The organism is Flavobacterium sp. TAB 87 (assembly GCF_001529295.1).
In the GTDB taxonomy this organism is placed as follows: Bacteria; Bacteroidota; Bacteroidia; order Flavobacteriales; family Flavobacteriaceae; genus Flavobacterium.
This window is the reverse complement of record NZ_LLWK01000030.1, coordinates 57,672-115,342: the sequence shown is the minus strand read 5'-3', so window position 1 is coordinate 115,342 and position 57,671 is coordinate 57,672. Positions and strand designations below refer to the sequence as shown.

Genomic DNA, 57,671 nt, shown 5'->3' with positions numbered 1-57,671 from the left:
ATAACCTTGTTTTTAATGCAATACGAGAAGATGTCGGCCCAGGAGATTATAGTTCATTGGCTTGCATTCCTGTTTCGGCAAAGGGAAAAGCACATTTATTGGTTAAAGATCAAGGTATTATTGCTGGAGTTGAATTTGCGAAAATGATTTTTAAATATGTTGATTCCAATTTAAAAATTATCACTTTTATTACAGATGGTACCACAGTTAATTACGGAGATATTGTTTTTGAAGTCGAAGGAAGTTCACAATCGATATTAAAAGCAGAACGTGTTGTTTTAAATTCAATGCAAAGAATGTCTGCAATAGCAACAAAAACAAATCAGTATTCAGAATTAGTTAAGGGAACGAAAGCAAAAATTTTAGATACTCGCAAAACTACTCCAAATTTTCGAGTTTGTGAAAAATGGGCTGTAAAAATAGGAGGTGGAGAAAATCATCGTTTTGCACTTTATGATATGATTATGTTGAAAGACAATCATATTGATTTTGCGGGAGGAATTACATTAGCAATTGCTAAGACTGTAGACTACTTAAAAGATAATAATTTAGATTTAAAGATAATCGTTGAAGCACGAACTCTAGACGAAATTAGAGAAATATTACAAAGTGACGGAGTGCACCGTATTTTAATTGATAACTTTAATTACGAGGATACCAAAACTGCTGTTGCCTTGATTGGTAACCGATGTCAAACAGAATCATCTGGTAATATCAATGAAAAAACTATTAGAGAATATGCCTTGTGTGGCGTTGATTATATTTCTTCAGGTGCTTTGACGCATTCCGTTTATAATATGGACTTGAGTTTAAAAGCAGTTTAAAAGGTTTCGTAAACAACAATATATGTCTGAAACAATTGAAAATCGTCTCGAAAAAGTACCATTGCTTGGTACGTTGGTTCGATTTTTAAAGAAAGTAAAGTTGCCTTGGCTTAACGGATTATCGCTCTACGATTTAATTCAGATGTATACTAAAGGGATTCTCGAGGGGGCATTTTCTTATCACGCAAGTGCGGTTGCTTTTAGCTTTTTCATGGCACTTTTTCCTTTCGCATTATTTATTTTAAACTTAATTCCGTACATACCGATTGAAGGTTTTCAGGAAGATTTTTTGCGTTTTGTGCAACAAGGCGTACCTCCAAATACCTTTGATGCAGTCGAAAAAATCATCAACGATATTTTAAATAATAGTCATTCTGGATTGCTATCTACAGGTTTTTTATTATCTATTTTTTTAATGGCCAACGGAGTCAGCGGCACTTTGGGTGGTTTCCAATCTTCAAAGCATGTATTCGATAAACGGGGTTTTTTTAATCAGTACTTAGTTGCGTTAGCAATCTCCTTAACCTTGTCATTATTATTGCTAGTAACTGTAGCGACAATTGTAGTATTTGAGGTTATTATCCAGAAAACAATAGTTCAGGATATTTTAAGTGACACGATTCCACTCATTATATTTGGCCGATATGCTTTTGTTGTTCTAATGATTTTGCTAACAACTTCTATATTATTGCGTTATGGGACAAAACAATACAATAAAGTACCTTTTTTTAGCATTGGTTCTGTTTTTACCACCGTCTTAATTGTTATATCTTCATACTTTTTCGGAATTTGGGTTATAAAATTTTCAAAATACAATGAACTTTACGGCTCAATCGGGACATTATTAATTCTAATGTTTTATATTTGGATTAACTGTATGATCTTGCTTTTGGGTTTTGAACTCAATGCAACCATTAGAAATTTGAAACAAAAAAAGACCACTATTTAATTTTATTTAAGATTTTAAAGCTTCATTTTTACCTAAATATATTTTAGGTATGATGATTGCACTATAGATTTTAAACTTAAAAAAGAAACTAATTATGAAAAACTGGATGTTAACTTTAGGATTGTTTTTTCTTGCTGTGACAAGTATGCAAAGTCAATCAGTTTTAGGAAAATGGAAGACAATTGACGATGAAACAGGTGTTGCAAAATCGATTGTTGAAGTGTACGAAAAATCGGGAAAAGTATATGGTAAAGTGGTCGAAATAATGCGAGAAGATCGCCAAAAAGAGGCGTGTACCCAATGTAAAGGTGTAAATAAAAACAAACCAATTTTAGGGATGGTTATTATTAATAACTTGAAAAAAGATGGAAACGAATACAGTTCAGGAACAATTTTAGACCCAACTACTGGAAAAGAATACAAATGTTACATTACGCTTGAATCTCCAGATAAATTGAAAGTTCGTGGTTACGTAGGTTTTGCTTTAATGGGTCGTACTCAGTATTGGGTAAGAGTTAAAAATTAAATTAAGACGTAAATTTTATTTTTAGAAGAAGTATCAAAATTAAACATAAGTCATCTCACCGATGACTTTTATGTTTTTATAGTTTTTTATAATTGTAAATATTGCTTAATCTAGTCTAATGATTTACTGGATAAAGTTTATAATAAAATATATTTTACAAGTTACCTATCTAAATTACTGGCATCGTTTACTAACTAAATTGTACTAATTTAGCTTACTCATTTACTGAACTACAATAATATTTCTACACTATGTTTTTTGTCGAAGTCATTTTACCACTTTCTTTAGCTAAAACTTTTACGTACCGTGTTTCTGAAGCTGAATATCATTTTATTCAGAAAGGAATGCGAGTGGCTGTACCTTTCGGTAAAAGTAAAATGTATACCGCGCTGGTTCTTGAAACGCATCAAAACCAACCAACTTTGTATGAAGCTAAAGAAATTCACCAAATTTTAGATGAAAAACCTATTGCAACTGAAGTACAATTGAAACATTGGCTTTGGATCGCTTCGTATTATATGTGTGGAATTGGAGATGTTTATAGAGGCGCTTTCCCGAGTGCATTGCTTTTGGAAAGTGAGACTGTAATTACCACTCAGCCCAATACTAGCATAACTATTTCAGATTTAAATGATGACGAATATTTGATTTACGAAGCATTGCAGCAACAAAGCGTTCTTAAGGTGAGTGATATTATTGCAATCGTCAATAAAAAGAATGTTTTCCCAATTCTTCAAAAACTTATTGATAGTAATATTGTGGTTTTGCAACAAGAAATTCAAGAATCATATAAGCCAAAATTGGTTCGCTATGTAAAGTTGCATTCACAGTTCGAATCTAATGATGGCTTAACTACTTTACTTGATGTGCTTAAAAATGCAGCGAAGCAGAAGGAAATCGTCTTGGCTTATTTTCAGCTGAGTGCATCAGAGAAAAAACCAATTACAGTTAAAAAATTAGTAGAAACGTCGCAATCTTCATCAGCAGTTGTAAAAGCATTGATTGAAAAACAGATTTTTGAAGAGTATTACATTCAGCACGATCGCGTTAATTTTTCTGGAGCGATTAATGAAAAAGAATTGCTACTAAGTGAACCACAGCAAATCGCATTTACATCAATTAAAAATAGTTTTGTAGAAAAAGCAGTTTGTTTATTGCATGGAGTGACTTCTAGCGGAAAAACAGAAATTTACATTAAATTAATTGAAGACTATTTAGCGACAGGAAAGCAAGTACTGTATTTATTACCCGAAATTGCACTAACTACTCAATTGGTCTCTCGATTGCAAGCTCATTTTGGAGATAAAGTAGCCGTTTTTCATTCCAAATACAATAATAACGAACGTGTTGAAGTTTGGAAACAAACCTTAAATAATGCAGAGAAAGCGCAAATTATAATAGGTGCACGATCGGCTTTGTTTTTGCCTTTTTTTAGTTTGGGTTTGATAATTGTAGACGAAGAACACGAGCAAACGTTCAAGCAATCAGATCCAGCACCACGTTATCACGCGCGAGATGCAGCTATAGTTTTGGCTAATTTGCATGAAGCCAAAGTGCTTTTAGGATCAGCAACTCCAAGTCTAGAAACGTACTACAACACACAATCGGATAAATTTGGATTGGTGACTTTAGCAGAACGGTACAATAATGTTCGAATGCCAGAAATCACTTTGGTCGATTTAAAAGATAAGTATTTTCGAAAAAAAATGACAGCACATTTTAGCGATGTTCTGATTGAGCAAATTACCGACGCATTGTCTTTGGGCGAACAAGTAATTTTATTTCAAAATCGTCGTGGATTTTCACCGATAATCGAATGTATAACGTGTGGTCACGTTCCTGAATGTCCGCAATGCGACGTGAGCTTGACTTTTCACAAACATAAAAATCAGCTGCGCTGCCATTATTGTGGTTACAGCATGGCAAAGCCCACGCATTGTCACAGTTGTTCTAGTGTCGATTTAACGACAAAAGGATTTGGAACGGAGCAAATTGAACAAGAATTACACACTTTATTTCCATCTGCAAAAATTGGTAGAATGGATCAAGACACAACTCGTGGAAAGTTTGGTTTTGAAAAAATTATAGATAGTTTTAAAAATCGTGAAATTGATATTTTGGTAGGAACTCAAATGCTTGCTAAGGGATTGGATTTTGACAATGTGAGTTTGGTTGGAATCATGAATGCCGATAATATGCTGTATCATCCCGATTTCAGGGCTTTTGAACGCAGTTTTCAGATGATGACTCAAGTAGCGGGAAGAGCAGGAAGGGCAGAAAAGCAAGGAAAAGTAATCATCCAAACCTACAATCCAAATCACAATACCATTCAACAAGTAACGACTAATAATTACTTAGGGATGTATAATGAACAATTATATGATCGTCAAATATACAAATACCCACCTTATTTTAGAGTTGTAAAATTGACGATAAAACACCGTGATTTTGATAAGCTAAAAGAAGGCTCAATGTGGTTGTGCCAAGTGTTGAGTCAGTCATTACCAGTGCCTGTTTTGGGTCCCGAAGAGCCTGGAATTAGCAGAATTAGAAACGAGTACATTCGAACTATAATGATAAAAATTCCACACAACTTGCCGTTAGCAAGCACAAAAAAAACTATTCAGAAGGTTTTGAATAGTTTTGAGGCAGTTGCGGTATATCGATCGATAAAAGTGACCGTAAACGTTGATTTCTATTAAATTAGTTTGATGTAGAGAGAGCTCTAACTAAATCTTCTTTTTTATTTCGGCTCAGCGGTATTTTAGTGATGCCAATTTCTGCAAACTTACTATTAAAGCGCTCAACTTTATCTATATTAATAATATACGATTTGTGTACACGAATAAATTTATCCTTGGATAAGTCTTTTTCAAATGATTTCATTGTCGAAAGAACCAAGTTGCTATCGTCTTCGGTCACCACACGTACATAATCACCGAAAGCCTCAATCCATTTTATTTTTGAAGTGAAAATCTTCAATTTTTTAAGATTGCTTTTAATGAAAATATGTTCGCCTTCTTCTTCTTTGGTTTCTGTACGCAATAAATACAAATCAATAGCGCGTTTTACAGAGGCATTAAAGCGGTCCACTGCGATCGGTTTTTGCAAATAATCCGTAGCATCATAATCAAAAGCTTTCATCGCATATTCTGCTTTGGAAGTAATGAAAATAATCTGAGGTTTGGACTTTAAACCATCTAAGAAATCAAATCCATTAATTACAGGCATCTCAATATCCAAAAATATTAAGTCTACATTATTTAGTGAGATGCAACTTTTTGCTTCAATTGCATTAGAAAAATCCCCTATCAAATGTAAATTAGTATGATTGTTGACAAGCTTTGCAATAATGGTCCTTTGAATAGAACTATCATCTACAACGACACAATTTAACTTCATATGATTAATTTAAGCTAGTAATTAAATAGGATAATTACATGTAAATATAATGTTTAAAATTTAAAAGAGAAATTTTTGTCGGCTTTATTTCGTATTTCATCGAATAATTCTTATTTGATAGTGGTTTATATAAAATTTATTATTACTTTTGCAGCCAAATTAACAAATAAATACATTATTTATGAATCATTATGAAACTGTTTTCATTTTAAATCCCGTTTTATCTGAAGTTCAGGTAAAGGAAACAGTAAGCAAATTTGAAGATTTTCTTACTAGTAGAGGAGCTGAAATGGTATCTAAAGAGGATTGGGGTCTGAAAAAAATGGCTTACGAAATCCAGAACAAAAAAAGTGGTTTTTATCACTTATTTGAATTTAAAGTATCAGGAGAAGTTTTAATCGCTTTTGAAACTGAATTTAGACGTGACGAAAGAATTATGCGTTTCTTAACTGTAAGTTTAGATAAACACGCTATTTCTTGGGCGGAAAGAAGAAGAGTAAAACTTAAATCTCAAAAAGCTTAATTAGTATGGCATCAATAGAACAATCTGCAAAAGGAAAAAAAGACGGAGATATCAGATATCTTACTCCTTTAAATATAGAGACTAACAAACAAAAGAAATATTGTCGTTTCAAAAAATCTGGAATCAAATACATCGATTTTAAAGATGCTGATTTCTTATTGAAGTTTGTAAATGAGCAAGGAAAAATTCTTCCTCGTCGTTTAACAGGTACTTCATTGAAATACCAAAGAAAAGTTTCTGTGGCTGTAAAAAGAGCACGTCACTTAGCTTTAATGCCATACGTGGCGGATTTATTAAAATAATCAATACTAATTGGTTGTTGGTTTTCTGAAAGATGAAACCTAACTTCTATAAAAAAGGACAACAACATGGAACTTATTTTAAAACAAGACGTTCAAAACTTAGGGTTTAAAGACGATGTGGTTAATGTTAAAAACGGTTACGGACGTAACTTTTTAATACCACAAGGATTTGCTCATATGGCAACACCTTCTGCAAAGAAAGTATTGGCTGAAAACCTAAAACAAAGAGCGCACAAAGAAGCAAAAATTGTTGATGATGCTAAGAAAATAGCTGAAGCAATTAAAGCTATCGAAATTAAGATCACTGCAAAAGCAGGTGGAGAAAAATTATTCGGTTCAATCACGAATATTGATATCGCTGCAGCTTTAGCAAAAGGTGGACAAGAAATTGATAGAAAATTCATCACAAGCGGAATCGTTAAACGTACAGGTAAATATACTGCAAACGTACGTTTACACAGAGATGTAATAGTTGAATTACCTTACGAAATTGTTGCTGAATAGTAGTAATTTTAGTTTATATAATGAAATCCCGATGTATGTCGGGATTTTTTTTGTACTTTTTTTTAGAAATTTGATTTCTATTAATAAAATTTTTCACAATGAAATACGCAAGACTTACAAAAGAACAATTTGATGAATTACATACTGAATTTGCTACTTTTTTAGCAAGTCAATCCATTGATAAGGGTGAATGGGATTCTATAAAAGAAAATAAACCCGAAGTTGCTGAACAGGAATTAGATGTTTTCTCTGATTTAGTTTGGGAAGGAGTACTTTCGAGAGCACAGTTTTTAGAGCACTTTTCAAAGAATCACATTTTTTTATTTGAGTGTTTTGAAACCGACATAAAATCGATTGTATTGAAATCTTTGGTTCCAGAAGTTGATTTTCTAACGAAGGAAGGTTTACAATGGTTAAGCGACAATATGTTTACGGATACTATAGAAATGAAGATTGGTAAAAAAGTCTTTACTGAAGAACGCAATAATTCTATTTTTCAACTGATTCAACAAGGTGCTTTTTTAACCGATGGTAAGTTGTTTACTCAGATTAATACGATCGTAGAATCATAAATATTTAAATTAAAAAGACCGTTTTTGAATTCAAATACGGTCTTTTTTATAGTGATATTTTATATCGTTTCCCAATTTAAATTACCGGTATATCTATTACTAATTTTACCGTCTTCATTCATTTGTAGTAATTTAAGCCAGCCATTATCAACCAAATTACGGACCAATTTATTCTGTTCAATTACTTGGTTAAGAGATTCTATTTTTGCTTCTATTATCACGTTTAAAATTGTTGGATTATGTTGCAAATAATTGCCGTCACTTATAGATTGCATTGGTAAACCAGTTCTTAGATCTCCGCTAAATCCTTCGATTACACCTATTCCTGCAGTAATGTTGTGTAAGGTTTTGTTTCCAGATCCTAGTTTTTTATTATCTACGGTGGAGGCGTAATATTGTAAACTAATCCAGCTCGTTACGACCATTGGAGCAGTCATAATCGCCTGAAGTATTTTGTTTTCAGTATCTTTTTCACAGTCGTACGTGTGTAAAAAAACTTTACCATTTAGGTTTAGATTTTTTGTTCTTTGCTGTTTACCGATCAAGAAAGCAGAGCAACCAGCCAATCCCCATTCGGGACGAACTTGAGACCAGTCTCTACTTCTTTGAGTAACATTTTTGTTTTCGGTTGACATTCTGATGGCACGTTCTGTACGAGTTACTCCAGTTGCTGTTTGTAAATTAGTTTTTAATGATTTAAATAATTGCTCATGACTGCTGCTCAAATCGTCCTCATTAAATATTGAAATTTGATCAGTCGTTGTATTGTGCAGACAAGCTACAAACACAGTGCTTTCAGGAATGTTTATATTTGACTTTTTTAACTGTGATCTTACGTATTGATTATTGAAGACGCTTGCGGCAACCTTTGCATTCGCTTCTCCCGTATGACCACCACAAGCACCACAGTGCAAGGCAGATCCGTATGGATTATTTGTTGTACTCGATCCATGACCAACTAATAGTACTAATTTTCCAAAGTTTTCAGTGAGAGACATCGCCGTTAACGCGTTTTTAGCCATTTCAACTTGTGTATCTAACGAAATGCCGAGATTTGTTTGAATTTTTGAATTGTCTTGCAAACTAATTACAGTCAATTTTCTACTTCGTCCTGAAAAAAATCCTTTAGCGAAATGAGATAATTTGAAGGTTTCAAAAATTAATTTTGGAATGTAAAGCAAACCAAGCGGACTGACAAAGACGAAGCAACTAACGGCTCCTGATTTAAATGTTTTCCATAAACTTGCAATCTCTTGTTTTATTTTTAATCGCTTTACTGTTTTGTTATTAGTGTTGTTTTCTTTTATTTTTTCAAAAACAGTGAGTTGTGGTTTAATTAACACTGGAGTTTGCGCTTTGGTTTTATCTTTTCCAAGTGGCAAAAGATTTACGGGAAAGCCAAAGAATCCAGCAAAACCAAATGTCTGAATTTTGCTATCTGTCTTTTCTAAATTTCTTCTAAATATTTCGGATCGTACGTCAATACAAAAAATGGCTTGAACTTCTTTTTCTTTCTCGGTTTCAACTGTAGTTTTTGTAGCATTAATTACACTAATTATCTTTCTTTGTTCCGAAAAATTAAAGGCTTCTTGCAATAGTATTGTATTCGCCACTGTTCCATCGATAATAGCTTCTTCTTTAATACTCGCAAGATTCAGTTTATTTTGTTTCCATTTATCTTCTAAATTTTCATTTTTTAAAGATAAATAGGTACATAATTCCCAGCTTACTAATACTGCTAATAATTGGGTTACTTGATTTGATTCTTTCGAATCTAATTTTGCATCATAATCAATTCTAGCAGCAAAACCAGCCCAACCGTTTAAGCTTAAAAGTAGGCGTTGCAAGTAGTAAGAAGCAGCTGTACTTTTTAATCCGAATTCATTTAGTACATATTCAATGGTCTCTGTTGGTTGATCTGGTAGGTTTTGTAGCTGTTTTCTAAAACTTTTTAAACCTGCAATTTCTGGCGTTTTATCAATTAAGGCTTCTCTTTTCCAGGAGGTAAATAAGTTCTTGTTTTTAGTTAAGCTACTTAGTTGCGCTTGTCCGTTGTCGAAGTAAGAGGCACACCACAAAGAAATTCTTTGGATCGCAAATCGTTCCCATTCGACATTGGTTGTTTGACTAACTAGTTGGATAGCGGTTGCAATAGAAGGTAAAACAGATTTTTTAGAGGAAGATCTATATAAATTTTCTAAAAATATTTCTGCATTTTTATACTGATTTGCATTGCTGCTTTGTAACGCTTTTTCAACGTCTTTTAATACTATTTCTTTTTTTTCTATTTTATCCAAATAAAAATTAATGGGCATTGTAGAGTCTATGTTGGCGAGATAGGAAAGCTCTTGAGCGACAATTGAGAATTTTTTATCTACATTTCCGAGATATGGATTGACGGCTACAAAATTTTCAAGCGACCATAAAGGCGCTATTCTTTGACAAGCTTCAGCAATTATTTGATCTAAGGTAATATTTTGAATAGCGGGAATACTCGTCAAAGTTTCTTCGATTGTTTGCATTTTTTTCTTTTTAAGGTTTGGTTAATCGTTGTTTTATTTAGGACTTTGCTATTAATTTTTAGTGGAGTTGAGCGCACCAACCAATTTGTCAAATACAGTATTAGTGTAAAAGCCATTTTTTAGATGTACTGAAAAGCGTATATAATTTTCATTCTTTTGAAGTAATGGAGTAATCGACTGAAGAAATACTGCAGCCACAAAACCTGATAGTATTAGTGTTGCTGCTATTATTTGCATCCAATTTAAAGCAGTAGCTATAGGAAGGTCATCGGAGAATATGGTCTGAGCGAAAAACTCTCCATAATGAAAAGCGATCCAAATAAAACCAGCAGTTATTGCTGTTATAAAGATTAATTGTATAGAATGTTTGCGTATAAATGCGTCAAGAATTAATTTGCTCAACCCCAAGAGTACGATGCCAGTCAAAATTAAAACTGCAGTACTTGCTTGATAATTAGTTTTTATAGATTCTAAAAGAACGGTAATTAACGCAAGGCAAGACAAATAAACCAGGATAATTTGAGTTAAACTTCGGTCAATTTGGGTATTATTTTTCTTTGGATCATTTTCAAATAAATTTCCAGAGGATAAAAAAGCATGCGCTTTATAAAAGGAGTGTGCAACCATGTGTAGCATTGCGGCAGAGTAAAAACCAATTCCGCAAAGAAAAAGACTAAAGCCCATGTGGGCTACGCTAGAGTATACAAGTGCTGTTTTTATGGATGTTTGAGTTAAATACACACTCGATGCAAAAAGAGCAGTAAAGCCACCAATAACTATTAATAGAATGCTTGCGAATTGTGAGGTTTCAATTATAAAAGCCATTCGTATTACTAAAAAAGGACCAGCATTAAGTAAACCTGCATGCAATATTGCCGAAACTGGAGTGGGTGTTTCCATAACTTCAGTGAGCCAACCATGAGTAGGAAATTGTGCCGATTTAAACAAAGCTGCGATTACTAGTAAACATGCGGCGCATCCAATAGTAAGAGGAGTCATTTGGTTTATTGCAAGTGGTTTCGTTTGTTGAAAAAGCTCTTCTAAATTTCCAGTTTTAAAAGTGTCATACAATAATGCTAAACCAACAAAGAGAGCGAGGTCTGCTAACCTAGCTACAAGAAATTTTTTGTGAGCAGCAATTTTGGCTAAAACTCGGTCTGGATAATATAGTAATAGTCTGTTTAAAAACACACTAGTTAATACCCACGATATAAATAAAATACCGATGTTCCCTGAAATAATTAATAATTGAACGGCACCAATAGTTGCTGCTAAACGGGCGAAGAATAATCCTTGATTTTTATCCCCATCAAGATAATTGTTGCTAAATTTTACAATTACATAACTTAAAAAACCAACCATCACAAACATACAAGCTGCGATTGAATCTAATCTAAAACTTATGCCAATAGAATTATATCCAATAAAATCAGTTTGCATTAATCCGTTTTGGTAAACTAAAACAACAGAATAAATTGAAATTAGAAAGTAAAATAACGCGGCAGTATTTGTGGTTTTCTTTAAAAAATTAGGAGTACCAAAATAGGGAAAAGCACTTAGCAATGCAATGATGAAAAAAAATAAGGGAGAAAAGAGAAGTAAGGATAGAAGTATATTTTCAGACATGATTTATTATTTTAAAGTGTAATTATTGAACTCGGTACAATTGATATTGTAGCTTTGATATCTAAAAGCTCATTAGAAGCTTTTGCGTTTTTTAGATAGCGGTTTAATGCTTTTCGATGAGATGCTAGTGTAGCGATTCTTTGTGGGGAATTTTCGTTACTAATTCCAAAACGGATGAGTTCACTAAAATTCCGAATTTCATGAAAGTCAATTTTTTTCTGAATAATGTGATTGATAATCTCCATTGTTTCTTGCGGCAAAAAAGTTCCATTGATTAAATCGAATGTAATTTTGTTCTCGTTTGTTTTTTGTTCCATTTCGAAAATTTTAAATTGTGACTATTTTTTTTTACAAAGGTCATGGATAGTGATTATATATTTTTATTTATATTTGTTATGTTATGTATAAAAATATTTTATGAATTATACGATTCACCAATTACAGATTTTTTTAAAAGTTGTTCAAAAATTGAGCATTACCAAAGCTGCAGAAGAGCTATTTATGACTCAACCTGCCGTTTCTATTCAACTGAAAAATTTGCAAGATCAATTTGATATTCCTCTTACAGAGGTTATAGGTCGACAATTATATGTCACAGAATTTGGAAAAGAAATTGCTGTAATTGCAGAAAGAGTGATCGAGGAACTCGAAAATATTAACTATAAAACCATCGAGTACAAAGGAATGCTCAAGGGAAAACTGGTTATTTCATCGGCATCGACCGGGAAATATGTAATTCCATTTTTCTTGTCGGGCTTTTTAGAAAACAATCCTGGAATAGATTTAGTTTTGGACGTTACCAATAAAAGCATGGTAATTGAAAGTTTAAAAAATAATTTGATTGAATTTGCATTGGTTTCTCAATTGCCTGAGAAATTAAATATTGAAGAAGAATTATTGGTAGACAATAAATTATATCTTGTGGGTAATGAGCCAGAACGCGCTAAGGATAAACCACTTATTTATAGAGAAGAAGGATCTGCGACACGAATGGCAATGGAAAAGTACTTTAACGATAGTAAAGGAAAACAAAGAAAACAGATTGAATTATCTACCAATGAAGCGGTAAAACAAGCCGTTATTGCGGGTTTAGGCTATTCTATAATGCCGTTAATTGGTTTGCAAAATGAATTAATGCAAGAGCAGGTATTTATTCTTCCAGCCAAAAAAACACCTATTGTGACACAATGGAGATTAATTTGGTTGAAAGAAAAAAAATTATCACCAGTTGCCAAAGCTTTTTTGGAATTCGTTCGTTCAGAAAAACAATCGATTTTACAAAAGAATTTTGATTGGTACAATAAATACTAAAATCTTAAGCAATAGCAATCCTTAAAGTGCTTTTTTTAGGTTTTAATAAAGTTTTAAAGCAAGTAATCCAAAATTAGTCGTTTGAAAATAATGAGTAAAGATTGATCAATTCAATGTGGTAGAATTTTAATTTAGTTATTTTTGTTTAAAGAAAATTTATAGTTTTAATCTTCAATTTCAGCATATCATTTATGGAAATCCAAAAACAAATTCAGGCATTGCGAGACGAATTAAATTTGCACAATTATAATTACTATGTATTGGATAATGCGACGATTACTGACTTTGATTTTGATGCGAAATTGAAAGAACTAGAAGTATTAGAGAAAGAAAACCCAAGATTTTTTGATGCAAATTCGCCAACGCAACGTGTAGGAGGTACCATTACAAAGAATTTTATAACAGTACCGCATGAGTACCGAATGTATTCTTTAGATAATTCTTATTCAAAAGAAGATTTGCAAGATTGGGAAAATAGGATCCAGAAGGTTTTAGGAAATGTTACTCTGCAATATACGTGCGAATTAAAGTACGATGGCGCATCGATTAGTATAACTTACGAAAATGGGAAATTAACGCGTGCTGTTACGCGTGGTGATGGTTTTCAGGGTGACGATGTGACCAATAATATTAAAACGATAAAATCGGTTCCTTTACTTTTAAAAGGCACTAACTATCCTGATAAATTTGATATTAGAGGAGAAATTATTTTACCCTTTGCTGGATTTGAAAAAATGAATCAGGAATTGGTTGAAATTGGAGAAGCCCCGTATTCCAATCCGAGAAACACAGCATCAGGAAGTTTAAAGTTACAAGATAGTGCCGAAGTGGCTAGACGACCATTAGAGTGCTTGCTGTATTTTGTTATAGGAGAAAAATTACCGTTTAATTCTCAATTTGAGGGATTAGTTTCCGCTCGTAATTGGGGTTTCAAAGCGCCTAAAGAGGCAAGACTAGCAAGTAATTTAGCTGAAGTTTTTGATTTTATTGATTATTGGGACCTACATCGACACGAATTGCCATATGAAACAGATGGAGTAGTGGTAAAGGTAAATAGTATTCAACAGCAAGAAGAGTTGGGATATACGGCAAAATCGCCACGTTGGGCAATGGCTTACAAGTTTAAAGCAGAGCGAGTTTCGACAGAACTAAATTCTATCTCCTATCAAGTCGGGCGCACGGGAGCTATTACGCCTGTTGCCAATTTGAGTCCAGTACAATTGGCTGGAACTGTGGTAAAAAGAGCTTCGTTGCACAATGCTGATCAAATAGAAAAACTAGATATTAGAGTGGGAGATACTGTTTTTGTTGAAAAAGGCGGTGAAATTATCCCTAAAATTATCGCGGTTGATCTCGAAAAAAGACCCGAAAATACATTACCAACAGTCTACATAACAAACTGTCCAGAATGCGAAACGGAATTGATTCGAAATTCTGGAGAAGCCAATCACTACTGTCCAAACTTTTATGGATGTCCACCACAAATTATTGGTAGAGTTCAGCATTTTATTTCGCGTAAAGCGATGGATATCGAAGGTTTGGGTGGAGAAACTGTTGCATTGTTGTTTAATAATAATCTCGTTCACAATTACGCCGACTTATACGAATTGTCAGTAGAGCAAATTTTACCATTGGAACGAATGGCGCAGAAGTCTGCCGAAAACTTGGTAAAAGGAGTAGAGCAGTCTAAAAATATTGCGTTTGAAAGAGTTTTATACGCTTTAGGTATTCGATTTGTTGGGGAAACTGTAGCCAAAAAGTTAGCCAAACATTATAAAAATATTGATGCACTAAGTCACGCAACTTTAATGGATTTAGTTTTGGTGGATGAAATTGGAGAACGGATTGCACAAAGTGTTCTTGATTTCTTTGCAAATGAGCAAAATATAGGTACGATTGACAGATTGAAAAGTTATGGTTTACAGTTTGAAGTTGTAGAAAAAATAAATCTAAATGCGACTAATAAACTAGACGGAAAAATATATGTTGTTTCAGGTGTATTTACTTTGTTTTCGCGAGATGAACTCAAAAGAGCAATCGAAGACAATGGTGGTAAAATAGGAAGTTCTATTTCATCAAAAACGGATTATGTTATTGCAGGAGATAATATGGGACCCGCAAAATTAGAAAAAGCCAACAAGCTGAATATAACAATTTTGAGTGAGCAAGATTTTATGAACCACATTAGTTAAATGAAACCCAATCAGCCGTCGCTAGTACTGTTTTTCGGAACGATTATTTTAACGATTATTTTTGAAATTTTCTTTCAAAACAGATTGCCGATCATTTATTTGAAATCAATGGCTGTGCCCTTGATGTTTATTTATTTTTTAATCAGTAACAAATACAAAATCACATGGTTTCAAGCCGTTATTTTTATCTGTTGCTTTGTGGGAGACGTAGTAATTGTTCTAAATCCAGCGTATTCAAGTTTAGGTTCGATGTATTGTTTTATGGCAGTTTATATGCTGCTGTTGGTCCACGTTTTAAAAAACTTTAAAAGAGTGAGAGTCCGAAAAATAGATGTAGTTCCTATTTTGATTGTGGTCTCTTTTGTTGTCTTTTTACTTTTTTCCATTTTAAAAATGACCATTAATGATACTCAAACCGACATGTTTCTATTATATGTGGTTTACGGTATTGTTTTATGCACAATGAGTTGTGTATGCTTTATTAATCATATTATTAGGCCAACTGCTGCACATCTTTTTATAACGTTAACAGCGATTTGTTTTATTTTGTCAGATATGTTCTTTGTTTTTAACGAATTTTATCATGACTTATTAATTTTTAGAATAATCAGAAATAGCACTCAATCACTGGCCTATTATTTTATGGTACGTTATTTTTTACTGAAGAAAAAAGAGGTAAAAAGTGACGATTTAAACCACAATTGATTTTCCCTCGGCAATTTTATTCTTGTTTCTATCAAAATAAAAATCGATACGACCTAAATTGATACCGTAGCAACCTACTTGATTTACTAAAACTTCGTTTCCAACTTTGTTTTTTACGATGGCAGGCTTTTCCAGAAATGTGTGCGTATGTCCACCAATAATAATGTCAATATCTTCGGTTAATTCGGCTAATTTTAAGTCGCAAATTTTAGGATCATCGTTTCTGTATTTATATCCTAAGTGAGAAAGACAGACTACTAGGTCACACTTTTCCTGCTTTTTTAGAATGGCCACCATATCCTGCGCAATCTCTATAGCATCGTTGTAAACTGTTTCTTTATACATGCGCTTGTCAACCAATCCTTCCAATTCAATTCCGAGACCAAATACGCCAATTTTTAGACCTTGCTTGTGAAACACTTTATACGGTTTAACCAATCCGTTCATTACTGTGTTGGTAAAATCGTAATTAGAACAAATAAAATCAAATTTTGCATGCGGCATTTGTGCAAGCAAACCATCAACACCATTGTCAAAATCATGATTTCCAATAGTTGAAGCATCGTATTGCATCATGCTCATTAGCTTAAACTCCAATTCACCGCCATAATAATTAAAATACGGAGTTCCTTGAAAAATATCACCTGCATCCAATAAAAGTACGTTTGGGTTTTCTTTTCGAATCGACTTAATCAATTCAGCTCTTCTCGCAACACCGCCCTTATTTGCGTTTCTTGGATCATCTGCTGGAAAAGGGTCAATATGACTGTGAACATCATTAGTGTGCAAAATAGTTAACTGTTTCGTTGTTGTAGAATCAAAACTACTTAGTGACAAACCTAAACCAACAAGCGCTGCGCTTGCAGTTGTTTTTTCAATAAATTCTCTTCTTTTCATGGATGTAAAATTATTTATCAGAGGTAATCTATGCTTTAGTTTTTATTTTTACTTGAGCGTGCTACTTCTATAAATGGTTTGTAGCAAACCTGGTATAAATTATAATTTGAAGTATTATTTATCTTGGATGATTCGAAGGTCTTTTTTCACTGGAATTGTGTCAACTTCTTTAAAATAATCGATAAAAATATCTCGAAGTTTATAGTCTAAATCAAATTTTTGAGTGCTTGTTTTAAAAAAATTCATTTTGTCACCGCCATTGGCTAAGTAATCGTTGGTTGCAACGTAATACGTTTTATTTTCATCGAAGGGTTGTCCTTGAATCATTATATTTTTTGCCTTCCAATCTTTAGTGATGGTAAACGTAATGCCAGATAAAGGATGTGCTTTTTTCTCAGAAATAAAGTAAGATAGCATTTCATTAATTTGAGTTCCCTTTAAGGCTAAGACCACTAAACTGTTTTCAAACGGCATTATTTCGTAAGCATTTCTTGCCGTAATATTTCCTTTGGGAAGTGATGCTCTTATTCCTCCATAATTAAGCAAGCACAAATCTATTTTTTTCTGTTCTCTTTTTTCCAAAACAATATTTCCACGATCTACGCAGGCATCAGCCATTAAATTTCCAATCGTACTTTGCCACTTGCCATCACTCTTAAGTAAATTTTCTGGACAATACGCTAAAACACTATCTAAATCGTTATTGATGTGTTCGCGGTATGGCTTAATAAAGTTTTCAATTTCAGTTGATTGTCCATAAATAGAATCAACAGGAATCAGCTTCCCTTCAATTTTTGAAATTTGATAATTCTGCTTGCTACACGATTCTAGAAAAAAAAGTGTTAAGAATATAACAAAAAGTTTCAAAAATACGTTATACTTTTTTAGTTTTACCATCTTAAATGCGGCTTAAATAATTAATTTTGTAACCTTGTAAAAGTACTATGTTTTTAAACGCTATAAAGCTTTTTTTTATAAAAAAATCGCTCAAAAGAACTTTGCACAATGACATGAAATCGAGCCGTATAAGCGAAATTCAGAATATTGGATTACTTATAGAGAATCGGAATTTGTCTTGTAAACAAGTAATTTTGGATCAATTAGTTGCAAATGGTATTAGAGAAGAAAATGTTTCTATTTTAGTATTTAAGCAAAATTTTAAAAAGAAAGAAAGCGTAAGTTTGCCTACTTGCGGCTTTAAAGATTTGAAGCTGAATGGCAGTTTTGCTGACGGATTTGTTGCAAATTTCATAGCCACTAAATTTGATTTATTAATTAGTTATTATGAGGTGGAAAATCCAGTAATGCTTTCGATTACAAAACAGTCGCAAGCTAGTTTTAAAGCAGGATTTACTTTGGAAAACTATTTTTTTAATGATATAAATGTTAAAGTAGACGTATCGAACGCTATTGGTTTTACAAATGAGCTAGTAAAGTATTTAAAAATTTTGAATAAACTATAAGTTAAGAATTATGCAATCATTAATAGGGACAGGTGTTGCGCTGGTGACTCCATTTAACAAAGATTTTTCGGTAGATACAGAAGCACTGCAACGAATTGTGAATTTTTGTGTCGATGGAGGAATTGAGTATCTTGTAATTTTGGGAACCACAGCTGAAAATGCAACTTTATCAGCAGACGAAAAAGAGCTTGTTATCACTACAGTGGTTGCTGCAAATAAAAAACGACTTACTTTGGTTTTGGGAGTTGGTGGGAACAACACGGCAGAGGTAGTAAAGGAATTAAAAACGAGAGACCTAAGTGCTTTTGAAGCTATTCTTTCTGTTTCTCCTTATTACAGTAAACCGACTCAAGAAGGCATTTACCAACATTACAAAGCTATTGCAGAAGCTTCTCCTATTCCGATAATTTTATATAATGTTCCAGGTAGAACTTCTAGCAATATGTTGCCTAAAACTGTTTTGCGCTTAGCAAACGATTTTGACAATATTGTAGCTATAAAAGAAGCAGCAGGAGATCTCGTTCAAGCAATGCAAATTTTAAAAAATAAACCAGCTCATTTCTTAGTTATTTCTGGAGATGATATGATCGCTTTACCGATGGTGTTAGCAGGAGGTGCGGGTGTTATTTCGGTAATTGGACAAGGTTTTCCAAAAGAATTTTCAGAAATGATTCGTTTAGGTTTAAATAGAAAAGTAAATGAAGCCTTTAAAATACAATATGTTTTAGACGAATGTATTGATATGATTTTTGAACAAGGAAACCCGGCCGGAATCAAAGAAGTGTTTCAATGTCTTGGTATTGCTGATAATACCGTGCGTTTGCCATTGGTAAAAGTAGAGGAAGATTTATCTCAAAGAATAGAAAAATTTGTAAAAAAGAACATTTAATACCACTAATTTTGAATGCTTTTTAATAAGCAGAAAAATATTTTGTAGTAGCTAAATTAATAACTAAATTTGCCACCGAAACTTCGGTGTGATTGCTATTGGGTAAAAAAATCCTTTAGATCATAATAAAAGTTAAGAATATGAAAAAAATAGTATGGCTGTTTGCACTTGTTGTCCTTTTAAATTCGTGTAGTGATTATCAAAAAGCACTTAAAAGTGATAATGTTGCAACTAAATTTGCTCTGGCAACAGAATTATATGAAGCGGGTAAATATAGTAAAGCGATACGACTTTTCGAACAATTAGCGCCAAGTTATAAAGGAAAGCCGCAAGCAGAAAAATTGTTTTACATGTTTTCGAAGGCCTATTACAACACGAAGCAATATTATTTAGCAGGATATCAATTTGAAAGTTTTGCTGCAGGTTACCCACGAAGTGAAAAAGTTGAAGAAGCAGCTTACTTATCAGCCAAAAGTTATTCAATGCTTTCGCCGGTATATAGTCTGGATCAAAAAGATACCTACAAAGCGATTGAGAAAACGCAAAATTTTATTGATAATTATCCAAACTCTGAATACATCGTTGAAGCCAATGCTACAATGAAAGTTTTGACAGATAAATTAGAAAAAAAGTCATTCGAAATTGCAAAGCAGTACAATACTATTTCTGATTACAAGTCGGCCTTAGTTGCTTTTGATAATTTTATTGCCGATTTTCCTGGTACTATGTATAAAGAAGATGCTTTGTTTTACAAGTATGATTCTGCTTATAAATTGGCTATCAATAGTGTTTATGATAAAATGAATGATCGTCTTAATGTTGCTAAAACTTCATATAATAATTTAATGAAGTTTAATAGTGAAACGAAATACAAAGAAAAGGCAGCAGAAATGAATGCCAGAATTGATACAGATTTAGAAAAATTTAAAATATAATTTAAAGTCATGGATTTAAAAAAGACGAATGCTCCAGTAAATACAATAACTTACAATAAAACAGTTATTGAGCAACCAACTGGTAATGTGTATGAAGCGATTACCATTATGGCTAAAAGAGCAAATCAAATTAACTCTGAGATTAAAAAAGAGTTGACTGAAAAGCTAGAAGAATTTGCGACTTATAATGATAGCCTTGAAGAAGTTTTTGAAAATAAAGAACAGATCGAAGTTTCTAAATTTTACGAAAAATTACCTAAACCACATGCTTTGTCAGTACAAGAATGGTTAGATGGTAAAACTTACTACAGAAGTTCAAATAAATAATACTATTATGTCAGTTTTAAACGGTAAGAAAGTTTTGCTAGGAATTTCTGGTGGAATTGCTGCCTATAAAACCGCCAGTTTAGTACGGCTCTTTATAAAAGCAGGTGCACATGTCCAAGTGATAATGACACCTGCTTCTAAGGATTTTGTAACCCCACTTACATTATCGACTCTTTCAAAAAATCTAGTTCATTCTTCTTTTTACAATGAAGAGGATCAAAATGCTCAATGGAACAATCACGTCGAGTTGGCATTGTGGGCCGATCTCATGGTCATTGCACCAGCTACAGCAAACACCTTATCTAAAATGGTTAGTGGTACTTGCGATAACCTATTATTAGCTACTTATTTATCGGCAAAATGTACTGTCTATTTTGCTCCGGCAATGGATTTGGATATGTATAAGCACTCATCAACTCTTGCTAATTTTTTATCCTTAGAATCATTTGGCAATGTAATTATTCCTGCTGAAAACGGAGAATTAGCTAGTGGATTATCTGGTGAAGGACGGATGGCTGAACCAGAAAATATACTTATTTTTTTAGAAAAGGATATTCAAAGTAAGCTACCATTGCGGGGAAAGAAAATTTTAATAACTGCAGGACCTACGTATGAAGCGATTGATCCAGTACGTTTTATTGGCAATCACTCGTCTGGAAAAATGGGCTATGACATTGCCAATGAAGCAGCTAATTTAGGTGCCTCGGTAATTTTGGTTTCTGGACCAACTCATTGTAAAATAACAAACAGTTCAATTGAGTTAATTTCAGTTACTTCTGCGGAAGAAATGTACGACGCTTGTCATGCTGTTTTTGATTCGGTTGATGTTGCAATTGCAGCAGCAGCAGTAGCAGATTACAGACCCAAAACAGTTGCAACTCAAAAAATTAAAAAGAGTACGGATGATTTTACAATTCAATTAGAAAAAACAAAGGACATACTTTTTTCATTGGGTCAGATTAAAAAGAATCAACTTTTGATTGGTTTTGCTTTGGAAACTGAAAATGAAATTGAGAATGCAAAGCTGAAAATTCAGAAAAAAAACTTAGATTTGATTGTTTTAAATTCGTTACAAGACGAAGGTGCTGGCTTTAAAAAAGAGACTAATAAAGTAACTTTTATTGATAAAAATTTCTTTTTAGAGCCGATGGATTTAAAACCGAAAGAAGCTGTTGCGACAGATATTTTAAACAAAGTCATTGCTTATTTTTATGAATAAATTCATTGCTGTACTAGCCTTTTTTTGTTTAGGTATTGCAAACGCGCAACAACTTAATTGTACGGTTACTATCAATACCCAAATGTTATCCAATACAAATCAGCAAGTTTATAAAACGTTAGAAACATCTATTGCCGATTTTGTAAATAATACCGATTGGACTGGTGCTGCTTTAAAGCAACATGAGAAAATTAGTTGCTCTATGTACATAACTTTAGCATCACAAAATTCAGATCAGTATTCAGGGACGATTCAAATACAGTCATCACGCTTAGTGTACAATTCGACGTACTCTTCTCCGATTTTTAATTTTAACGACAAAGATTTTAATTTTAATTATAGTGAATTTCAGAATTTATTATTTAACCCAACGACTTACGACGGTAATTTAGTATCTGTTTTGTCCTTCTATAGTTATATCATTCTAGGAATGGATGCAGATAGTTTTGCACCATTAGGAGGAAATCGCTACTTTGAAATCGCGCAAAACATTGCTAATGTTGCACAACAAGGTAGTTATAAAGGTTGGACGCAAGCTGATGGAACACAAAACAGATATTATTTAATTAATGATATGTTGGCTTCAATGTACAATGAGCTGCGTCAAACTTCGTATGCTTATAATACGGCCTTAGATTTAATGACACAAGATCAAAAAGTCGCTAAAGAAAAAATTGTTACCGCTATTTTGAATATAAAAAAGATAAATTCAGTTAAACCAAATGCCTTTTTAACTCGTGTTTTTTTTGATGCGAAATCAGATGAAATTGTTTCTATTTTTTCTGGTGGGCCTACTATTCCTATTACCGATTTAGTCGATACTTTAAATAGAGTTTCGCCCTTGAATGCAACGAAATGGTCAGAAATTAAATTTTAACGGCTTCTTGCTTTCATTTTCTTCTTACCAAAATCTTTACTTATACTATATGATTACCTCACTTTCAATAAAAAATTATGCACTTATAGAAAAATTAGCGATTAATTTTTCTACTGGATTTTCTATTATTACTGGAGAAACGGGTGCGGGAAAATCGATTATTCTTGGCGCTATTGGATTGGTTTTAGGAAAAAGAGCTGATTTAACTTCCTTGAAAAATAAAGACGAAAAGTGTATTATTGAAGCGCATTTTGACGTCTCAAAATATAATTTGCAATCTTTTTTTGAAGCGAATGATCTAGATTATGAAAATGACACTATTATAAGAAGAGAAATTCTACCTTCAGGCAAATCCCGTGCTTTTATCAATGACAGTCCTGTAAATCTGCAAGAATTGCAAGAGTTAAGCACGTTTTTAATTGACATTCACTCCCAACAACAAACGCAAGAATTATCAGACGAAGGGGTTCAGTTTAAAATCATTGACGCGATTGCTAATAATTCTGAAAGTATTACGAAATATCAAACGATACTAAAAACCTATAAAGCTGACAAAAGTAAATTGAATGCTTTGCTGAAAAGAAAAACAGAATCAGCAAAGGAGCAAGAATACAATACATTTTTACTGAGTGAATTAGTAGAAGCTAAGCTCAAGTCTGGAGAACAAGAAGAATTAGAAGAAGAGTACGAGAAATTAAACAACGTTGAAATTATAAAAGAATCCATTGATAAGTCATTGCTTCTGGCAAATGAGGAGCAATTTGGTGTTTTTCATAGTTTGAATGAAATAAAAGTAGCGTTGCAGAAAATTGCACCATTCGCGACTGAATATAATGATTTCTTGGAACGAATTTCAAGTATCACAATAGACTTTGATGACGTTTCCAAAGAGTTAGAAAGTGCTTCAGAAAAATTACTGAATGATCCTTCGAGATTGGAATTTCTAAGTCAAAAATTACAGCTAATATTTAATTTGCAAAAGAAACATCAAGTAAATTCTGTCGATGAATTAATTGAAGTTCAAAGTAAATTAGAAAGCACGGTTTTAGAGTTAGGAAGTTTAGAAGAGGATATTGTAACGTACTCCAAATTAATTGAGAGAAAAACGATTGATCTAGATAGTCTTGCAGATAAAATCCATAAAAATAGAGATAAAGCGATTCCAGTTTTATCTCAAAAGCTAGTTACAATTTTAGAAACTTTAGGAATGCCCAATGTTCGTTTTAATATGGCATTAATTCCTTCTGAAACTTATTTCACTAACGGAAAAGAAGAATTACAATTTTTATTTTCTGCCAATAAAGGAACTGATTTCGGATTACTCAAAAAAGTGGCTTCGGGTGGAGAAATGTCTCGAATTATGCTGGCTGTAAAAGCAATTTTAGCACAATATTCTAAATTACCAACACTTATTTTTGATGAAATTGACACCGGAGTCTCTGGAGAAATCGCAATTAGAATGGGCGAAATTATGAAGGAAATGAGTAAGACTATGCAAATATTTGCAATTACTCATTTGCCTCAAATTGCGGCTAAAGGTGATGCGCATTTTAAAGTATTCAAATCATCCACTGCTGACGATACACAATCTGAATTAAAATTATTAAGCCCAGAAGAACGAGTGGTAGAAATAGCGCAAATGTTATCGGGATCAGTTGTTTCTGATTCGGCTTTAAATCATGCTAAAGCGTTGTTGAACTAAAAAATTGGGCTATATTTGTCCGTTAAAAAATACGGTTTATCACTTAGTAAAAAGTGAATAAAACATAATATTTATTTTTATAAAAATTAAAATAGTTATATAGTATGATCATAGAACCAAGAATGCGCGGATTTATTTGTTTGACATCACATCCTGATGGCTGCGAGCAAAATGTTAAAAACCAAATTAAATATGTACAGTCAAAAGGTGCTATTGACGGACCTAAAAAAGTATTAGTAATTGGTGCTTCAACTGGTTTTGGATTGGCTTCAAGAATAACAAGTGCTTTTGGTTCTGATGCCGCAACTATTGGCGTTTTCTTCGAAAAACCTCCAACAGAAGGAAAGACAGCTTCACCAGGATGGTACAATTCTGCCGCTTTTGAAAAACAAGCACACCAAGCAGGTTTGTACGCTAAAAGTATCAATGGAGATGCATTCTCTAATGAAATTAAAAATCAGACGCTAGCCTTAATCAAAGCTGATTTAGGACAAGTAGATTTGATTATATATAGTTTAGCCTCACCAGTACGCCAGCACCCCACTACTGGCGTTTTACACCGTTCTACATTGAAGCCAATTGGAGGTGCTTTTTCAAATAAAACAGTAGATTTTCATACTGGAAAAGTTTCTGAAGTTTCAATTGAGCCAGCAACTGAAGAAGATATTGCCAATACCATTCAAGTTATGGGTGGAGAAGACTGGGCAATGTGGATTGATCAATTAAAAGCCGCTAATTTGTTGGCTCCTGGAGCTCAAACTGTAGCTTATTCGTATATAGGGCCATCAGTAACGGAGGCAGTTTATAGAAAAGGGACAATTGGTCGTGCAAAAGATCATTTAGAAGCAACTGCTTTTGAAATAACTGATAGTCTAAAAGACATAGATGGTAAAGCGTATGTTTCTGTAAATAAAGCATTGGTTACACAAGCGAGTTCTGCAATTCCTGTAATACCATTGTATATTTCATTGTTATATAAAATCATGAAATCAGAAGGTTTACATGAAGGTTGTATTGAGCAAATTCAGCGTTTGTTTCAAGACAGATTGTATTCAGGTAATGCAGTTCCAACAGATGATAAAGGAAGAATTCGTATTGACGATTGGGAAATGCGCGACGATGTACAAGCAAAAGTAGCAGAGTTATGGAAGCAAGCCGAAACTGAAAATTTAGGAGAACTTGGAGATTTAACGGGATATAAAAATGACTTTTTAAACTTGTTCGGATTTGCCTTTGACGGTGTAGATTACGACGCTGAGACGAATGAAGTCGTGAAGATCGAAAGTATATCTTAATTCGAAAAAAACAACAATGTATAATTTACTAAAGGGAAAAAGAGGTATTATTTTTGGTGCATTGGATGAAAATTCTATCGCATGGAAAACAGCTGAGCGCGTTTTTGAAGAAGGTGGTATATTTGTTTTAACGAATTCTCCTGCCGCAATGCGTTTGGGTTCTATTGATGCGTTGGCTATAAAAACCAACTCAAAAGTGGTTCCAGCGGACGTTACATCTGTAACAGATTTAGAAAATTTAGCTGATCAAGCGGTTGAAATTTTGGGAGGTAAAATCGATTTTGTATTGCACTCTATCGGTATGTCTGTCAATGTTAGAAAAGGCAATCATTATACGGATGAGAATTACGATTTCACTCAAAAAGGGTGGGAGGTTTCGGCCCTTTCTTTTCACAAGGTGATGCAGGTTTTGTATAAAAAAGATGCAATGAACGAATGGGGAAGTATTATTGGACTGAGTTACATGGCTGCTCAACGTGTTTTTCCTGATTACAATGACATGGCAGATAACAAAGCCTATTTAGAATCAGTAGCACGTAGCTTTGGTTATTTTTTTGGTAGAGATAAAAAAGTGCGTGTCAATACGATATCGCAATCTCCAACGCCAACAAGAGCTGGAAATGGAGTAAAAGGATTTGATGAGTTTATTTCTTTTTCTGAAAAAATGGCGCCGTTAGGAAACGCATCTGCTTTAGATTGTGCCAATTACATTGTTTCTATGTTTTCTGATCTAACTAAGAAAGTTACCTTACAGAATCTGTATCACGACGGAGGATTCTCAAACATGGGAGTAAGTCAAGCGATTTTAGAAGACTTTACTAAATAGTAATAAAATATATTTTTTGCAACAAAACCATCATCTTTTTAGGTGATGGTTTTTTTATGATATATCCTATCTTTGCGCTAAATTTTAGTAAATTATTCTAATAAATAATACCAATTATCGCATATGTTTTTCTCCTTAATTATTCCTGTTTACAATCGTCCTGACGAGGTAGATGAGCTTTTACAAAGTTTATCATCAAGTGAATATTCTAAACCATTTGAGGTAGTTTTGGTAGAAGATGGCTCGACAATTCCCTGTTTGGAAATAGCCGAAAAGTATTCGAATAAACTGAAAATTTCGTATTATTTTAAAGAGAATTCAGGACCTGGTGCTTCTCGGAATTTCGGAATGGAAAAAGCACAAGGTGATTATTTTATCATCTTTGATTCGGACTGTATTATTCCGTCCACTTATTTATTAGAAGTTGAGAAAGCTTTAAATGACAATTATGTTGATTGTTTTGGTGGTCCAGATAGAGCGTTAGATAGTTTTTCGGATATTCAAAAAGCGATCAATTTTGCGATGACTTCCTTTTTAACAACAGGCGGAATAAGAGGAGGTTCTGAAAAAATAGGAAAATTTCAGCCCCGTAGTTTTAATATGGGATTGTCTAAAAAAGCATTTGAAGCATCTAGCGGATTTGGAAATATTCACCCAGGCGAAGACCCAGATTTGACTATTCGGTTGTGGAACTTAGGTTTTGAAACTAGACTTTTTTCAGATGCCTATGTGTATCACAAACGCAGAATTGACTGGGAAAAATTTAGTATTCAAGTAAATAAATTTGGCAAAGCGCGACCTATTTTAAACAGTTGGTACCCAAAGTACAGTAAAATTACGTTCTTTTTTCCAACAATTTTTATTATTGGGTTGGTTGTTGCCGCGTTTTTAATGCTCATCAATCACGATTGGTTGCTGCAATTGTATTTTGTCTATTTTGTATTTATTTTTCTGGTTTCTACTTTTAAAAATAAAAGTTTAAAAATTGGGGCACTTTCAGTTGTGGCAGTATGGAAACAATTTTACGGTTACGGAGTTGGTTTTTTAGAATCCTTTATTAAGGTAATTGTTTTAAGAAAGAAACCGCAAGAAGCTTTTCCTAATTTATTTTTCAGAATATAATATGACAAAAATAATCGGTTTGACGGGAGGAATTGGAAGTGGCAAAACCACGATTGCTAAAATGTTTGCCGAATATGGCATTCCAATCTACATTGCAGACGATGAAGCAAAGCAGTTAATGCAGTCAGAAGAACTTGTCTCGGCTATTTTTAAAAAGTTCGGCAGCAGTATTTTTGACGATGGAAAACTAAATAGAGCCAAATTGGCCGCCATTGTTTTTAATGATGCTGAAAAACTAAAACTGTTGAACGAAATTGTACATCCCGCAGTAAAAAAGCATTTTGAAAAGTGGTTGTTGGGCCATAATGATCAATTATATGTCATTTATGAAGCAGCTATTTTGTTTGAAAGTGGACGTTATAGGGATTGTGATTACATAATTACCGTAAATGCTCCAGTGGATGTTAGAATTCAACGGGTTATGCAAAGAGATAATTCGTCAAAGGAGGAAGTTTTAAATCGGATAAATATGCAATGGAATGACCTACAACGTTCCGAAAAAAGCAATTTTGTAATCAATAACATTGATATAGTTGCGGTAAAACAAGAAATTGTTAAAATTCTTAAAATTTTAGATATTAAACAAAATGATTCTTAAATGTTAATATTTGGTTAATGCATTATTCTGTATAATGTTAAAATATTAATTTTGTTTCTATGAATAAATTATTTTTTAGAATACTAGTGCTATTAATGAGTCTCTCTTTAATAGGAATTATACTAGTTCAGGTTTATTGGTTTAATAATTCGTTTCAAAACAATGACGAACAATTCAAATTTCATGTAAAACAGGTTATTGGAGAAGTTGCGCAAAAGTTACAACAGCAAGAAGCTTATAGTTTTTACGACAAGTACAACCACATAAAAGACAGTACAGGAAAATTGCCTCAGCGAGATGATTTGTCTGAATTTTTTTATATTCAAAAAAACAGAAAGACCAATAAAACTATTGTTTACTCCAATAGCATTATAACCGAGGATTACAAAATCAACGGCTCGCTCTTTGACAAAAGATTTAATAATGAACGATTCAAAAACTTTAGCTCTAAGCGGGTTACCGAAGTTTTTAATGACAATTCAATAGATAATTCTTCTCTTGATGTAAGTGTTATTCCAGATGTGAAGATTGAGAAATCGGGTAACTTAGAAATATTAGATAATGCGCAGTTCGAAATTTTCTATAAAGACATTGCTTCTGCAATGCCAATTAATGAAAGAGTTTCATCAGATAGAGTTCAAAAATTATTGAAGAAACAATTAGAAGAGTACGGAGTAAAGACAAAATTTGAATTTGGCATTTACAGTAGTGGAATTGCTACTAAAATAAAATCGTCCAATTTTGCGTTTATTAGGGATTTAACCTATACCATTCCAGTATTTACTGATAATGAAGGAAATAGTAAATATGAGTTGATGGTCACGTTTCCTCATAAAAAACGATTCTTATTATCGGAGTTAGTTAGTATTACAATACTGTCAATTATTTTTACATTAATCATAATAATCGCGTACTCTAGTGCATTAAATCAGTTGATCCGACAACGTCATATTGATGAGATTAAAACAGATTTTATCAATAACATGACGCATGAGTTTAAAACACCCATTGCAACGATCAATTTAGCTTTGGATGCGATTAAGAATCCGAAGATTATAGATGATAAAGAAAAGGTTTTTAGGTACTTACAGATGATTCGTGATGAAAATAAGCGAATGCATGCGCAAGTAGAAAACGTTTTGCGTATATCTAAATTAGAGAAGCGAGAATTAGACATTACAAAAGATCCTGTTAATATTGAAGATATTATTAATGATGCTATTGAGCATGTAAGCTTAATATTAGAAGACAGACACGGAAAAGTAAGTACGAATTTTGGTGCTTTGAGAACAACTGCTTTGGTTAACGAAGTACATTTTACAAACGTGATCGTAAATATTTTAGAAAATGCAATAAAATACACGCCAACTGTTCCTGAGATTCAAATTTTCACAGAAAATGTTAAAGACATGATTCTGATAAAAATCAAAGATAACGGTCAAGGGATGAGTAAAGTTGCTCAGAAGCGCGTTTTTGAAAAGTTTTATAGAGAACATACAGGAGATTTACATAACGTAAAAGGACACGGTTTAGGACTGTCGTACGTAAAAAGAATAGTAGAAGATCATAATGGTCAAGTCTATGTAGAAAGCGAAAAAGGGAAGGGTAGTACCTTTATAATAAAAATACCACTAATAAATTAATATTATGGAAAATAACAATAAAAGAATACTTTTAGTAGAAGATGATCTTAATTTTGGAGCGGTTCTTAAAGACTACTTAATGTTGAATGACTTTGACGTTACTCTGGCAAAGAATGGTATGGAAGGATTTGAAAAATTCAAAAAAGATGTATACGATCTTTGTATTTTGGATGTGATGATGCCGTATAAAGATGGTTATACATTAGCAAAGGAAATTCGTGAAAAAAATAGCGAAGTGCCAATTATTTTTTTAACTGCAAAATCTATGAAAGAGGATGTGTTGAAAGGATATAAAGCTGGTGCTGACGATTACTTGAATAAGCCTTTTGATTCAGAAGTTTTATTGATGAAAATTAAAGCAATTATTCAAAGAAAATCATCTGACATCAAAACAGAACAAGTACAGTTCGAATTTAATATTGGGAGATTCCATTTGAATTCAAAATTGAGATTTTTAACCTTTGATACGGATGAGCCAACTAAATTGTCTCCGAAAGAAAATGAGTTATTGAAAATGCTTATTTTACATGAGAATGACTTAATGCCACGAGAATTAGCTTTGACAAAAATTTGGAGAGATGATAACTACTTTACTTCAAGAAGTATGGACGTTTATATTGCTAAGCTTAGAAAATACTTAAAACCGGATGAAAACGTTGAAATTTTAAACATTCACGGTGAAGGTTTTAGATTAGTTGTAAAAAACAAAGTGACTGTTTAAGTTTCGCTTTAACTATTATATTTTAAAATGGGGTTTTCTAAACCCCATTTTTTATTTTAAAAAATTAGACATTAGTTTCTTCACAGAATCTTTTACCTTTGTCGCATGAATACAAAAAATATACTTTCTAATTTAGGGATTTCAAACCTGAATAAAATGCAAGAAGTTGCTCAAGATACGATCTTGAATGACAACAATACGTTATTGTTATCTCCAACGGGCTCGGGTAAAACCTTAGCTTTTTTATTACCTGTTTTACAGTTATTACAACCAGAAATTTTATCGGTACAATGTTTAATTTTGGTTCCTTCACGAGAATTGGGATTGCAAATTGAGCAAGTATGGAAAAAAATGGCAACCGATTACAAAGTCAATATTTGTTACGGAGGCCACTCGATCGATACCGAAATTAAGAACTTAAGTAATCCGCCAGCAGTTTTAATTGGCACGCCAGGAAGAATCGCAGATCATATCGACAGAGAAACGTTTAGAACAGATAAAATTCAGACTTTAATTTTAGATGAATTTGATAAGTCGTTGCAATTAGGATTTCACGAACAAATGTCTTTTATCATCGGAAAATTGAGCAAACTAAACAAACGTGTTTTGGTTTCTGCTACTTCTGATATCGAAATTCCAAAATATACAAGAGTCATCAATCCTACCGTCTTGGACTTCTTGACTGAGGAAGAGAAAATCAATCTCTCTACAAAGTTAGTGGTATCAAAGGATAAGGATAAATTGGGATCCCTATTTAATTTGATTTGTTCTTTAAAATCAGAAGCAGCGATAGTTTTTTGCAATCACCGCGACGCTGCAGAGCGCATTAGCGACACTTTAAACGAAAAAGGCATTTATTCGACGTATTATCATGGCGGCATGGACCAAGACGAAAGAGAACGCGCATTGATTCAGTTTAGAAATGGTAGCATGAGTTATTTAATTACGACTGATTTGGCTTCGCGAGGCTTGGATATTCCAGAGATGAAACATGTTATTCATTACCACTTGCCTTTAAAAGAAGAAGAATTCACTCATAGAAATGGTCGTACTGCTCGTATGCAAGCAAAAGGGACAGCGTATGTATTAATTCACGAAAGTGAAAAAAAGCTGGACTACGTTGATTATAAAATGGATGTGATGGATGTAAGTGCTGCCACTACTTTACCAAAACCACCCGAATTTCAGACCATATACGTTAGTGGTGGAAAGAAAAATAAATTAAATAAAATTGATATTGTTGGTTTCTTTTCTCAAAAAGGGAATCTAGAAAAAGGAGATTTAGGTTTAATAGAAGTCAAAGATTTTATTTCGTTTGCAGCAGTCAGATTTAATAAAGTACAAGATTTGCTAAAAAATGTCAGAGACGAAAAAATGAAGGGCAAAAAATTTAAAATTGAAGTAGCTCGGAAAGTAATAAAAAGAGAAGAATAAAAAGAGAAGAATAAATTAGATACCATTCGATATAATAAATATCGAATGGTATTTTTTATTTAAAAATTTGTTTCTCCGATCTCAATAAGTTTTGAACCCAATAGCAGCAAGCAACCGCTATTAATCCCAAGGTTCCCATAAAAAACCAGTTCGCTTGATAGCCAAGATCTGCAATAATTTCGAATCCAACTTTCGAGCTAACAATATGTGCCAAGCTAAAGCTCATAGTGTACAATGCCATGTAGCGACCCTCTTGTCCTTTTGGAGCACGACTTAAAGCAAAAGCATTGGCAAATGGAAAAGCAAAAATTTCTCCTATAGAAATCAAGATCATGGCAATTACAAGCATTCCTGCCCAAAAATTAAAAAGTAAAGTGTAAAAACTAGTTGCCATTAAAAAAGTTCCCCACAAAACAATTTTAATTTTAGAGCTGTCTTTTCTGACTAGATATCCAACAATTGGCATTTCTAGTGCAAAAATTAACAAGCCATTTAAGGTCATTAATAAGCCAGTCTGCAGTTCAGACAAGCCAAATTTTTCGTTGTGGTACAGAGGTAAAGAGGTAAACAATTGAAAAAAAATCATTGCAGTAGCAAAGCTCACAAACAAAAAAGCCCAGAATACTTTATCTTTAAATACCGATGTTGTAACCGCTTTTTCTTCGTCGTGATTTTCAAATGCCGACTTTTTCTTTTCTTTTACCAATAATGCAAAAACAGTAATGGCAACTATGCAAGAGGTTCCATCTACCCAGAACAAACCATTATAGCCGATGTTCATAATGATTAAACCACCTAAAGCGGGGCCAGCAGCAAAACCCAAGTTTACGGCCAAGCGAACCAAGGTCAAAGCTCGTGTTCTGTTTTCGGGTTTGGCGTACGCGCCGAGCGAAACAAACATAGCAGGTCGAAACATATCGGCAAGAACCATAATTCCGAACATTCCAAAACATAATCCTGCGAAAGAAGTGATGTATTGTATTGTAAAAAGACACAATCCGCTAGAAAATAAACTAAACACCATTATTTTGTAAAAGCCAATTTTATCAGATAATTTACCGCCCAGCCAAGAGCCCAACATCGAGCCAAGTCCAAAGCAAACCATAATCCATCCGACTTGATTATAAGTGAAGTTTAAATCTTCCTTGAGATATTTAGATAAAAAAGGAAGTACCATCGTTCCTGCGCGATTGATGAAAGTGATAAGTGCTAAAATCCAGATTTCTCTAGAAAATCCACGAAAATTATTAAGATAACGTTGAAAAGCAGTTGTTCGCATTAAGTCATAAAATATCGGTGCAAAGTTAAACAAGTTTGTACTTCACTAACCTTGTGGCTTTGTTTCTTTTAAAGTATTTTTGCTAAAAATAATAGAATGAAAAAAAGTATTGTGATTTTGTTCTTTCTACTGGCTCAAATTACTTTGGCACAAGCTGCATTTAGTACAAGCGAATCACAGCGATTTCAAACAAAAATTAATGCTGAATATGCAGATGCTGCAACCAGCCCGCTATTGGCTGAAGATTTAAAAGATTTTCAAAGATTAGCTTTTTATTCAATTGATGAAAAATTTATCGTGACGGCAAAATTAATTAGATCAAAAGGGGAAAAGCCATTTGATATGAACACTTCGACTGCAAGAACCCCAAAGTACATTAAATACGGCACTCTTTATTTTAGCATCGATGAACAGAATTTGAAATTAAGTATATATCAAAATATAGAACTTTCTAAAAAGCCAGGTTACGAGGAGCATTTGTTTTTACCTTTTTCTGATCTTACTTCGGGAAAGGAAAGTTACATTGGAGGAAAATATATTGATTTAAAAATTCCAAAAGATGACACTATCGTAATCGATTTTAATCAGTCTTGTAATCCGTATTGCGCATATAATTCTAAATATTCGTGTCCGATTGTTCCTTTAGAAAATGATCTTAATGTTGCAATTGAAGCTGGCGTTAAAAAATTTCACAACTAATGCAGTTTTTTAATTGTCACACCCATCAATCTTTAGTCAAAGAAGGTGTTTTGGATTTAGTGAATCAATATCCAAAGGAATTTGATAAAAAAATAGCTTTTTATTCAATAGGAATTCATCCGTGGTACATTGAAGAAAGTTCAATTGCTGCTGAGCTACTAGTACTTGAAGAAAAACTGCAAACTGCAAACTGTTTGGCTTTAGGAGAATGCGGTTTAGACAAACGAATTGAAGTCGCTTTTGAACTACAAGAAAAAGTTTTTGAACAACAACTGCTATTAGCCGAAAAATATCAAAAACCAGTGATTATTCATTGTGTTGCCGCTTTTCAAGAGGTAATTGCTATTGCAAAAAAGTTAAAAATTAGTGTTCCGCTTATTATTCATGGTTTTTCAAAAAACACTCAAGTGGCACAACGACTGCTAGCGAACGGTTTCTATCTTTCCTTTGGAAAATACTTACTAAAAAACCCAGAATTAGAAAGTGTTTTTCAGAAGATACCAGACGAGCGTTTTTTCTTAGAAACGGATACGTTGTCTGAATCAATCGAGGAAGTATATGCCTTGGCAGCAAAATATAAAAATAAATCAATTATTGAGTTGCAAGCTACCATTGCATCTAATTTTAAAAATGTATTTCAGAGATAAGATAGAATCCTTATTTCTAAACAAATTAATAAAACACATTACGTATGGCAGAATGGACGGAAAGAGCCGAGCTTTTATATACAAAAGAAGGATTAAATAATTTAATAAATGCTAACGTCTTAATCGTTGGTATGGGCGGAGTTGGCTCTTTTGCAGCCGAATTTTTAGCAAGAGCTGGAGTTGGAAAAATGACTATTGTTGATGGAGATGTGGTTGATATTACCAATATAAACCGACAATTACCTGCGTTGCATTCGACAATTGGACAAGCTAAAATAACTATTGTTGGCGATCGTTTGATGGATATTAATCCAGAATTGCAATTGACTCGAGTAGAAGAGTTTTTATCTCCCGAAAGAGCTTTTGAAATTGTTATTCCAGAATTTGACTACGTAATAGACTGCATCGATAGCATCACACCAAAATTAAATTTGATAATGGGTGCCAAACGAAATAGAGTAAAAATTATCAGTTGCATGGGAGCAGGTGGAAAAATGATAGCTTCAAAAGTAAAAGTTGCTGATATCTCAAATACAATGAATTGTTTTTTTTCCAAAACGATTCGTAAGCGTTTAAAGGAAGTAAATATCAATAAATTAAAAGTAGTTTTCTCTTCTGAAATTCAAGATGAAAATAGTTTGAAACTAACTGATGGGTCTAATTTTAAAAAGTCTTTTTACGGTACCAACAGTTACATGCCTGGATTATTTGGTTTGTATGCGGCTGAAACTGCAATTCGTTATTTGTTGAAAAGAGATAAGTGAGTAGTAAGGATTTAGTATTCAAATTTTAATCTTTAAATTCAATAGATTACTTATAATTAAAGAAAATCATTTACACAATCACCGTATACTTTTACCGCTTTAAAAAAAGCTATACGTATTTGAGCCCTGAAAAAAATAAAAAAAAATAAAAAATGATAAAAACAGTAATATTTGATATGGATGGCGTGATTGTTGATACCGAACCGGTACATTACTATGCGTATCATGAGCAATTTAAAGAATTAGGAATTGAGGTTACTGATGAAATGTATGCTTCGTTTACTGGATTTTCGACTCGAAACACGTTTCAAAGATTAAAGCAATCATTTGTTATTTCGCACGAAGTAGAGGATTTGATTCAACGTAAAAGAGCCATATTTAATGATGCTTTTGACACCAAAGAAGATTTGTATTTGTTGGATGGAGTAGAGGATTTGATAAAGGATTTGCATGGCAACGGAATACAGTTGATTTTGGCATCGTCCGCTTCGAAAGTAACAATTGCACGAGTTTTTAATCGGTTTAATTTACACCAATATTTTACTGATATAGTAAGTGGTGAAGATTTTCCGCAATCAAAACCTGATCCCGCAATCTTTTTGCATGCTGCTTCGTTATCGACTGCGCCAAAAGAGAATTGTATAGTAATTGAAGACAGTACCAACGGAATTAAAGCAGCCAATGCAGCAGGAATTTTTTGTATCGGTTACGACAGTGAACATTCGAAAATGCAGGATCTCAGTTTAGCAGATTTAGTAATTAAACATTTTTCGGAATTAAATTTTAAAAACATAGCACAATTACAGTAAGATATTAGGTTTAATTTAACTAGCGATATTCTTTTGTATTTGTAAATTTGAACAAATAAATAAACTATCATGAGAAAATTATTTTTTGCACTAGCGATTATTTTAGCGCCATTTGCTTTGCAAGCACAAATTAAAACACCAGCTTCTAGTCCAAAAGGAGTTGTAAGTCAGGTCGTTGGTTTGACAGATGTAGAAATAGTGTACTCTAGACCAAGTGCTAGAGGTAGAGCTGTTTTTGGTAATTTGGTACCTTTTGGAAAATTGTGGAGAACAGGTGCTAACGAAAATACAATTATATCTTTTAGTGATGATATTGTTATTGATGGCAAGACATTGAAAAAAGGAAAATATGCTTTATATACCATTCCGAGAATTGAAAGTTGGGATGTTATTTTTTACAAAACGACAGATAACTGGGGATTACCAGAAGAATATAGCGAGGCCAACGTAGCTTTAAAAACAACGGTTAAGGAAGAATCTTTATCCAAAGCTGTAGAGACTTTTACAGTAGGAATTAATAATATTGATCCAAACTCTAACTATGCACATTTAGATATTGCTTGGGAGAATTCTTCAGTATCTATGAAATTTGATGTGCCAACTGCAAAAATAGCGTCTGAAAGTATGGAAAGAGTCCTTTCTGGGCCGACAGCAGCAGATTACTTTGCAGCAGCGCAGTACCTATATCAAATAAAAGGCGATATCAACAAATCGAGAGAATATGTAGACAAAGCTTTGGATTTAACTAAAGAACAGCCGTTTTATTATAATCGTTTAAAATCATTGATTCAAGCGAGACAAGGAGATAAAAATGGTGCAATTTCAACTGCTAAAGTTTCATTAGCTGCTTCTGAAGCCGCAGGAAATCAAGATTATGTAAAAATGAATAAAGACAGTATTTCAGAGTGGAGTAGATAAGTGTTATTTATTTATAAATTATAAAAAAAAGGTTTGACTTGTAAAAAAGTCAGACCTTTTTTTCGTTTTAAACGTTCTTAATTTTTCTCCAAAAATATCGTTGATCCGATCGCGGTTATTCTTCAATAGGATTGTCGTGCTGAATATTTTACAATTATTTTAGCACTTTCTGTACGAACTGCAGCACGTAATTTTTGTAAGTTTATGATAATGAAAGTAGTATTACTTCAGTTTGCTGAGAAATAATTTCCTAAATAATTATTCTCAACAGAAAATTCTAAAACAGTTCAAATGCAAAAACCAAATAATAGACTTGCCAATCAAACTTGTATAGTAACAGGTGCTAATTCTGGAATTGGAGAAGCAGTGGCTACAGCTATTGGTCGAGATGGAGCCAATGTGGTTATTAATTACGTATCGCATCCAGAAATTGCAGAAGAAATTGCTCATAAAATTTCAATTGATAATTTATGCGGTGATGCGATTGCTATAAAATGCGATGTGAGTAAAGAAAGCGAAGTTATAGCACTATTTAAACAAACAATTAATCACTTTGGAACGGTCGATATTTGTGTTCCAAACGCAGGTTTGCAACGCGATGCTGCCTTACACGAAATGGAATTAAAAGACTGGCAGTTGGTGTTGGATGTGAATCTTACCGGACAATTTTTGTGTGCTAGAGAAGCAATTCGTGAATTTTTACATCGAGGTATGCGTCCAGAAGTATCCCGCTCCCTCGGCAAAATTATCCAAATGAGTTCAGTTCATCAGTTAATTCCTTGGGCTGGTCATGCTAACTATGCGGCGAGTAAAGGAGCGATTAATATGCTAATGCAAAGTATATGTCAAGAATATGCATCATATAAAATAAGATGCAATAGCATCGCTCCTGGAGCGATACAAACCCCGATCAACAAAAACGTTTGGGGAAATCCAGAAGCATTAAATGACTTAAATAAATTAATTCCGTACAAACGAATTGGTGTTCCAGAAGATATTGGTAGCACAGCCGTATGGTTGGCTTCAGATGAATCTGAATACATTAACGGAACGACCATTTTCGTAGATGGCGGAATGACTTGTTATCCTGGTTTTACGACTAACGGCTAATTCAAAAAAAAACAAACTATGCATTTGCAAGAACAAAATAGAATCGACGAAAATTATAAGAAAGATAAAGACTGGTTGCATTGGGGGCCGTATTTGAGTGAAAGACAATGGGGAACTGTTCGTGAAGATTATAGCGTGGATGGAAGTGCATGGGACTATTTTCCGCACGACCACGCTCGCAGTCGCACATACCGTTGGGGTGAAGACGGTATGGCTGGCATTTCAGACAAGTATTGCAATGTTTGCTTTGGTGTTACTTTATGGAATGGCAAAGATCCAATATTAAAAGAACGTCTTTTTGGTTTAACCGGACCAGAAGGAAACCATGGTGAAGATGTAAAAGAATTGTACTACTATCTTGAAAACACACCTACGCATTCGTACATGAAACATTTGTACAAATACTCTCAAAACGAATTTCCATACGATCGTTTGGTTAGCGAAAACAAAAAGCGTGGTAAAGATGATTTAGAATTTGAATTATTAGATACCGGAATTTTTGAAAAAAATGAATATTTTGATGTATTTACCGAATATGCAAAAGCCGATTCTGAAGATATTTTAATCAAAATTACAATCGAGAACCGACATGAATTTGCAGCTGATATTCACGTTTTACCAACGCTGTGGATTCGTAATTATTGGAGCTTTAGAGAACAAGAAAATAAACCTGTCATAAAGAGAGAAACGAAAAACGGAAATGACTACGTTTCTGTATCACACGAATATGTTGGCGATTATAATTTTTATTTTGATCAAGCAGATCGACTTTTATTTACCGAAAACGAAACCAATAGCGAACGCATTTATGGGACGCCAAACAGCCAACCTTTCAAGAAAGATTTTTTTCATGACGCGATTATAAATAACGATTTTACCTTAAGTTCTACTAAAACAGCCGGAACTAAATTTGCGCCGTTATATGTAGTTTGCGTCGAAGGTAAGAGTTCGGCTACCATTCAACTGCGACTGTCAAAAGAAGAGTTAGAAAATCCGTTTGATTCAAGTTTTAATGCTACTTTTTCAAAACGGATTGCAGAATCTGATGCTTTTTATGCCGCAATCACAAAATCTAAAAATAAAGAGCACCAACAAATTCAAAAACAAGCTTTTGCAGGTTTGTTATGGAGTAAGCAATATTATAATTACGATGTAGAAACGTGGCTTTTAGGTGATCCAAAGCAACCAAAACCGCCAGAGCAACGTTGGGAAGGACGCAATACAAATTGGAAAACACTTAGAAACCATGATATTATATCGATGCCTGATGCTTGGGAATATCCGTGGTATGCCTCTTGGGATTTGGCCTTTCATTGCGTGACTTTTGGGCTTATTGATCCCGATTTTGGCAAAAATCAGTTATTGCTTTTTACAAAAGAATGGTATATGGCGCCTAACGGGCAAATACCAGCTTACGAGTGGTCTTTTAGCGACGTTAATCCGCCAGTACAGGCTTGGGCTGCTTTGCAAATTTTTAAAAATGATCGCGACAAAACAGGCAAAGGTGATGTTAATTTTTTAAAGAGAATGTTCAACAAATTAGCGCTTAATTTTACGTGGTGGGTCAATCGATTGGATACGAACGAAAATAATGTATTTGAAGGAGGCTTTTTAGGTTTAGATAATATTGGCGTTTTTGATCGCAGTCACGGAATTCCTGGAAAAGGAAAATTAGAGCAAGTAGATGGTACCTCTTGGATGGCTTTATATTGTTTGAATATGCTCGAGATGAGTTTAGAAATTGCAATGGTCGACGAAACCTATGAAGATATGGCGACCAAGTATTTTGGGCATTTTGTCTTTATTGCCGAAGCTTTAAATCAAATAAGTAAAGAATATGTCGGAACTTGGGATGAGGTTGATGGTTTTTTTTACGATAAATTGGTAATGCCCGATGGCGAATATATCCCGATAAAAGTACGTTCTATAGCGAGTTTATTGGCGATGGTAGCTTTATTGTGCATTAAAAAAGAAACACTCGAACAGTTGCCTAAGTTTAGCAAAAGTGTGGATTGGTTTAAAAAGCATCGGGCTGATAATTTAAAATTTCCCGTTATTCAAGAATATGCCGCTGGAGGTGATTTATTGTTGTCGCTTGTTCCCAAAGACCGAATGCAAATATTAGCTAAAACAGTTTTAGATGAAAATGAATTTTTGAGTCCGTATGGGCTGCGTTCATTATCCAAAATTCATAAGGACCCATACAACATTTCGATTCAAGGTGTTAAGTATTGTATCAATTATGAGCCCGCTGAGTCGACGAGTTCACTTTTTGGAGGGAATTCAAATTGGCGGGGACCCGTTTGGATGCCGCTGAATTATCTTTTTATTCAAGCCTTAGTTGAATATTATAAGTACACCGATTTAGTAAAAGTGTCCTTTCCAACCAACGCCACCAATGAATTGGATTTAAAACAAATTAGTATCGAATTGAGTAAAAGAATTATAAGTGTTTTTGAGAAAGATCCTGATGGAAACCGGCCAATTAATCAACTTCACGCTGAGCAATACAGAGATTCAAATTTTGAAGAATTGATTTTGTTTTACGAATATTTCAGTGGAGAAAACGGACGAGGTGTCGGGGCTTCGCATCAAACGGGTTGGAGTGCTTTGGTAGCTAATTTAATTAATGAAATTCAGTAATATGGTCGAAGATGCAATGCAAAAAGAGTGGATTATTACCAATGGTTTAGGAGGGTATGCTTCGGGAACTGTCGCAGGAAGCAATTCGCGTTGTTACCACGGCCTACTAATTGCCGCTTTAGAACCACCAACGAATCGTAAAACTTTTTTTGCGAAAATTGAAGAGCGCGTTTTAATAAATGAAATGTATCATGATCTGTCTTGTAATCAATATAAAGAAACTATTTATCCTAAAGGGCTAGATTATTTGAAAAATTTTGAACCTAAACCTTTTCCCAAATGGAATTATCAAGGAGAAAATTGGAAAGTGGAGAAGAACGTTTTGATGCCACAAAAAGAAAATACTACTTTAATTAATTATAAAAACATAGGAGATCAAACCATCGATTTGGAGCTGCATCCGCTTTATTCCTTTGCTGATTTTCATACTACTTTTCAAGAAAATACCGAAACTGATTTCTATTCTGAGTTCAGTGAAAATAGTTTTAAAACCTATGCCAAATATGGTGCACAACCGTTCTTTACTGCTTGGAATAAAGGTGTATTTACGGAAAATAGATCGTGGTACAAAGACATACAATTAGCAGTAGAGAAGGAACGCGGTTTACCTGATTCGACTGATTATTACAGAATAGGCTATGTGACATGCAGGTTGAAACCTGACGAAGAAATTATACTGTCATTTTCTGTAGATGAAATAACAAAATCGGTAGATATAAGTCAAAAGTATAGAAAGACTATTACAGATTCAGAAGACTTTTATTCTCCAAAAAATGAAGATTTTTATACTGATTTATTGGCGTCGAGCAAGCAGTTTTTGGTGTACCGACAATCGACTCAAAGCGATTCGATAATTGCCGGTTATCATTGGTTTTCAGACTGGGGAAGAGACACGATGATTGCAATGCGAGGTTTGACGATTTCGGTTGGCGATCAAAAAGCATCAAAATCTATCTTAAAAACTTTTCTCGAATATGTAGATCAGGGAATGTTGCCAAATCGATTTCCAGACAACACTTCGGATCAAGTAGAGTACAATACAATAGATGCAACACTTTGGCTTTTTGTGGCTTTATACGAGTATCATCAGCGTTTTACAGATACGGAATTTATGGAGCAAAACAGCAGTATTCTACAATCGATTTTACAAGCGCATCTTGACGGGACAAGATATAATATTCACGTAACAGAACAAGGATTTTTGTACGGAGGTCAAGCAGGTGTAAAATTAACCTGGATGGACGCAATTGTTGACGGTACCGTAATTACACCCAGAATAGGTTGTCCTGTAGAAATAAACATGCTCTGGTACAACGCTTTGCAGATTTATAACTTATTTTGCAAAAAATTAAATCACGAATTAAATCATGAGTTCTTAGAAGTTATTTCTTCATTTGAGGTTAATTTTTCGAAGTACTTTATCAATTCTGAAGGAACATTATATGATGTTATTGTTCCAAATACTTCAGCAGATACTAGTTTTCGTTCCAATCAAATTTATGCCTTGAGTTTGCCTTTTACAGTTTTAAATCAAGAGCAGCAAAAGATAATTTTTGAAGCGCTCAAGTACAAATTATGGACTCCATTTGGTTTGCGAACTTTAGCCGAAGATGATGCTCAATTTATAGCGGTTTACGAGGGAAATCAATGGAATAGAGATCATGCTTACCATCAAGGTACGGTATGGCCGTTTCTGTTAGGTGAGTATTACCAAGCTTTTTTTAAGTTATACGGTAATTCAGAAGAAAATAAAAAGCGTGTAGTTGATGAATTAAAAGAACTGCGAGCGCATTTTTATGTTGAGAACGGATTGCATTGCATTTCTGAAATCTTTGATGGTGCCCTTCCACTTGACGGAAAAGGATGCATTCAACAAGCATGGTCGGTTGCGTCTATATTAAAGTTGTATGCTGATTTTGAATTGCATACAATTGATAGTAATTCGATTTAGAATTTTATCTTATTTGAGAGCCGTGAATAGGAAATGTTTTTTTTAATATTGAAACTGATATTTATCCTATTTTGATGTGTTAGAATCAATTATTTTTGAACGTTTAGTACCATTTTTACTACTGTTTTAAACACATCAAACGTGGTATTCTCTTATAATGGAAACGGAAATTGAAGAAACTTTTTCGTAATATTACTTTATTAATTTATCAGCAATGCGAAAAATAAAATTTAAAAAAGTACGAAAAATAAATCCTAGTAAATTAGAATATACTGGAAGCCATAAAAGTGCTGATTCTGAAATGCAACTGTTTGTGTATGATGAATCTTCGATTGTTGATTATGAGGATATTAAAATTTCTGAATTCGCCGATAAACTTGATTTCACTAAAAATAACTGGCTTAATTTACACGGACTAAATGACACCGAAAAATTAAAAGCTATTGCGAATTTTTTTAAAACGGATGATTTTATTCTTGCCGATATTTTAAACACCAATAAACGAACTCGCTTTCAAGAACAAACAGACAGTTTGTTTTTTATAATTAAGTCAATTTTACCTTCTGAAAACTCAGACGATATTCATGTAGAGCAAATTAGTTTTCTCGTTAAAAAAGGAGTTTTAATTTCGTTTCAAGAAAAGCGTAGTGATTTTTTCACGCATATCAGAGAAAGATTGCGAACTAATGCTGGAATTGTGCGCTCTAAAAGAGTTGACTATTTACTTTATCTCTTATTAGATGCTGTAATGGAAAACTTTTACATTACAATTGAAGACGAAGAAGATAAAATTGAGAAGCTAATTTCCTTAACTAAAACAGACTCGAATCCTGCCATATTGGAACGAATTGAGAAGCACCGCGACAATTTTCATTTTTTAAAACGTGCTATTATTCCGTTACGGGATTCGCTTTACGATATAAAAAGCATCAAGCAAGACAATACGTTTAATGCCGTCGAAAAACATAATTTTAGCTTTTTCTCGCGTTTGCACCAAAAGAGCTTAGAGCTTTTAGAACAAATTGAATCAGATATGAATTTGTTAGAAAGTGCTTCTAATTTTTATTTTTCGGCTCAAAATCATAAGATGAACGAAATAATGAAAACGTTGACGATTGTATCGGCAACCTTTATTCCGCTTACCTTTATAGTCGGTATTTACGGAATGAACTTTACGAATATGCCCGAACTAGATTATAAATATGGCTACTATGTCGTTCTGGGAGTCATGGCATTGCTGGTCGTTGCGCTAATTATTTATTTCAAAAAGAGAAATTGGTTTTAATTCAACTTAAAATTATAAAATAACAATAAATTATTTCACACATAAAATAGAATAAAATGAATAAAGCAATTTATATCGCAACAAGTGAGCAGAATAGCGGTAAATCAATTGTAACGCTCGGTTTAATGAGTATGTTAATGGGCAAAATGGCAAAAGTGGGCTATTTTAGACCCATTATCGAAGATTTTGTAGATGGAGAAGTAGACAATCATATCGAGACGGTGCTAACTCATTTTAAATTAGATATGACTTTTGACGATGCGTATGCGATTACCAAAAGCAAACTCATCAAGAAGAAGAACAAAGGGAAAATGGGCGAAGTTCTTGATTTAATTATTGAAAAATATAAAAAATTAGAAGAGCGTTTTGACTTTGTTTTAGTCGAGGGCACCAGTTTTACAGGCGAAGCAACTGCGATCGAATTGGACTTAAACGTACTGATTTCTAAAAATTTAGGAATACCTGTTTTGATTCTTACTTCTGGCGTTGGCAAAACTTTAGATGACTTTTTGGATAGTACTTATATGGTATACGATTCTTTTAAAGTTAGAGAAGTAGAGGTGGTAGCCATTATTGCCAATAAAATACAATTAGAAAATATTGATTTGGTAAATGAAAGTCTAGAAAAGACACTACCAAGTTCTGTATTAGTAAGTACGATTCCTATTATTTCGACTTTAAGTCATCCTACAATTCAAGAAATTGTAAACGAACTGGATGCTAAAGTGCTTTTTGGAGAAAATCATCTAAACAATCAAACTGGCCATTTTAGCGTTGGAGCAATGCAATTACACAATTATTTAATTCACCTTGGTCCAAATGCGCTTGTAATTACGCCAGGAGATCGAGCCGATATTATTATGGGTGCTTTGCAAGCCAACGAGTCGGCAAATTATCCATCGGTTTCAGGAATTGTACTTACGGGAAATATTATTCCAGAGGAGAGTATTTTAAAATTGATAGAAGGTTTATCAACCGTTGTTCCGATTATTGCGGTAGATGGCGGTACATATAGCATTGTGAATAAAATTGGAGCCATACAATCTCAGATTTATGCCAGTAATGTTCAAAAAATAGAAACCTCGATAAGTACGTTCGAAAAATATGTACAAATTGATAAATTGTCGGAGCGCTTAGTGACTTTTGAAGCGGAAGGAATGACTCCGAAAATGTTTCAATACAGTTTGGTTAAAAGAGCACGATTGCATCGCAAACATATCGTTTTACCCGAAGGAAATGACGACCGTATTATCATAGCAGCGTCGCGTTTGCAAACGATGGATGTGGTTGATTTAACATTAATTGGAGACAAAAAGACGATTGAAGCAAAAGTAGCAGAATTAGGAATTACGATTGATTTTACAGCAATAGACATCATTAATCCTTTAGAGTCGCCTAAATACGCGGATTACGCCAATACCTATTATGAACTTCGAAAAGCTAAGGATGTTACCATTGCGATGGCTAATGATGTAATGGAAGACGTATCGTATTTTGGAACCATGATGGTGTACAAAGGCGATGCAGATGGAATGGTTTCGGGAGCTGCACATACTACGCAACACACGATTCTTCCTGCTTTGCAATTCATTAAAACTAAACCTAATTCTTCTGTAGTTTCATCAATATTTTTTATGTGTTTGGCCGATAGAGTTTCGGTTTTTGGCGATTGTGCAATTAACCCAAATCCTACTGCTGCTCAATTGGCAGAGATTGCTATTTCGTCTGCAGATTCGAGCGCTGCATTTGGTATTGAACCTAAAATAGCCATGCTTTCGTATTCATCTGGAAGTTCAGGAAAAGGAAACGAAGTAGACAAGGTGCGCGAAGCAACTGCTATTGTAAAGCAAAAAAGACCTGATTTAAAAATTGAGGGACCAATTCAATACGATGCAGCGGTTGACAAAAGTGTAGGTAAAAGTAAAATGCCAGATTCTGAAGTAGCTGGTCAAGCAAGCGTATTGATTTTTCCTGATTTAAATACAGGAAACAATACCTATAAAGCCGTTCAGAGAGAAACTGGCGCTTTGGCAATTGGACCAATGTTGCAAGGTCTAAACAAGCCCGTAAACGACTTAAGCCGTGGTTGTACCGTAGATGATATTATTAACACCGTTGTAATTACAGCAATACAAGCGCAAGGATTGTAACTATATAGTAAAAGATTTCTAGATTGTAAGTTCTAAAAAATGAGTTTTAAATTTTTGATCTAGAGATTGTTAAATAAAATTTTAAATGAAAATATTAATTATAAATTCAGGTAGTTCTTCTATTAAATACCAATTAATGGCACTGCCAGAGAACCAAGTAATTTGCTCGGGAATGATTGATCGAATTGGCTTAGCAACTTCTAACGTTACTTATAAAACCTATGATTATTCGGTAGAAGAACTAGTTTCTATTCCCACTCATAAAATAGGTCTACAAAAAGTAGCACAATTTTTATTGAATGAAGAAAATGGAGTAATTAAAAGTACCAATGAGATTGAAATTGTCGGGCATCGTGTAGTTCACGGTGGAAGTAATTTTACGAAAACAGTACAGATTGATGAAGCTGTAAAAGCAAAAATTAAACAAATATTTAGTTTGGCTCCCTTGCACAATCCGGCCAATTTAGAAGGTATCAATGTAGCGGAAGAAATTTTTAATTCAGCAGCTCAAATTGCAGTTTTTGATACGGCTTTTCATCAAACCATTCCGGTTGTCGCTTATAAATATGCGATTCCTAACAAGCTTTTGACTGAAAATAAAATAAGAATGTATGGCTTTCACGGTACGAGTCATAAGTACGTCTCTGAAAGAGCAATAGAATACTTGCGAGCAAACAATGCGAACCATGATAAAATAATATCCATTCATTTAGGAAATGGCTGTAGTATGACTGCGATTAAAGATGGAAAAAGTGTGGATCACTCGTTTGGTTTTAGTCCAACAAACGGGTTGATTATGGGAACTCGCTGCGGAGATATCGACCAGTCTATTATTTTTTACATGCAAAATACGTTAGGATATTCATTAGAAGACATCAATACCATTTTGCAAAAACAAAGCGGAATGTTAGGTTTAACTGGTTTTAGTGATTTAAGAGATATTGAAGCAGCAGCCGAAAAAGGAGATGAAAATTGCCAATTAGCCTTAGATATGAATGCCTACCGAATTAAAAAATATATTGGTACGTATGCAGCAGTTTTAAACGGTCTAGATGCTATTATTTTCACAGCTGGAATAGGCGAAAACTCTTCTTATATCAGGAAATTAGTTTGTGAGAATATGAATTTTTTCGGAATAGATTTAGATGCAGATAAAAACACCATGCGTTCAAAACTGGTGCGGGAAATTAATACAGAAAATTCCAAAACCAAAATTTTAGTTATTCCGACTGATGAAGAATTCGAAATCGCCAATCAAGCTTATCATTTGGTTACGGATAAATAAAATTCACCTTCAAATAAAATCAAAAGCTTCTCTAAAGAGAGGCTTTTTTATTGTAAAAGATCCTATAATTCTGATTATATTTGGATAAATACATTTAGCTTGAACTCAACTGTAATTAAAATACTTTTATTTCTACTTTTTTCAGTAGCGGGAACTGCGCAAGAATTATTGCCTTTTGTAGAAAACTATTCAAAATCCAACTACCAAGGAGATAATCAAATTTGGAATGTTACTCAAGGTACCGACAAAGCCATGTATTTTGCCAATAATCATTATTTGTTAAGGTACAACGGAGTCGTTTGGGAAAAGTATAATTTACCCAATAAAACAATAATTCGTTCGATAATGGCGGATTCAAATAAAATTTATTCAGGTTCTTATAAAGAGTTTGGTTACTGGACTCGAGAGAAAGGTGTAATGAACTACACTTCGCTTTCCCAAGATAAAAACGTCTTTGCTGAAAATGAGAATGAAGAAATTTGGAAAATATTTAAAGTAAAAGAAACCATATATTTTCAGTCCTTTAATGAAATATTTGCGCTTAGAAATGGTGTAATCAGCAAAACAAAGTTTCCTTTTTTAATTTCGTATTGTTTTATTGTCGATGATCAGATTTACGTGGCTTCGGTCGAATCTGGTGTTTTTATTTTTACAGATAAAAAATTTATTCCTGTAAAAGGATGGGAAGTTTTAAAGCACAATGTGGTTCACAGTATAGAAAAGCATCAAAATGAGATTTATATATTTACCCAGCGTTCAGGTATTTTTGTCTCGGTTGATGGTAAATTAAGTCCGTGGAAGAATAGCTTAAATAACCTGCTAAAAACAGGAACGATTAATGTTGCTAAATTTATAAAAAAAAATAAACTAGCCATCGGCACCGGAAGTAAAGGTGTTTTTATTGTCGATTTAAATACAAACGAATACCAAACGATTGATCGAAATAATGTCTTGATGAACAATTCGGTCTTGAGTATTGCTGTTGATCAAGAGAATGATTTGTGGCTCGGCTTGGACAACGGTATTTCGCATATTGAAGTCAATTCTCCTATATCTATTTTTTACGATAACACTGGTGTTTTGGGATCCGTTTATGATGTAGCTCCAACTCCAAAAGGCTATTTAATCGCATCCAACCACGGTATTTTTGAATATAAAAACAGGTCTTTTTCGCTGTTACCAAACACGCAAGGACAAGCGTGGGACATTTCAGAAATTGATAGTAAATACCTGATTGGACATAATTCGGGTACTTTTTTATATCAAAATGAGCAATTATCTCTTTTAAACTCAATAAATGGAGGTTGGAACTTAACTAAAAGTGCAATCAATAATACATATTTTCAAGCCAATTACACCGGAATATCAATTTATAATAGATTCGAAAATTTTTCCCAAAATGTGTTAGTTTCAGACTTAGTGAAGCCTATTAAATATGTCGCTCAAAATAAAAAAAATGAACTTTGGGCTGCAGATAATTATAAAGGATTGTATCGTATTCTTTACGACGACAATTATAAAACCAAAACAATTGAAAATATTACGCAGCTTAGCAAAATAAAAAATGATTTTGGAGTTATAATTTTTGAATTCAGAAATGAAATTCTTTTTCTTATCGATAATACTTGGTACACCTACAATTCTATTTTAAACAAATTAGAGGAGAACAAATTGTTTAACACCAATTTTAAAAATTGTACAGATATCGTTGCGATAGATTCCAGTCAGTTTATAGTACTAAAAGAGGGTATTCTGTACTATATTTTAGCACAAAAAAATACTTTTATCTGGAATATAATTCAGGAGAAATATTACAAGGGAAAACTAATTAACGATTATTTAAAAATCTTTAAAAACAAAGAAAATTATCTATTAAACTTAGATGATGGCTTTATTTCTTTAGAGTTGAAACATAGAGAAACTGTAAAAACTCCCATTTTAATTGACGCTTTTGCCAATGGAATTGCAATTACTACAAATGAAAAAATTGGATTCAATTCTGAAGTCAATTTCAATATTATCTCTAATTTATACGGATCAAGAAAACCCAATTTATTTTATACTATTAATAATGCGCAAGATTTTATTCTTGTAAAAAATGGTCGAATTTTCTTAAGCAATTTAATTAGTGGTAATCAAAAACTAGAAATATTTAGTAATGACGGTTCTAAATATCAAAAATTAAAAGAGTATAATTTCTTAATCGGTCAGCCTTGGTATTTTTCTCTTTGGATGATTGTACTGTATGTTTTAGTCTCAGGTAGTATTTTATTCTTGTATTATAAGTGGAATAAAATGCGATACATTCAGAAACTCCTACTGCAAGAAGAGGAACTAAAACACCAAAAAACCATTTTGGAAATGGAACTAAAAGCGGAACACGAGCTGAATACGCAAGAATACGAGAAACATATTTTGGAGCTAGAATTACAAACTAAATCTTCAGAAGTGGCAGGAAAGTCGTTATCTATTGCTAAACAAAGCGAAATGATCGAAAATATTCAATCTATTTTAGACAAAGAAGCAGATATTAATAAAATTAAGAGTGAAATTAGAAAAGCGATAAAGATAAACTCGGTCAATAAACACGAATGGGAAATATTTGAAACCAATTTAAATCAAATTCACAGTGATTTTATTATCAAATTATCGCAGAGATTTCCCGTCCTAACTTCTAAGGACATTAAACTTTGCATCTACTTAAAAATGAATTTATCCTCTAAAGAAATTGCTCCTTTAATGAATATTTCTTTTAGAGGTGTCGAATTACAACGATACCGTTTGAGAAAAAAACTTGAACTCGTGCAAGAAGAAAGTTTATCGAAATTTTTACTAACATTATAAAAACAAGTAAATTTTTACAAAATTTTAGTTTTTTATGCATTATTGGTTTTAATTCTCCTACATCATTACTACATCATTAATCCAATTTTATGGTAATTTTAACTTATTGTAAAGCGCTGTATTTCAATTGATTATTTGTATTTTTAAGTAATTTGATGTAGTCGTGTAGTATTCCATTTTTATTAACTACAACGTTGTAATTGCTTAATTTGGCTGAACTAACTTAAACGACAAACAACCATATGAAAAAATTCATTTTTAGCTTTTTAGCACTTCTAATTTTGCCGTCGTATTTGATTGCGCAAAATGTAAAAGGAAAAGTGGTAGATAGCGGCGGAATGGGAGTTCCGGGTGCTATAGTGGTAGCGACGCAATCAAAAACAAATACAGAGACTGATTTTGATGGTAATTTCGAAATTAATGCTCAGATCAATGAACCTTTAAAAATAACTATGCTCGGTTTCGACTCTGCTACAGTTAATGCCTCGAGCGGTTTTATAAATATAACTTTAGTAGAATCACAAGATACGGCATTAAGAGAAGTAGTAGTGATTGGTTATGGTTCTCGAAAGATAGTAGACAATACTACGGCAATTTCTTCCATAAAGTCAGAAGAAATTTCGAGAACAAAAGTATTGAACGCTTCACAAGCTATACAAGGAAAAGCGGCTGGTGTTCAGGTTATTTCATCTGATGTTCCTGGTGCATCACCTTCAGTTGTAATTAGAGGATTAGGAACTGCACTAGGAGGCAGAAACCCCTTATACATAGTCGACGGAATGCCAACGGACAATATAGGAAATATTAATACCAACGATATTACATCATACGAGATATTAAAAGATGCTTCTGCTTTAGCAATTTATGGCACCAGAGCCGCAAATGGAGTGATTATTATTACGACTAAAAAAGGAAAAGGGAATACAGTTTCAGTAGAATTCGAAAGTTTTGCAGGATTTAGAAATCCATTGAAGAAAGTAAAAATGGCCGGAAGTAATAAGTATGCTTATTATACAAATAGTGCTTTACAGTCTACTACATTTTCTCAGGATCAACCCGTAAATACCGATTGGTTTGACGAAATTACAAGAACGGGAACGTACCAGCAAAATAACGTTTCGGTTTCAGGATCAAGTGAAACAATTAAATACTTTTTTAGTGTTGGAAATTACGAAGAAGATGGAATTTTAAACGGACTTACCTACGGCAGAACTACGTTTAGAAACAACAACGAGTTTAAGATTTCCAAAAAAATCACTTTAAATCAAAACTTCAGTTTAAGTTCAACACAATCAACTCCTAAACCGTTCGATGCTTTTACTAATGCTTACAGACAATCGCCAATTATTCCCGTTCGCTTTGACAATGGTCAGTATGGAGTTCCTTTTTTAGGAGCTAATGGTTTTGCAGACACTACTGGTTCTCAGTTCAATAATGTTGGAAATCCCGTAGCACAATTAGACTTTTTTGACGAACAACAACGCAGCATTATGTTGCAAGGCGGTTTAAAATTAGATTATGAGATTATCGAGTCTCTAAAATTTACCTCGCAATTTAATGGTGAATATTATACTTGGAAAAATTACAATTATGCAGATGATTTAAATATTTGGTTGGCAGCAGATCCTACGAGAGTTGCTGACGCTTATCCTGCTACAAGAAATACAAATACGTTGACTAAAGGTCGTGAGCAATATTACAATTGGACGCTTTCCAATTATCTAACTTACAACAAAGCTTTTGCAGAAATTCATGATATAGAGCTAACAGTAGGAACAGAAACTTCAACTAGAGGCTCTCGCGAAAAAATGACTGTTATTCGAAAAAATGTAAATGCAGATTCAAATTATTGGTCATTAGGCGGTGTCGATTATGCTGCAAACGTTACGGGATATAGAGATGAGATTTTAAATGAAAATCGTTTACTGTCGTATTTTGGTCGTTTTCAATATAAATTATTAGACCGTTACTTATTTACAGGAACGATAAGACGTGATGGCTCTTCTACCTTTGCAAAAGATTATCGTTGGGGAACTTTTCCCGCTTTTGGCTTGGGTTGGGTAATCAGCAAAGAAGGCTTCATGGCTGATGTAAAAGGAATAGATTTACTAAAATTACGAGGAGGTTGGGGTAGATTAGGAAATCAAAATGTACCGCTAAACAACCAAGCGTACGGTTCTGGATTAGACAGTTATATAGGAGGCTCGATTTTGTATCCTGGCACAACGATCAACTCTCAAATTGATCCGAGTTTGTCTTGGGAAGTTACCGAGGAAACATCTGTAGGACTTGATTTTGGTGCTTTAGAAAATCGTTTAACAGGAACTTTTGATTGGTATTCAAAAATCAATACCAATGTTATTCTGAATACAAAACCGTACAGTACTTCTGGAATTAGCGCTGCGTCTCCTGCGCACGTGGGCGAAGTTTCTAATAAAGGATATGAAATTTCTTTGCGATGGGAGGATAAAGTAAATGACAATTTTAAGTATTGGATTGGTGGAAACTTCTCTAATAATAAAAACCAACTTCAAAGTTTAAAAAGCGCTACGTTGTCTCCAGTAATTGGCGGAGATTTAGGTAATGGTCAGAATACCAAAATATTAGACAATACTTCGGTAGGACAACCTTTAGGGAGCTTTTACATGTATGAGTACGCTGGCTTTGATGAAGCAACGGGTAGTAAATTGTATTTGAAAGCGGACGGAACTACAGCTACTCAAGATGGATTAGCCATCGAGGATAAAAAATATGTGGGGTCTATTTTACCAGATTCAAATTACGGCATTAGCGTTGGTTTTAATTATAAAGACATTGATTTTTCTGTAGATGGATATGGTACAAGCGGAGTCGAAGTGTACAATGGTAAAAAAGCACAACGTTTTTCGGGAGAAAATATCGAAAACTCATTGGCAACTGATTTTTGGACCTCAAACAATCCAACAGCTGCGAATCCAGCTGCTTTTAACCAAGTTCCAGTAGCGTCTACTTATTATTTAGAATCGGGAGATTTCTTGAGAATTAATAACATTACGGTAGGATATAAGTTACCAATAGAAAGTAGATTCATTAATTATTGCAGAATTTACGTAAACGCAATTAATCCGTTTATCACGCAGAAATTCTCTGGTTTTTCTCCAGAATTAAATGGCGATGGAAATCCATACGGAAGCCAAGGCGTAGAGCTTAATGCTTATCCAACGGTACGCTCATTTGTTATTGGTGCTAATTTAAAATTCTAATTATTATGAAAAAGATATATATAACCACATTTGTTTTAACCACACTTTTATTGTCGGGTTGTTCAGATGATTATTTGGATGTAGAGCAAACCGAATCTATATCGACAAACGACAGAGAATTGTTTAATAATAACGATGGAGCTTCGTCGTTTGTAACTGCAATTTATAATAAATTTTTAAATTGGAATTTGTCTTCGTTTTCGTGGAACGGAGTATCTAGTATTGCATCAGATGATGCTGACAAAGGCTCTTCACCTGGAGATACAGGATCAGACAAAGACTTAATGGATGCCTTGACGTACAATGCCTCGAGTCCTTCTATCGAAGAAGTTTTTAATGCCAATTACGAAGGAATAAACCGTTGCAACCAAGCAATAAACATTATTCCGCAATTAGATAAAGCAGATGCAAATCTTCGCGCAAGACTGGTTGGTGAGTCTAAATTTTTAAGAGCTTTCATGTATTTTACATTAATAAAAACCTATGGTGGTGTACCAATTATTGATCATTTACCTAATCCTTCGTCAGAAGAAGATCGCCTCATGCAATTGACTCGTAAAACGCCAGCTGAAGTATATGCTTTTATCGAAAGTGACTTGAACGATGCTATTAGTACATTGTCTTCAAAATCAGCTTATCCAGCAGCAGAAGTAGGTCGTGCTTCAAAGGGAGCAGCTTACGCTTTGTTGGCAAAAGTAAACCTCTATCAAAAAAATTGGCAAAAAGTAGTTGATAACTGCGATCTAGTAACAGGATATAGTTTGGTCTCTAATTATGCTGACATGTATAAATTATCAGGAGAAAATGGAGCAGAATCTATTTTTGAAATAAATGGAGTTGGCTCTGTTCCTGCCAAAGGAATCGAAGGTTATTCTGCAACTCAGGGCGCCCGCGGTGCTGGAGGTTGGGGTTGGGGTTTTAACACGCCTTCTCAAAGTCTAGTTGATGCCTATGAAGCTGGTGATGTTAGAAAAAACGCAACTATTATTTTTAAAGGCACCACCTTATACGATGGTCGAGTAGTACCAAACACGGTCGAAAATGACAGATACAATTATAAGGCTTACTCATCGGCTTATACAGACGCTTGGGAGAGCGATGTGAATATTAGATACATTCGGTATGCCGAAGTTATTTTAATGAAAGCTGAGGCATTAAACGAATTGGGACAAACTGCGGCGTCGATTCCATTATTGAATCAAATCCGCAATAGAGCGACACTTGCAAATACCAGCGCTACATCACAAGATGCAGTTCGTTTAGCAATTTGGAAAGAAAGAAGAGTAGAGTTAGCTTTTGAACACGATCGTTTCTTCGACTTGGTTCGTACTGGACAGGCAAAAGCGGCCTTTACAGCAGATAATAATAAGACTTTTACAGTTGGTAAACACGAAGTTTTTCCGTTACCGCAAGCATTCATTACACAAGCAACTGGTTTATCTATTCAAAATCCTGGATACAATTAATCTAAAATTCCATAAAAATGAAAAATAATAAATATATATACGTGCTGGCTTTAGCGCTAGTTTCGTCAGTTTTTGTGAGTTGTAATGATGAAAGTATCGATAAAGAAAACAGTCCCATTCCGTATGAACCCATAGGAGGTTATGAAAATTCAGATGAAATTGCTAAAGATAATTTAGTAGCTAAATTTAATTTTGAAAATACGATCGCAGATGTAAAAGGCAACATCACTAATGCTATAGCAACCAATATTGGTTATGCCGAAGGCCCAAAGGGAAAAGCATACAATGGCTCTAGTACAGAAGCGCGCTATTTTGTTGCCGATGCTTCGAATGCTATTATAAGTCTAAACAGTTACACTTTTTCTTTTTGGATGAATTCGGCCAATACAATTGATCCTGCCACTGCAGGGCAAGGCAAAGGTGCGCAAGGAATATTTTCTGTAGTGCGACCAACCGAATTTTGGGGAGGTTTGAACGTATATATTGAAAATCCAGATAGTGCTTTTCCAGATCGAATTCGATTAAAATTCAGCATGGAAAATGGTCGAGATGGCGTAGCTTGGAGAGGTCAAGGTGCGTTAGTAAATATCGATGGCAACATAAACAAATGGGTGCATGTGGTCTTTGCTTATAATGCTACAAAAAGTACAATTTCTGCTTACGTAAATGGAGAATTGGCTGCTAATTTAAGTGGGTTCCCTTATGCTCCAGCTAATGGTGTAAGTGGCACAGCCGTATTATATGCCGACAATCCTGGTAGTTTAGACAATAGCAACAATGCGCCAAAATACGGTGATTTTAAAATGGTTGCAACCAACGGTAAGATTGTTTTCGGGAACCATCAATTTGAAACCACGCCTCCGCAAAATAATGGTGGCCCTCAAGACTGGGCTACCAGCTATGTTGGCTTGTTAGACGAATTCAGACTTTACAATACTGCTCTTGAGTCTAACGATGTACGTTCTTTGTATCAATTAGAAAAAGACAACAGATAAATAATTATTTCAACACTTAGAGGTTTACTTCTAGGTGTACCTATTTAGTAATACTTTATTTTATAAAGAATGAAAATTTCAATATTCCTACTATCTATACTTAGTTTTTTCAATGCCTGTTCCTCATCACCAGATGATAAAGGAAGCGGTGGAGGAACGCCTTTGCCGACAGTACCTAAAAATCCCGTAACTCCCTTAACAGATGCTCAAGCTATGGATGAGGTTCAAAAGGATGCTATCAAATACTTTTGGGATTACGCAGATCCAATTTCAAAATTAGCGAGAGAACGTTATTTGACTGAAGATCCAAATTTCGAATCTAACATTATTACAACTGGCGGATCAGCATTTGGCTTAATGTCAATTGTGGTGGGCGTTGATCGCGGGTTTTTGCCACGTGGAGAAGCGGTTACAAGATTAACAACAGGACTAAATTTTCTAGGTAAAGCCGATCGTTTTCATGGAGCTTGGTCGCATTGGATCGATAATTCAAGCGGAAAAGCGATTCCATTCGGAACCAAAGACAACGGTGGAGATTTGGTAGAAACCTCTTTTGTATGTCAAGCTTTACTTACGGTAAGAGAATATTTTAAAAACGGAAACGATTCTGAAAAAGCTTTAGCTGCAAAAGCTGACGAACTATGGCGCGGTGTCGAATGGGATTGGTACACTAGAGGTGAAGATGTACTGTATTGGCACTGGTCACCGAATTACGGCTGGGATATGAACTTTAAATTGGAAGGATATAACGAATGTTTAATCACTTATGTAATGGCAGCTTCCTCACCAACACATCCTATTTCGGCTTCTGCTTATCACAAAGGTTGGGCTAGAAATGATGCAATTAAAAATGGCGGAACTCAATACGGACTTTCTGTGATTTTTAGTTATAATGGAACGGTTGGAAATGTGGGACCATCATTTTGGGGGCAATATTCGCATCTCGGTTTAGATCCTTCCACATTAAAGGACCAATACGCTGATTATTTTACTTTGATTCAGAATCATGCAAAAATCATGAATCAATATTGTATCGCCAATCCTAAAAACTGGAAAGGGTACTCCGATAAACTATGGGGATTAACTGCGAGCTACACGCGCAATTCCGATGGCACAACAGGGTATACCGCTCACCAACCCAATAATGATACTGGTGTGATTTCACCAACGGCAGCTTTGTCTTTTTTTCCTTTCACTCCCGAAGAATCGATGAAAGTACTTCATTATTTGTATGATGAAAAGAAATCCGAATACGTCGGCTTTGCAGGACCTTACGATGCGGTTTCTCCACATTATAATTGGGTTGCCAAACGTTATTTAGCCATCGATCAAGGAACAATTGCTCCCATGATTGAAAATTACCGAACAGGATTATTATGGAAGTTATTTATGAATAGTCCTGAAGTAAAGAAAGGTTTGACCGATTTAGGTTTTAGCTCTACTAAATACGGCATCTAAACAATAAATAGCTCAAATAAATACCATACTAAGATGAAAAAAATATTCTTACTGCTTTTTTTAAGCGGTACTTTTTTAAGCTACGGACAAAAAAAGGAATTTAAAAAAGCCCAAAAAATAAAGCCAAAAACAGAATTTATTGCTGATTTATTAGTAAAAATGACGTTGGATGAAAAAATAGGACAACTAAATTTACCGACTTCAGGTGATATAACCACAG

49 protein-coding genes (2 of these 49 cut by a window edge) are annotated in these 57,671 nt (G+C 33.8%); 42 read left to right on the top strand and 7 right to left on the bottom strand.

The genetic code is table 11. The features are described 5' to 3' along the window. From nadC to priA, 4 genes are all read left to right on the top strand, one after another. Positions 1 to 824, top strand: partial view of a carboxylating nicotinate-nucleotide diphosphorylase gene (nadC, locus tag AP058_RS03405; RefSeq protein ID WP_066306923.1) — the 3' portion only. Its footprint begins 34 nt before the window's first position; only the last 824 of its 858 coding nucleotides appear in the window; its start codon lies beyond the left edge, outside the window; the stop codon is at positions 822 to 824. Positions 825 to 846: 22 nt separating this feature from the next. Then, a complete protein-coding gene (locus tag AP058_RS03400; RefSeq protein WP_066306922.1) occupies positions 847 to 1,773 on the top strand; it encodes a YihY/virulence factor BrkB family protein in 927 nt (308 codons plus the stop codon). A gap of 94 nt (positions 1,774 to 1,867) precedes the next feature. Further along, positions 1,868 to 2,299, top strand: a complete 432-nt coding sequence (locus AP058_RS03395) for a DUF2147 domain-containing protein (protein ID WP_066306919.1) — start codon at positions 1,868 to 1,870, stop codon at positions 2,297 to 2,299. Between the two features lie 251 nt (positions 2,300 to 2,550). Further along, entirely contained in the window at positions 2,551 to 5,001 is a 2,451-nt protein-coding gene (gene priA / locus AP058_RS03390) for a primosomal protein N' (protein ID WP_066306918.1), read from the top strand. A 1-nt stretch (position 5,002) separates the two neighbouring features. On the opposite strand, the gene AP058_RS03385 is transcribed toward priA, so the two are convergent. Further along, the gene (locus AP058_RS03385) at positions 5,003 to 5,701 is read right to left on the bottom strand and encodes a LytTR family DNA-binding domain-containing protein (protein ID WP_066306913.1); all 699 of its coding nucleotides are present in this window, start codon (positions 5,699 to 5,701) and stop codon (positions 5,003 to 5,005) included. A gap of 181 nt (positions 5,702 to 5,882) precedes the next feature. Here AP058_RS03385 and rpsF point away from each other — a divergent pair, with 181 nt between their 5' ends. The 4 genes from rpsF (at position 5,883) to AP058_RS03365 (ending at position 7,602) form a co-directional block, all read left to right on the top strand. Further along, on the top strand, positions 5,883 to 6,224 hold the full coding sequence (rpsF, locus tag AP058_RS03380) for a 30S ribosomal protein S6 (RefSeq protein ID WP_066306911.1): 342 nt from the start codon (positions 5,883 to 5,885) through the stop codon (positions 6,222 to 6,224). Between the two features lie 5 nt (positions 6,225 to 6,229). Next, complete coding sequence (gene rpsR, locus AP058_RS03375) at positions 6,230 to 6,526, top strand: 30S ribosomal protein S18 (protein WP_066306910.1); 297 nt, start codon at positions 6,230 to 6,232, stop codon at positions 6,524 to 6,526. Between the two features lie 66 nt (positions 6,527 to 6,592). Beyond that, positions 6,593 to 7,030: a 50S ribosomal protein L9 gene (gene rplI / locus AP058_RS03370; RefSeq protein ID WP_066306909.1), complete on the top strand. Its 438-nt coding sequence runs from the start codon at positions 6,593 to 6,595 to the stop codon at positions 7,028 to 7,030. A gap of 98 nt (positions 7,031 to 7,128) precedes the next feature. Continuing rightward, on the top strand, positions 7,129 to 7,602 hold the full coding sequence (locus tag AP058_RS03365) for a DUF6495 family protein (RefSeq protein WP_066306908.1): 474 nt from the start codon (positions 7,129 to 7,131) through the stop codon (positions 7,600 to 7,602). Positions 7,603 to 7,661: 59 nt separating this feature from the next. Here AP058_RS03365 and AP058_RS03360 read toward each other — a convergent pair whose 3' ends face one another. Genes AP058_RS03360 through AP058_RS03350 form a run of 3 tightly spaced genes read right to left on the bottom strand, consistent with a single transcriptional unit; the run spans position 7,662 to position 12,067 of the window. After that, positions 7,662 to 10,124 (bottom strand): YbcC family protein, encoded by a 2,463-nt coding sequence (locus tag AP058_RS03360; RefSeq protein ID WP_066306907.1) that lies wholly within the window; start codon positions 10,122 to 10,124, stop codon positions 7,662 to 7,664. Between the two features lie 51 nt (positions 10,125 to 10,175). Then, a complete protein-coding gene (locus AP058_RS03355; RefSeq protein ID WP_066306906.1) occupies positions 10,176 to 11,750 on the bottom strand; it encodes a proton-conducting transporter membrane subunit in 1,575 nt (524 codons plus the stop codon). 11 nt (positions 11,751 to 11,761) lie between these two features. Then, positions 11,762 to 12,067: a hypothetical protein gene (locus tag AP058_RS03350; RefSeq protein WP_066306905.1), complete on the bottom strand. Its 306-nt coding sequence runs from the start codon at positions 12,065 to 12,067 to the stop codon at positions 11,762 to 11,764. Positions 12,068 to 12,167: 100 nt separating this feature from the next. Here AP058_RS03350 and AP058_RS03345 point away from each other — a divergent pair, with 100 nt between their 5' ends. The 3 genes from AP058_RS03345 to AP058_RS03335 all read left to right on the top strand — a co-directional run bounded on the left by AP058_RS03345 (position 12,168) and on the right by AP058_RS03335 (position 15,958). Beyond that, on the top strand, positions 12,168 to 13,061 hold the full coding sequence (locus AP058_RS03345; protein WP_066306904.1) for a LysR family transcriptional regulator: 894 nt from the start codon (positions 12,168 to 12,170) through the stop codon (positions 13,059 to 13,061). 191 nt (positions 13,062 to 13,252) lie between these two features. Continuing rightward, positions 13,253 to 15,253 carry an NAD-dependent DNA ligase LigA gene (gene ligA, locus AP058_RS03340; protein WP_066306902.1) on the top strand — a complete coding sequence of 667 codons (2,001 nt, stop codon included), beginning with the start codon at positions 13,253 to 13,255 and terminating at the stop codon, positions 15,251 to 15,253. Continuing rightward, a complete protein-coding gene (locus AP058_RS03335) occupies positions 15,254 to 15,958 on the top strand; it encodes a lysoplasmalogenase family protein (protein ID WP_066306901.1) in 705 nt (234 codons plus the stop codon). Here AP058_RS03335 and AP058_RS03330 read toward each other — a convergent pair. Next, the gene (locus tag AP058_RS03330; RefSeq protein ID WP_066306899.1) at positions 15,944 to 16,855 is read right to left on the bottom strand and encodes a bifunctional UDP-sugar hydrolase/5'-nucleotidase; all 912 of its coding nucleotides are present in this window, start codon (positions 16,853 to 16,855) and stop codon (positions 15,944 to 15,946) included. The genes AP058_RS03335 and AP058_RS03330 overlap by 15 nt on opposite strands. A gap of 114 nt (positions 16,856 to 16,969) precedes the next feature. Next, a complete protein-coding gene (locus AP058_RS03325) occupies positions 16,970 to 17,752 on the bottom strand; it encodes a 5'-nucleotidase C-terminal domain-containing protein (protein ID WP_066306898.1) in 783 nt (260 codons plus the stop codon). Positions 17,753 to 17,865: 113 nt separating this feature from the next. Here AP058_RS03325 and AP058_RS03320 point away from each other — a divergent pair, with 113 nt between their 5' ends. The 14 genes from AP058_RS03320 to AP058_RS03255 all read left to right on the top strand — a co-directional run bounded on the left by AP058_RS03320 (position 17,866) and on the right by AP058_RS03255 (position 31,906). Continuing rightward, positions 17,866 to 18,318, top strand: a complete 453-nt coding sequence (locus AP058_RS03320; RefSeq protein WP_157492597.1) for a hypothetical protein — start codon at positions 17,866 to 17,868, stop codon at positions 18,316 to 18,318. A gap of 10 nt (positions 18,319 to 18,328) precedes the next feature. Further along, on the top strand, positions 18,329 to 19,207 hold the full coding sequence (dapA, locus tag AP058_RS03315) for a 4-hydroxy-tetrahydrodipicolinate synthase (protein WP_066306895.1): 879 nt from the start codon (positions 18,329 to 18,331) through the stop codon (positions 19,205 to 19,207). A 140-nt stretch (positions 19,208 to 19,347) separates the two neighbouring features. Then, on the top strand, positions 19,348 to 20,142 hold the full coding sequence (locus AP058_RS03310) for an outer membrane protein assembly factor BamD (RefSeq protein WP_066306894.1): 795 nt from the start codon (positions 19,348 to 19,350) through the stop codon (positions 20,140 to 20,142). Between the two features lie 9 nt (positions 20,143 to 20,151). Next, positions 20,152 to 20,469 (top strand): DNA-directed RNA polymerase subunit omega, encoded by a 318-nt coding sequence (locus tag AP058_RS03305; RefSeq protein ID WP_066306893.1) that lies wholly within the window; start codon positions 20,152 to 20,154, stop codon positions 20,467 to 20,469. A 7-nt stretch (positions 20,470 to 20,476) separates the two neighbouring features. Continuing rightward, positions 20,477 to 21,688 (top strand): bifunctional phosphopantothenoylcysteine decarboxylase/phosphopantothenate--cysteine ligase CoaBC, encoded by a 1,212-nt coding sequence (gene coaBC / locus AP058_RS03300; RefSeq protein ID WP_066306944.1) that lies wholly within the window; start codon positions 20,477 to 20,479, stop codon positions 21,686 to 21,688. Next, positions 21,681 to 22,565, top strand: a complete 885-nt coding sequence (locus AP058_RS03295) for a DUF4835 family protein (protein WP_066306890.1) — start codon at positions 21,681 to 21,683, stop codon at positions 22,563 to 22,565. Before coaBC ends, AP058_RS03295 begins: the two co-directional genes overlap by 8 nt. 49 nt (positions 22,566 to 22,614) lie before the next feature. Further along, positions 22,615 to 24,267, top strand: coding sequence for a DNA repair protein RecN (recN, locus tag AP058_RS03290; protein WP_066306942.1), 1,653 nt, complete (start codon positions 22,615 to 22,617; stop codon positions 24,265 to 24,267). Between the two features lie 104 nt (positions 24,268 to 24,371). Then, positions 24,372 to 25,562: an enoyl-ACP reductase FabV gene (gene fabV / locus AP058_RS03285; protein ID WP_066306889.1), complete on the top strand. Its 1,191-nt coding sequence runs from the start codon at positions 24,372 to 24,374 to the stop codon at positions 25,560 to 25,562. Between the two features lie 16 nt (positions 25,563 to 25,578). Continuing rightward, the gene (locus AP058_RS03280) at positions 25,579 to 26,388 is read left to right on the top strand and encodes an enoyl-ACP reductase (protein ID WP_066306888.1); all 810 of its coding nucleotides are present in this window, start codon (positions 25,579 to 25,581) and stop codon (positions 26,386 to 26,388) included. A gap of 123 nt (positions 26,389 to 26,511) precedes the next feature. Next, positions 26,512 to 27,510 (top strand): glycosyltransferase family 2 protein, encoded by a 999-nt coding sequence (locus AP058_RS03275; RefSeq protein ID WP_066306887.1) that lies wholly within the window; start codon positions 26,512 to 26,514, stop codon positions 27,508 to 27,510. A 1-nt stretch (position 27,511) separates the two neighbouring features. Then, on the top strand, positions 27,512 to 28,108 hold the full coding sequence (gene coaE, locus AP058_RS03270; protein ID WP_066306885.1) for a dephospho-CoA kinase: 597 nt from the start codon (positions 27,512 to 27,514) through the stop codon (positions 28,106 to 28,108). A 59-nt stretch (positions 28,109 to 28,167) separates the two neighbouring features. Further along, positions 28,168 to 29,751: a sensor histidine kinase KdpD gene (locus AP058_RS03265; RefSeq protein ID WP_066306883.1), complete on the top strand. Its 1,584-nt coding sequence runs from the start codon at positions 28,168 to 28,170 to the stop codon at positions 29,749 to 29,751. A gap of 4 nt (positions 29,752 to 29,755) precedes the next feature. After that, entirely contained in the window at positions 29,756 to 30,472 is a 717-nt protein-coding gene (locus tag AP058_RS03260; protein ID WP_066306881.1) for a response regulator transcription factor, read from the top strand. Positions 30,473 to 30,577: 105 nt separating this feature from the next. Continuing rightward, on the top strand, positions 30,578 to 31,906 hold the full coding sequence (locus tag AP058_RS03255; RefSeq protein ID WP_066306879.1) for a DEAD/DEAH box helicase: 1,329 nt from the start codon (positions 30,578 to 30,580) through the stop codon (positions 31,904 to 31,906). Positions 31,907 to 31,961: 55 nt separating this feature from the next. On the opposite strand, the gene AP058_RS03250 is transcribed toward AP058_RS03255, so the two are convergent. Further along, positions 31,962 to 33,185, bottom strand: coding sequence for an MFS transporter (locus tag AP058_RS03250; RefSeq protein ID WP_066306877.1), 1,224 nt, complete (start codon positions 33,183 to 33,185; stop codon positions 31,962 to 31,964). 96 nt (positions 33,186 to 33,281) lie between these two features. On the opposite strand from AP058_RS03250, the gene AP058_RS03245 reads away from it, so the two are divergent. From AP058_RS03245 to bglX, 17 genes are all read left to right on the top strand, one after another. Continuing rightward, positions 33,282 to 33,884, top strand: a complete 603-nt coding sequence (locus AP058_RS03245) for a DUF1684 domain-containing protein (RefSeq protein WP_066306875.1) — start codon at positions 33,282 to 33,284, stop codon at positions 33,882 to 33,884. Beyond that, positions 33,884 to 34,531 (top strand): TatD family hydrolase, encoded by a 648-nt coding sequence (locus AP058_RS03240; protein WP_066306874.1) that lies wholly within the window; start codon positions 33,884 to 33,886, stop codon positions 34,529 to 34,531. Before AP058_RS03245 ends, AP058_RS03240 begins: the two co-directional genes overlap by 1 nt. Before the next feature lie 44 nt (positions 34,532 to 34,575). Then, positions 34,576 to 35,295: a ThiF family adenylyltransferase gene (locus tag AP058_RS03235; RefSeq protein WP_066306873.1), complete on the top strand. Its 720-nt coding sequence runs from the start codon at positions 34,576 to 34,578 to the stop codon at positions 35,293 to 35,295. A gap of 152 nt (positions 35,296 to 35,447) precedes the next feature. Then, entirely contained in the window at positions 35,448 to 36,104 is a 657-nt protein-coding gene (locus tag AP058_RS03230; protein ID WP_066306870.1) for an HAD family phosphatase, read from the top strand. A 69-nt stretch (positions 36,105 to 36,173) separates the two neighbouring features. After that, positions 36,174 to 37,022 carry a DUF2911 domain-containing protein gene (locus tag AP058_RS03225; protein WP_066306869.1) on the top strand — a complete coding sequence of 283 codons (849 nt, stop codon included), beginning with the start codon at positions 36,174 to 36,176 and terminating at the stop codon, positions 37,020 to 37,022. Between the two features lie 291 nt (positions 37,023 to 37,313). Next, positions 37,314 to 38,132, top strand: coding sequence for an SDR family oxidoreductase (locus AP058_RS03220; RefSeq protein WP_066306868.1), 819 nt, complete (start codon positions 37,314 to 37,316; stop codon positions 38,130 to 38,132). Positions 38,133 to 38,150: 18 nt separating this feature from the next. Next, positions 38,151 to 40,775: a glucosidase gene (locus tag AP058_RS03215; RefSeq protein ID WP_066306866.1), complete on the top strand. Its 2,625-nt coding sequence runs from the start codon at positions 38,151 to 38,153 to the stop codon at positions 40,773 to 40,775. After that, a complete protein-coding gene (locus AP058_RS03210; protein ID WP_082706559.1) occupies positions 40,762 to 42,726 on the top strand; it encodes an amylo-alpha-1,6-glucosidase in 1,965 nt (654 codons plus the stop codon). Before AP058_RS03215 ends, AP058_RS03210 begins: the two co-directional genes overlap by 14 nt. Before the next feature lie 214 nt (positions 42,727 to 42,940). After that, complete coding sequence (corA, locus tag AP058_RS03205) at positions 42,941 to 44,011, top strand: magnesium/cobalt transporter CorA (RefSeq protein ID WP_066306864.1); 1,071 nt, start codon at positions 42,941 to 42,943, stop codon at positions 44,009 to 44,011. 56 nt (positions 44,012 to 44,067) lie between these two features. Further along, a complete protein-coding gene (gene pta / locus AP058_RS03200; RefSeq protein ID WP_066306863.1) occupies positions 44,068 to 46,161 on the top strand; it encodes a phosphate acetyltransferase in 2,094 nt (697 codons plus the stop codon). A gap of 85 nt (positions 46,162 to 46,246) precedes the next feature. Next, positions 46,247 to 47,446 (top strand): acetate/propionate family kinase, encoded by a 1,200-nt coding sequence (locus AP058_RS03195; RefSeq protein WP_066306862.1) that lies wholly within the window; start codon positions 46,247 to 46,249, stop codon positions 47,444 to 47,446. A gap of 99 nt (positions 47,447 to 47,545) precedes the next feature. After that, on the top strand, positions 47,546 to 50,290 hold the full coding sequence (locus tag AP058_RS03190; protein ID WP_066306861.1) for a histidine kinase: 2,745 nt from the start codon (positions 47,546 to 47,548) through the stop codon (positions 50,288 to 50,290). Positions 50,291 to 50,532: 242 nt separating this feature from the next. Further along, entirely contained in the window at positions 50,533 to 53,532 is a 3,000-nt protein-coding gene (locus AP058_RS03185; protein ID WP_082706558.1) for a SusC/RagA family TonB-linked outer membrane protein, read from the top strand. A gap of 5 nt (positions 53,533 to 53,537) precedes the next feature. Further along, entirely contained in the window at positions 53,538 to 54,998 is a 1,461-nt protein-coding gene (locus AP058_RS03180) for a RagB/SusD family nutrient uptake outer membrane protein (RefSeq protein ID WP_066306860.1), read from the top strand. A 17-nt stretch (positions 54,999 to 55,015) separates the two neighbouring features. Further along, positions 55,016 to 55,993: a LamG-like jellyroll fold domain-containing protein gene (locus tag AP058_RS03175; protein ID WP_066306858.1), complete on the top strand. Its 978-nt coding sequence runs from the start codon at positions 55,016 to 55,018 to the stop codon at positions 55,991 to 55,993. A gap of 69 nt (positions 55,994 to 56,062) precedes the next feature. Next, positions 56,063 to 57,451: a glucoamylase family protein gene (locus AP058_RS03170; protein WP_066306856.1), complete on the top strand. Its 1,389-nt coding sequence runs from the start codon at positions 56,063 to 56,065 to the stop codon at positions 57,449 to 57,451. A gap of 33 nt (positions 57,452 to 57,484) precedes the next feature. Then, a protein-coding gene (bglX, locus tag AP058_RS03165) for a beta-glucosidase BglX (RefSeq protein WP_066306854.1) crosses the window boundary here: on the top strand, positions 57,485 to 57,671 show its beginning. Its footprint extends 2,114 nt past the window's final position; 187 of the gene's 2,301 nt are visible here — the first part of the coding sequence; its start codon is at positions 57,485 to 57,487; its stop codon lies beyond the right edge, outside the window.

Excerpts from the sequence above, each read along its gene's own strand:
- AP058_RS03310 (WP_066306894.1), top strand. The coding sequence starts at position 19,348 with ATGAAAAAAATAGTATGGCTGTTTGCACTTGTTGTCCTTTTAAATTCG.
- AP058_RS03210 (WP_082706559.1), top strand. The coding sequence starts at position 40,762 with ATGAAATTCAGTAATATGGTCGAAGATGCAATGCAAAAAGAGTGGATT.
- AP058_RS03195 (WP_066306862.1), top strand. The coding sequence starts at position 46,247 with ATGAAAATATTAATTATAAATTCAGGTAGTTCTTCTATTAAATACCAA.
- AP058_RS03395 (WP_066306919.1), top strand. The coding sequence starts at position 1,868 with ATGAAAAACTGGATGTTAACTTTAGGATTGTTTTTTCTTGCTGTGACA.
- fabV (WP_066306889.1), top strand. The coding sequence starts at position 24,372 with ATGATCATAGAACCAAGAATGCGCGGATTTATTTGTTTGACATCACAT.
- pta (WP_066306863.1), top strand. The coding sequence starts at position 44,068 with ATGAATAAAGCAATTTATATCGCAACAAGTGAGCAGAATAGCGGTAAA.
- AP058_RS03280 (WP_066306888.1), top strand. The coding sequence starts at position 25,579 with ATGTATAATTTACTAAAGGGAAAAAGAGGTATTATTTTTGGTGCATTG.
- AP058_RS03325 (WP_066306898.1), bottom strand. The coding sequence starts at position 17,752 with ATGGTAAAACTAAAAAAGTATAACGTATTTTTGAAACTTTTTGTTATA.
- rplI (WP_066306909.1), top strand. The coding sequence starts at position 6,593 with ATGGAACTTATTTTAAAACAAGACGTTCAAAACTTAGGGTTTAAAGAC.
- AP058_RS03275 (WP_066306887.1), top strand. The coding sequence starts at position 26,512 with ATGTTTTTCTCCTTAATTATTCCTGTTTACAATCGTCCTGACGAGGTA.
- rpsR (WP_066306910.1), top strand. The coding sequence starts at position 6,230 with ATGGCATCAATAGAACAATCTGCAAAAGGAAAAAAAGACGGAGATATC.
- AP058_RS03250 (WP_066306877.1), bottom strand. The coding sequence starts at position 33,185 with ATGCGAACAACTGCTTTTCAACGTTATCTTAATAATTTTCGTGGATTT.
- AP058_RS03350 (WP_066306905.1), bottom strand. The coding sequence starts at position 12,067 with ATGGAACAAAAAACAAACGAGAACAAAATTACATTCGATTTAATCAAT.
- AP058_RS03220 (WP_066306868.1), top strand. The coding sequence starts at position 37,314 with ATGCAAAAACCAAATAATAGACTTGCCAATCAAACTTGTATAGTAACA.
- priA (WP_066306918.1), top strand. The coding sequence starts at position 2,551 with ATGTTTTTTGTCGAAGTCATTTTACCACTTTCTTTAGCTAAAACTTTT.
- AP058_RS03305 (WP_066306893.1), top strand. The coding sequence starts at position 20,152 with ATGGATTTAAAAAAGACGAATGCTCCAGTAAATACAATAACTTACAAT.
- dapA (WP_066306895.1), top strand. The coding sequence starts at position 18,329 with ATGCAATCATTAATAGGGACAGGTGTTGCGCTGGTGACTCCATTTAAC.
- AP058_RS03265 (WP_066306883.1), top strand. The coding sequence starts at position 28,168 with ATGAATAAATTATTTTTTAGAATACTAGTGCTATTAATGAGTCTCTCT.
- AP058_RS03335 (WP_066306901.1), top strand. The coding sequence starts at position 15,254 with ATGAAACCCAATCAGCCGTCGCTAGTACTGTTTTTCGGAACGATTATT.
- AP058_RS03400 (WP_066306922.1), top strand. The coding sequence starts at position 847 with ATGTCTGAAACAATTGAAAATCGTCTCGAAAAAGTACCATTGCTTGGT.
- AP058_RS03185 (WP_082706558.1), top strand. The coding sequence starts at position 50,533 with ATGAAAAAATTCATTTTTAGCTTTTTAGCACTTCTAATTTTGCCGTCG.
- recN (WP_066306942.1), top strand. The coding sequence starts at position 22,615 with ATGATTACCTCACTTTCAATAAAAAATTATGCACTTATAGAAAAATTA.
- AP058_RS03330 (WP_066306899.1), bottom strand. The coding sequence starts at position 16,855 with ATGAAAAGAAGAGAATTTATTGAAAAAACAACTGCAAGCGCAGCGCTT.
- coaE (WP_066306885.1), top strand. The coding sequence starts at position 27,512 with ATGACAAAAATAATCGGTTTGACGGGAGGAATTGGAAGTGGCAAAACC.
- AP058_RS03180 (WP_066306860.1), top strand. The coding sequence starts at position 53,538 with ATGAAAAAGATATATATAACCACATTTGTTTTAACCACACTTTTATTG.
- coaBC (WP_066306944.1), top strand. The coding sequence starts at position 20,477 with ATGTCAGTTTTAAACGGTAAGAAAGTTTTGCTAGGAATTTCTGGTGGA.
- AP058_RS03360 (WP_066306907.1), bottom strand. The coding sequence starts at position 10,124 with ATGCAAACAATCGAAGAAACTTTGACGAGTATTCCCGCTATTCAAAAT.
- corA (WP_066306864.1), top strand. The coding sequence starts at position 42,941 with ATGCGAAAAATAAAATTTAAAAAAGTACGAAAAATAAATCCTAGTAAA.
- AP058_RS03345 (WP_066306904.1), top strand. The coding sequence starts at position 12,168 with ATGAATTATACGATTCACCAATTACAGATTTTTTTAAAAGTTGTTCAA.
- AP058_RS03245 (WP_066306875.1), top strand. The coding sequence starts at position 33,282 with ATGAAAAAAAGTATTGTGATTTTGTTCTTTCTACTGGCTCAAATTACT.
- AP058_RS03320 (WP_157492597.1), top strand. The coding sequence starts at position 17,866 with ATGAAATCGAGCCGTATAAGCGAAATTCAGAATATTGGATTACTTATA.
- AP058_RS03175 (WP_066306858.1), top strand. The coding sequence starts at position 55,016 with ATGAAAAATAATAAATATATATACGTGCTGGCTTTAGCGCTAGTTTCG.
- AP058_RS03235 (WP_066306873.1), top strand. The coding sequence starts at position 34,576 with ATGGCAGAATGGACGGAAAGAGCCGAGCTTTTATATACAAAAGAAGGA.
- ligA (WP_066306902.1), top strand. The coding sequence starts at position 13,253 with ATGGAAATCCAAAAACAAATTCAGGCATTGCGAGACGAATTAAATTTG.
- AP058_RS03230 (WP_066306870.1), top strand. The coding sequence starts at position 35,448 with ATGATAAAAACAGTAATATTTGATATGGATGGCGTGATTGTTGATACC.
- AP058_RS03240 (WP_066306874.1), top strand. The coding sequence starts at position 33,884 with ATGCAGTTTTTTAATTGTCACACCCATCAATCTTTAGTCAAAGAAGGT.
- AP058_RS03295 (WP_066306890.1), top strand. The coding sequence starts at position 21,681 with ATGAATAAATTCATTGCTGTACTAGCCTTTTTTTGTTTAGGTATTGCA.
- AP058_RS03365 (WP_066306908.1), top strand. The coding sequence starts at position 7,129 with ATGAAATACGCAAGACTTACAAAAGAACAATTTGATGAATTACATACT.
- AP058_RS03355 (WP_066306906.1), bottom strand. The coding sequence starts at position 11,750 with ATGTCTGAAAATATACTTCTATCCTTACTTCTCTTTTCTCCCTTATTT.
- AP058_RS03385 (WP_066306913.1), bottom strand. The coding sequence starts at position 5,701 with ATGAAGTTAAATTGTGTCGTTGTAGATGATAGTTCTATTCAAAGGACC.
- AP058_RS03170 (WP_066306856.1), top strand. The coding sequence starts at position 56,063 with ATGAAAATTTCAATATTCCTACTATCTATACTTAGTTTTTTCAATGCC.
- AP058_RS03215 (WP_066306866.1), top strand. The coding sequence starts at position 38,151 with ATGCATTTGCAAGAACAAAATAGAATCGACGAAAATTATAAGAAAGAT.
- AP058_RS03225 (WP_066306869.1), top strand. The coding sequence starts at position 36,174 with ATGAGAAAATTATTTTTTGCACTAGCGATTATTTTAGCGCCATTTGCT.
- AP058_RS03255 (WP_066306879.1), top strand. The coding sequence starts at position 30,578 with ATGAATACAAAAAATATACTTTCTAATTTAGGGATTTCAAACCTGAAT.
- AP058_RS03260 (WP_066306881.1), top strand. The coding sequence starts at position 29,756 with ATGGAAAATAACAATAAAAGAATACTTTTAGTAGAAGATGATCTTAAT.
- rpsF (WP_066306911.1), top strand. The coding sequence starts at position 5,883 with ATGAATCATTATGAAACTGTTTTCATTTTAAATCCCGTTTTATCTGAA.